This window comes from Micromonospora zamorensis (assembly GCF_900090275.1).
In the GTDB taxonomy this organism is placed as follows: domain Bacteria; phylum Actinomycetota; class Actinomycetes; order Mycobacteriales; family Micromonosporaceae; genus Micromonospora; species Micromonospora zamorensis.
Genome location: NZ_LT607755.1, coordinates 3,024,709 through 3,081,798, shown reverse-complemented (window position 1 = coordinate 3,081,798; position 57,090 = coordinate 3,024,709). Strand labels below are relative to the sequence as shown.

Sequence of the window (57,090 nt, the reverse complement as noted above, 5' to 3'; positions counted from 1 at the left end):
ACGATCTCGGCGGGCGACAGGGCCGCCATTCCTCCGCAGCGATGAGGCCCTGAGCCGTTCCCTGCGGGTTGTGCGAGCGCGCCGCCCCGGACGCACCCTGTTCGATATCGTGGCGCCACATCAAGATCCTTGAGCGGGGTGTGGCGATGACGACGACGGCGTTCGACGATCATGAGCGGTCGCGCTGGGCGGGGCGCGCGGCGGCGTACGACCGCAGCCTCGCCGCGCTCTGTGCCCATCCCGCCCCGTCGCTGTTGGACGCCGCGAACGTCGGCGCGGGCACCCGCGTGCTGGACGCCGGCACCGGCTCCGGGACGGTGGCCAGGTTGGCGAGCGCTCGCGGTGCCAGGGTCGTGGCCGTCGACGCCGAGCCCAGCATGGTGGAGTTGGCACGCAGCCGCGTCCCGTCCGCCGAGGAGGTCTGCCTCGCCGCGCTGCCCTGCCTGCCGTTCTCCTCCGGGTCCTTCGACGCGGCCGTGGCGAACTTCGTGATCAATCACGTGGGTGACCCGCTGGCCGCGATCGGTGAGCTCCGACGGGTCGGCCGGCCGGCCGGTCGGATCGCGGTGACGATCTGGCCCGCCCCGCCGCCCGAGGCGCAGAGCCTCTGGGGCGAGGTTTTCAACGCCGCCGGGGTCGACCGTCCGACGTCGGTGCCGAGGGTGGACGCCGAGAGGGACTTTCCCCGTACCCCCGAGGGGTTCGCCGGGTTGCTCGACGCCGCCGGCCTCGTCGACGTGCGCTGCGACACGATCACCTGGGCGCATCGCACCGACCCCGAGGCGTGGTGGAGCGGCCCCGCCAACGGCATAAGCAGGCCGGGCCTGCTGATGGAGACCCAACCGGCGGCCATGATCGTGCGGATCCGTGCCGCGTACGACGAGCTGACCGCCCCCTACCGCGACCCGGACGGCCTGCTCGCGCTCCCCACCGCGGCGCTGCTGGCCTCGGCGTCCGTGCCGTAGGACGACTCGCCTGCGCCCGGCCGGCAGTGGATCGGGCACGGCGTCGACAATGTGCGGCATGGAGTTCCTGTGCTACCACCGCGACCGGCCCGACTCGGCCGCGTTGCGCGACGAGTTGCTGGCCGAGCACTGGACCTACATGGACCGGTACGCGGCGGAGATGGTCGCCCGCGGCCCGACACTGTCCGGCGACACGGCCACCGGCAGCGTGCACATCGTCGACGTGCCCGATCCGGCCGCGGCGCGGGCGTTCGCCTTCGACGAGCCGAACTACCAGGCCGGCGTGTACCGGGATGTGCTGCTGCGCCGATGGCGCAACACGCTGGGCCGCACGATGTGGGACTTCCCCGGTGGTCGGACGGGCGGTGACCGGTACCTGGTGCTCGGCCTCGGCGCGGGGCCGGCCGTCGACCTGGCCGTGCCGCCCGACCCGGACGAGCTGATCGCGTACGGCCCGCTGCTGTCCGACGACGGCGAGACCTGGCTCGGCACCGCCGCGCTTCTCCGCGCACCCACCCCGGACGCGGCGCGCGCCATCCTGACCGTGGACCGGTACGCCGACGTCGAGGTGCACCGCTGGCAGTTCGGCGGGCGTCCGTCCTGACTCGCTCCCGAGACCTGCTCGGGACGGTCGTGCCGATCAGTGGCAGCTCAGCAGACGGGTGCTCGGCGTGTCGAGTTGCTCAGCTGCCAACGTCAACGACGCCGGTCCCTCAGGCGGAGGCGGCGAGGCCGGTCGGCCAGCGGATCAACGGCGGGCGCGGTCCGGTGCGCACCACGTCCGGCGGAGCCCCGGCACCGGCAGCCGCCGTGCGTCCGGCCGGCCCGGGCACGGCAGGCACCGCGCGGATCGTTGCCGGGGACCGGTCGGGGGCCGCAGGCCAGTGACCGCCCGCGTTGTTCGGTGTCGCGGACGCTCGGGTCGGAGGCACGTCGCCAGCCGACGCAACGGCGCGGAGCCGGCGGAAGCCCAACGATCGGTTGGCTCCGCCCGTCGGCGCGGTCGGTGAGGTGGCCATTGTCGAGCTGGGGAGGCCTCGGCGCAGCGGGTCGGTGACGCCGGAGGGCGGCACCGCGAGGACGACGTCGAGGCGGCCGTCCCGGGCCCGAACGATGTCGAGGGGCACGACCTCGGCGCGCCGCACGCCCGAGCCGCTGACGGCAGCCCGATCGGACCCAGCCCGATCGGACCCAGCGCGGTCGGACCCAGCCCGCTCGGCCGCAGCACGGCCGGACCCAGCACGGTCGGCCGCGGCGTGGTCACGGGGAAGGGCGGCGTCTGGGCGGACGGTGTCGAGGGGCGGCGCTTCGGCGGCCCGTCGGCCGAAGACGGCCCGCAACGCGCGGGGCAAGCGTTCGGCGGCGACCTGGCGCAGCGCGGGCGCGACGAACGCGTACCCGTCGGCACGCCGGGGGAGCAGCAGCCCGGCCGCGACCAACCCTCGTAGGGCCGGCGCGGACCGGCCGGACGCCCAACCGAGGGCCCGGTCGACGGCACCGCCGGAGATCACACCGCCGATGGTGGCAGCGGCCATCAGCACCGCCCGCCGTTCACCGTCGAGGTGGTCCAGCTCCGCGCAGACGGCCCGGCGGACCGCCTCGGGCAGCGGGAGTGTCATCCGGTCGGCACCGTCCATGATCGACCGCACGTACGCCGCCGCGTGCCCGGGTCGGCCCCCCACCAGGTGCAGCAGCCGGTCGGCGAGGGTCACCGGTTGCCCGGCGCGAGTGAGCAGGTGGCGCAGCAGCCGCCCGGACTGCACCGTGGCCAGCGGCCCGATCGTCACCCGTCGGGCCGGGCTGGGCCGGGTGTCGGCCCACTGCGGCTGGTGCAGGGTGATCAGGGCCAGTGGCAACCCGCGCGCCGTCGCCGTGCTGAACAGCGCGTGCAGGAAACGGCTCATCGCCGGCGCCGCCCGGTCCACGTCGTCCACGGCGACGATCAGCGGCTGGTGCGCGGCCAGACGCAGCAGGACGTCCCGGCAGATCGCTGCCCCCGCCAGCGCCGCCGAGGAGCCGTCCGGGGTGGTCAGGAACCGCTGCAGGGTCGGGATCGCCGCCGCGACGCGCTCCGGCGGAAACAGCGACGCCAGGGCAGCCACCAACCGGTCGTGGACCACCGCCGGGCCGTCGCCGTGCCGCACCCCGGCGAGGCCGCGGAGCAGTTCGGCGGCCGGCGCCATGACCTGATCGGGGTACGGCTGGCAGGTCGCCACACACCAGCGCACCGGCATCCCGTCCACCGTGGTCAGCCCACGGGTCAACTCGTGCAGCAGCCGGCTTCGCCCACTGCCGGTGGGGCCGACCAGGGAGATCCAGCGCGGGTCCTGCTCGCGGATGGCCCGGCTCAACTGGTCGCGGATCGTGGCCAGCTCGCGGCGGCGACCGATCAGTGGGCCGTCGTGCCGGTCGGTGCCCGGACGGACCGGACCGACGGCGTGCCAGACCGGCATCGGCGGCACCCGGCCGGCGACCGACACCGGTGTCAGCTGACGCTGGGTGATCAGGCCGGCGGTGGCCCGGGCGGTGGCCGCGCAGAGCGCGACGGCGCCGGGTGGCGCGTACTCCTGCAGGCGGGCTGCGGTGGTGATCACCGCGCCGCTGGCCACGCCGTGCCCACCACTGACGGCACTGCCCAGGTCGACCACGACCTCGCCGGTGGCGACACCGACGCGGACCCGCAGTCTGCTGTCGCCGACCATCGGGCGGCGGTCCAGCGCGGCCTGGATCTCAAGCCCGGCTCGCACCGCCCGGTACGCGTCGAAGCCGTCCGAGTGCCGGGCGCCGAAGAGCGCCATCACCGCGTCGCCGACGTACTTCTCCACCACCCCCTGCCAGCGGTGCAGCACACCGGCCACGGTGTCGAAGTAGGCCCGTTGCAGCGCGCGGACGTCCTCCGGGTCGAGTCGGTCCACCAACGCGGTGGAGCCGACGATGTCCGCGAAGAGCACAGTGACTGTGCGTCTCTCCTGGGGCACCGGCCAGTGCGGGGTCGAGGTCCGCTGCGCGTCGACGATGATGGTGGTCATGGGTATCGCACCGGCCCTTCTCCCCGCTCATGCCTGATGGCCCCCGGAGATTGGCACTCCTGGGCTCACGGGGGATCTGCCGAACGACGTATGTCGGCCACCCGCAACCTTTAGTCGCAAAGTCGACGCGAGGAGTACCACAAGCGACGTGTGGCCGTAGAACGGTGAGGGGCCCTGTGATTAGGCTGCGTGCCATGGCCAGCGATGTGGACACCGCACCGCTCGTGGGTCGGGCCGAGCTGGTGCAGACGGTTCGGTCCGCGTTGCTCGGTGACGGCGCGCACGGGCAGACCGCCGCCGTCTTCCTGACCGGCGAGAGCGGTGTGGGCAAGACCCGGCTGCTGGGCGAGATCGGCGACCGGCTGCGTGAGCAGGGCGCCGTGGTGCTCACCGGCAGTTGTCTGGACATCGGCGACGCGTCGCCTCTGCACCCGCTGTTGCAGGCGCTGCGGCGCTTCGACGCCGACCTGTCCACGCGTGCCCGCACCTCCTCGGCGGTGCGGGGGCTGTTGCAGATGTTCGCCGACGAGACCGCCGGCCCGGATGGCGCGGGAGCGCTGCTGGAGCGGGTCTCGCGCGGGCTGCACCTGATCGCCGAGGGCCGACCGCTGGTGCTGATCCTCGACGACCTGCAGTGGGTCGACCGCAGCACCCGGCAGCTGCTGCTCTATCTGTTGGCCGGGCTCGGTGACCTCCAGCTCTCGGTGCTGGCGGCGGTGCGCGCCGAGTCGTTGCAGGGCGCGCACCCGCTGCGCCGGGTGCTGACCGAGCTGCGCCGGCTGCGCACGGTGCGGGTGCTCGACCTGGCGCCGCTGGGCCGGGCCGACACCGAGGAGCTCGCCGCCGCCGTGGTCGGCCGGACGCTGTCCGCCGAGGCGGCCGAGCAGGTGTGGCAGCGCAGCGGCGGCAACCCGTTCGTCATCGAGGAGCTGGCCCGCGACCTGCGCGACGGCCGCGACGGTCTGTCCGAGACGCTGCGGGAGATCTTCCTCGACCGGGTCGACGCGCTGCCCCAGCACGCGCACGCGGTGGTGCACGCGGTGGCCGCCGGTGTCGAGCCGGTGCAGCACTGGCTGCTGGCCCAGGTGCTGCGCCTGCCGGAGGACGAGCTGATCGACGCGGCCCGCGCCGCTGTGGCACACCGGCTGCTGGTCGGCGCCGACGACGGCTACCGCCTGCGGCACCGCCTCGTCGCCGAGGTGCTGGCGCACGAGTTGCTGCCGGCCGAGCGTTCCGGGTTGCACCGCCGCTACGCCGAGGCGCTGACCGCCGCGCCAGGTGAGCTGCACCAGGCGCGACTGGCACACCACTGGCGGCTGGCCGGTGAGCCGGCGCGCGCGTTGCCGGCGGCGGTGGCCGCCGCACAGGAGGCCGAGCGGCTGCACGGTTACGCCGAGGCGCACCGGCACTGGTCGGCGGCGCTGCAACTGGCCGCCGACCCGGGCCCGCGGACGGTGGACCGCGTCGAGCTGCTGGAGAACGCCGCCGAGGCCGCCCACCACTGCGGGGAGCACGCCCGCGCGTTGGCCCTGCTGGAGGAGTTGGCCGCGTTGCGGGGCGGCGAGCCGAGCTGCGCGCTGCACATCCGTCGGGCCCGTTACCTGGCCGCCGCCGGCCGCTCGGCGCTGGCCGAGGAGGAATACCAGCGGGCGCTGAAGGCGGCGGACTGTTCGCCGCGCGACCGCGCCGCCGCGGCCGCGCGCCTGGCCGAGCTGCTGCTGCACCTGGGCCGCTACGCCGACGCCGGCGAGCGGGCACGCGAGGCGCTGGCGCTGGCCGAGAACGTGGAGGGCTCCGCCACCGAGGTCGTGCTGGCCAGCTCGGCGCTGGGCTTCAGCGACGCCTGTCTCGAAGACCCCGACGCAGGCCTGGCGGTCATGCGCGACGCCCTCGACACCGCCGAGCGCGCCGGCCAACCCGAGGACGTGGCCTGCGCCTACCTGCACCTGGCGGAGCTGCTGACCGGCCCGCTGAACATCCTCGAAGAGGGCGTGGTGGTGGCGCGGCGCGGCGCCGAGCGGGTGGCCGAGCTGGGGCTGGGCCGCACCTGGGGCACCCGGCTGCTGGCCATCGCCATCAACGGGCTGTTCCGGGTGGGCCAGTGGGCCGAGGCGGAGAAGGTGGTCGCCGCGGCCCTGCGGCACCGACCCTCCGGCGCGGACGCCGTCGAGTTGCTGCTCGCCCGGTGCCGGCTCTCGGTGGGCTACGGGGACATCGAGGCCGCCGGTCGGGACCTCGACGCGGTGGCGACCCTGCTCGCCGGCGGTGGGGCGCGCCACGTCATCCCGCTGCTCACCCTGCGGTCCGGGCTGGCCATGTGGGAGGGCCGGCACGACGTGGCGCGGCTGGCGGTCCAGCGCGGCCTCACCGAGAGTCGCTCCGACGACGTGATGATCCTGTCCGCCCTGGTCTGGCACGGGCTGCGCGCCGAGGCGGAGGCGCACGCCAGCCGCACCGTGGACGTGGACCCGACCGCCGTACGCCGGTTGCGGGACGTCGCCGACCGGGTGGCCCGCAAGAGCGCCGGCGCGGCCCGACCGGTGCGCTCGGTGGTGGAGGGCTTCCTGGCGCTCTGCGCTGCCGAGGTGAGCCGCCTCGACGGCAGCGACCCGGAGCTGTGGGCCGTGTCGGCCGCCGAGTGGGACCGACGTAATCACCCCTATCCGGCGGCGTACTCCCGGCTGCGGCAGGCCGAGGCGCTGCTGGCTCGTCGCAGCCGGGTGGCCACCGCCGGCAAGCTGTTGCGTGAGGCGTACCACGTGGCGCAGGGGCTGGGCGCGGTGCCGTTGACCTCGGAGATCCGCGAGCTGGCCGGGCGGGCCCGGGTGTCGCTGGAGCAGCGGGAGCCCAACGGCGCCACCCGCGGGGCGCCCACCGAGGAGTCCGACGACGAGTTGGCCGCGCTCACCGCACGGGAGCGGGAAGTGCTCGCGCTGGTCGCCGAGGGGCTGACCAACAAGGAGATCGGTCAGCGGCTGTTCATCAGCGAGCGGACCATCGGGGTGCACGTGTCGCACATCTTCGACAAGCTCCAGGTCCGCACCCGGGTCCAGGCCAGCGCGATCCAGCTGCGCAACCACCGGGGCTGATCGCCCCCGGCCGTACGTAGGCCGGTGCGCGCGCCGGGATACGTCGTTCTACTGATCCGGCGCACGGGTGTCGGCTGAGAGGCTGGGCCGCGTCGACGACGGCACGGGGGATGCCGCCGACCACGATGGAGGAGAGATGACCGAACCGGTCTGGGGGCCCGTGCACCGGGACATCGTCGACCTGCTGGCCGACCATCCCGCGGACGTGCCGGCCGTGGTCGATCACCTCACCAAGCTTCAGGACCTGCTGGTGCGGCTGCCTCCGTTGGAGGCCAGCTGCCCACTGGCCGACTTCAACAGGCTCTACCTGACCATCACCAGCAGTGTGCTGGACGGGCTGTACGACGACCGCTTCGTCGACCCGGCGTTCCTCTCCCGGCTCGACGTCGAGTTCGCGGCGCGGTATTTCGACGCGATGCGGCTCTGGACCGACTCCAGCCCGGGCACGCCGAAGGCGTGGTCGTGTCTCTTCGAGCGGATGCGTGGGCCGGACGCCCGCCCGTTGCCCTCGGCGGCGGCCGGGGTGAACGCGCACATCAACTTCGACCTGCCGTTCGCCCTGGTGACCACGTTCGACCACCTGGAGTCGGAGCCGGTCGATGGCAGCGACCAGCACCACGACTACCTGGAGATCAACAAGATCTTCGCGGACAAGATCCCCGGCCTGCGCCGCGGCTATCTGGAGCGGTGGCAGCTGCTCATCGACATGCTCAACGGCGACATCGACGACTGGTACCAGGGGGAACTGGTCGAGTACACCCGCGATGTCGCCTGGCGTAACGCGCAGAAGATCTGGCGGTGCCGGCACGACCCGGACGCCCGCGAGTGTGAGCGCATGCGGTTGGACGACAACGCCGCGGCGCTCGGCCGGCTGCTGCTCTCGCCCCTCGGGGCGTTCCTGCAGTAGTCGGGACGGGGGGCCCCCGCGCTCCGCCCCGTGGGGGGCGGCGGAGCGCGGGGGTGCGTCCCACCAGCTCCACCCACCCCGCGTGGTCGCCCGACGTTCGGTCGGCCCTCGGGGAGAACAGCCGGCCGGCCCGGGGGGTGTCGACCGTCTGCCACCGTCGGCCGGCCCGGGGGGTGCCGGCCGGCGGTGGGGGAGGGCGGCGACGGTGCGAGATTAGGTGGTGTCGGCGGGCGCGCAACGGGTACGCCCGCGCCATGACCGTCCTGGCCCGGCACCGTCCCGCCGCCCGACCCCGGCCGGCGCGGCCCGGGCCCCTGCGGCCGGGTGGCCCGGTGTCGCGGCCCACCGCCCGGCCCGGTGCGCGATGACCGAGGCCGCGACGCGGTTTCCGTTCCGCTTCGATCCGGCGTTCCGCCCGGTGCTGGCGCTGCTGGGGGTCCGCCCGGCGACCGCCTGGGTGGCCGTGACCGACCGGGATCTGACGATCCGGTACGGGCCGTGGCGGCTACGGACCCGCCGGGACAACGTGACCGCAGTCGAGTTGAGCGGCCCGTACCGCTGGTGGCGGGTGATCGGGCCGCACCTGTCGTTGGCCGACGGGGGCGCGAGCTTCGGCACCAGCACGGCCGGCGGGATCTGTCTGCGCTTCGGTGAACCGGTGCCGGCCCTGGTACCCGGCGGTCGCCCACGGCACCCGGCGGCCACGATGACCGTCACCGACCCGCCGGCGCTGGCCCGGCTGCTCGCCGTCCCGGATCTGTCCTGAGCAGGCTGGCCACGTCCCCGTTTCCGCAGGCCGGGCCCCCGGCCACCGCCTACCGTCGGATCAGGACCTGTGAGGGTGGGACGGACGATGGGTGACGAGCACCGGGCGAAGCCACGACGCTGGAGCGGACGCCGGCACACGCCGAACGGGCCGGACCCGGCGCTGCGGGCGGCCCGCGACCCGGCCCGCCCGCACCGGAGCGGTCGGCACGGCGTCGTGGTGCCCGAACGCGTGCCCACGCCGGTCCGTTCGGGGCCGCCGGCGAGCCGACTGCGCCGGTGGCTCTTCCAGCATCAGGTGCAGCCACCCGGCCCGGAGGCGACCGAGGGGCAGGAGCGCAGGCACGCCTGGTGGCAGGTGATGTGCCTGACCGGCGTGGACTACTTCTCCACCCTGTCGTACCTGCCGGGCATCGCGGCGGTGGCGGCCGGCGCGCTCTCCCCGCTGGCGACCCTCCTGATCGTCGCGCTCACCCTGTTCGGCATGCTGCCGATGTACCGGCGGGTGGCCCACGAGAGCCCGCACGGCCAGGGGTCGGTGGCGATGCTGGAACGGCTGCTGCCGTTCTGGCGGGGCAAGATCTTCGTCCTGGTGCTGCTGGGCTTCGTGGCCACCTCCTGGATCATCACGATCACCCTTTCCTCGGCCGACGCCACAGTGCACCTGCTGGAGAACCCGTACCTGCCCGACGCCCTGCACGGCCCTCTGGTGCCGGTCGTCGTGACCGTCGCGTTGCTGCTCATCCTCGGCGGGGTGTTCCTGCTCGGGTTCCGCGAGGCGGTGGTTGTCGCCATCCCGCTGGTCGCGGTCTTCCTGGTGCTCAACGCGGTGATCGTCGTGGTCGCGGTGGTCCGGATCGTCGGCGACCCGAACATCGTGTCGGACTGGACCGCCGCGTTGACCGAGACCGGTGGCGGGCCCGGCGGTGTGCTGCTCACCGCCGTGCTGGCGTTCCCGCTGCTGGTGCTGGGGCTGTCCGGTTTCGAGACCGGGGTCAGCATGATGCCCCTGATCTCGGCCGACGGTCCGGACAAGCAGGCCCGACTCGCCGCCCGGATCCGCAACACCCGTCGGCTGCTCACCACCGCCGCCCTGATCATGTCGGTGTACCTGATCTCGACGACCTTCGTGACCACGGCGCTCATCCCGGAGGAGGAGTTCCGCCCCGGTGGCGCCGCGAACGGGCGGGCGCTGGCGTTCCTGGCCCACACCTACCTGGGGGAGGTGTTCGGCACCGTCTACGACGTGAGCAGCGTGCTCATCCTCTGGTTCGCCGGCGCCTCGGCGATGGCCGGGCTGATCAACATCGTGCCGCGCTACCTGCCCTCGTACGGCATGGCGCCGGAATGGGCGCGGGCGGTGCGCCCGGTGGTGATCGTCTACACGGTGGTCAGCGTGGCCATCACCATCGCCTTCCGGGCCGACGTCAACGCCCAGGCCGGGGCGTACGCCACCGGCATCCTGGCGATGATGGTCTCCGGCGCGGTGGCGGTGACGATCTCGGCGGCCCGACGGCACCAGCGCGCTGCCGCGATCGGCTTCACGGTGCTGACCCTGGTGCTGCTGTACGCGCTGCTGGAGAACGTCGTCGAGCAGCCGGACGGGATCACCATCTCCGCGCTGTTCATCCTCGGCATCATCGTGGTCTCGCTGGTCTCCCGGGTCACCCGGACCACCGAGTTGCGTGCCGAGCGGATCGAGTTCGACGAGCCGGCCCGTCGGTTCATCACCGAGTCGCTTGCCCACGACGGGCAGCTGCACCTGATCGCGAACAAGCGGCAGCAGGGCTCGGTGAAGGAGTACACGGTCAAGGAACGGGCGCAGCGGGGGATGAACCCGGTGCCCGGGGCGGCGGACGTGCTGTTCCTGGAGATCGACGTGGTCGACCCGTCGGGGTTCAGCCAGGTGCTGCAGGTGCACGGGATCGAGGTGGGGGGCTTTCGTGTGCTGCGTGCCAGCAGCCCGGCCGCGCCCAACGCGATCGCCGCGATCCTGCTGGCTCTGCGCGACGCCACCGGGGTACGTCCGCACGCGCACTTCGAGTGGTCGGAGGGGAGCCCGATCGCGCACCTGGCGCGCTATCTCATCCTCGGCCGTGGAGACACCCCGCCGGTGGTACGGGAGATCATCCGTCGGACCGAGCGGGACCCGCTGCGTCGGCCGGGCATCCACGTCGGCGGGTGACCGGCTGCCCTTTTGGTGGGTTCCAAAGATGAATAAGGGCACTATTCACGTTCACACCTTCTTGTCCGTATTGCGGACTTATCGTGACGTCTGGTGGTCGACGGTACGTCGAGCGCCCCGCGCCCGGATCGGCGCGCGGTCACGGTAGGCAGGCAGGAAGGTAGGCATTCTTGATGTCCACGTACCCAGGAGGAGACCGCGCGACCCGACCCAGACGGCGGTCCCGATGGTTCCTCGCCAGCGGCTTCCTGGCGGGGAGCCTGGTCGTGGGAGCGGCCGGCGTTGCCGGCGTGGCCGCCGCCGCGGACCGCGCCCTCTCCCTCCCCGGTCTGGGCCGACTGAGCGCGACGGCCGGAAGCGACGACGACCGCCGGGCCGACGACCAGCGTGGGGAGGGGCGCGACAAGGACGGTGCCGAGCGGGGCCGTCCGGCCACCCCGGGCACCGGCAAGCGCGGTGTGGTGTCGGTGCCCTGCGACGCCGCGAAGCTGGTGGCGGCGCTGGTGACGGCCAACGCCGAGGGCGGCGCGGAACTCCGGCTCGCGCCCAAGTGCCGCTACACCCTCACCGAGGCGTTCCACGAGACCGACCAGTACGACGGTGGAATCCGCGACGCACGGGAAGCGGCCGACGCCGCGGAGACCCCCGGTGACGCCGAGGCGCCGCCGCACAACCCGGCCGACGACACCGCCGGCCTGCCGGTGATCTACCAGCCCATCACGATCGACGGCGCCGGAGCCACCATCGCCCGGGACGCCCAGGCCGCCGCGTTCCGGTTCTTCACCGTCCGCGACGGCGGCGAGCTGACCCTGCGCGACGTGGAACTGCACAACGGCCGCTCGGCCATCGAGGGAGGCAGCGTGCACGTGGTGCACGGTGCGACAGCGGTGGTGGAGCGGGTCACCGTCACCCAGAGCACCTCGCTGTCTCCCGAGGGCGGCGGCGGAGGCATCTTCAACGACGGCAACATGGTGGTCACCGACTCCACCTTCATCGGCAACAGCGCATCCGGCGCCGCGGGCAAGGGCGGGGGCCTGCTCAACGGTGGCGTGCTGACGCTGAAGCGATCCGAGTTCCACCGCAACAGCGCCAACGGGTACGGCGGCGGGCTCGGCAACTACCGTGGCGCGGCCGACGTGGAGAGCGTCTCGTTCACCCAGAACAGCGCCAGCCAGGGCGGTGGGCTGGCCAGCTTCTCGGCCCGGACCAAGGTCTCCGACACCGAACTGCTGAACAACACCGCGCAGGTCGGCGGCGGTGCCGCGAACTCCGACGCGGTGCTGGTGATGCGCACGATGACCATCCGCGGCAACACGTCCACCGTCAACGGTGGCGGCATCTCGACCGTGAAGGGCCTGACGCCACTCGACGACAGCGTGGTCGAGGGCAACACCACCCACGGCCTCGGCGCCGGCATCTACGCCGAGAAGGCGAACCTGCTGGTACGCGGCAGCGACGTGACCCGCAACGAGGCCGTCGGCGCCGCCTCCAAGGGGGGCGGCATCTACGCGACGGCGGGTTCGGTGGCCATCTACACCAGCAAGGTCACCCACAACGCGTCGACGGTGAAGCCCGGTGGCATCTTCGCCTCGCACGCCCAGGTCAAGATCGACGATGAGAGCGTGGTCGTCGAGAACGAGCCGACCAACTGCGAGGGCAGCCAGGCGCCGATCGCACACTGCTTCCGCTGAGCGGATCAGCACCGAGCGGACCTGCGCACGACCCGCGCTGAGCGGACCTGCGCACGACCCGCGCTGAGCGGACCTGCGCACGACCCGCGCTGAGCGGACCCGCGCAACCGGCCGCCCCGACGATCAGTCGGGGCGGCTCGGTGCGTCCCGCTCGGGCCGTGCGGCGCTCGGAGCGGCCGTGGTGTCAGGTGCGGCGGCCGTCAGCTCATCGCCCGGAGACGGCCGGCGAGGTCGCCGGCGAAGAAGTCGAGGAAGCCGTCCGGGTCGGGGCCGGCGTTCTGCAGCACGATGTGGTCGAAGCCGGCTTCGACGTACGACCGGACCTTGGCGACGTGCGGCTCCGGGTCGGGGCCGATGGCGAAGAGTTGGCGGATGTGCTTCTCCTCGACGTACGCGCTGGCCGCGTCGAAGTTGACCGGGTTCGGCAGTTCGCTCATCACCTTCCAGCCGGTGACCATCCACCGGCTGGTCTGCAACACCGCCTGCACCGCCTGCTGCTCGTCGGTGGCCCAGGCCAGCGGAACCTCGGCGTAGCGTGGGCCCGACCCGTTCGCGCGTCGGTAGTGCTCGACGATGGACGCCTCCGGCTCGGTGGCGAACAACCCGTCGCCGAGTTCGGCGGCCAGCCGGGCCGACGCCTCGCCGCTGGCCGCGACCGCGATCACCGGTGGGGTGTCCGGCAGATCGAAGATCCGGGCGTCCTCCAGTTGCAGGTGCCGGCCCTCGTACGACTGGTATCCGCCCTGCCAGAGCAGCCGGATGATTTCCAGTGCCTCGCGTAGCCGTTCGTGTCGGCCCCGCACGCTGGGGAAGCCCTGGCCGACGACGTGCTCGTTGAGTCGCTCGCCGGCGCCCACCCCGAGGGTGAACCGCCCGTCGGAGACCAGTGCCATGGTCGCCGCGGCCTGCGCGATGATCGCCGGGTGGTAGCGCACGGTCGGGCAGGTGACGCCGGTGGCCAGCCGTAGCGTGCTGGTCCTGGCCGCGATGGCGCCGAGCACGCTCCAGGTGAACGACGAGTGGCCCTGCGTGTCGAGCCAGGGGTGGAAGTGGTCGCTCATCTCGACGAAGTCGAAACCGGCCTGCTCGGCCATGACAGCCTGCCGGATGATCTCCTGGGGGCCGTAGCCCTCCGAGGCCAGCTTGTAGCCGATCTGCATGGCACGCTCCGAATTCCGTCCGCCGGTCGACGCCGGGTCGGCTTCCCGCCCTCGACGTCGACAAACGCCGCCCAGGCCTGCAAACCAGCCTCCTAGGACGGCTTGCGGGGTGTGGTGACCATTCCTAGCCGAAGGCCGCCACCGGCGCGGGCCACTTCTCCAGGTGGCGAGGGACCGGTCAGCGCACCAGTAGGTCGATCACGCCAGTCAGGTTCTCCTCGCCACCGCCCTCGGCCAGGCGCCGGCGCATCAGGTCGAGGTAGGGGCTGAGCAACTCGGTGCTGACACCCTGTCCCTCGGCGGTGCTCAGGAGGGTCGGGGTGCCGGCCACCTGCATGGCGAGAGTGGAGACGACATCCCTGGTGTAGTCACCGCTGCGCAGCTGGTCGGCGGTCTGGTGCACCGCCGGGACCATCGCGACGAGCCAGTCGGCGAGCAACGGGGCGAGCGCTGCGGGGTCGATGTCCTCCCTGCGGACCAGAGCGAAGGCGTGCGCGACTCCGGCGAACATCCCGTACATGGCGCTGAGCAGAGCCACGTCGTGCAGTGCCGCGAAGCCCGCATCCTCGCCGACGTAGGTCGTGCCGGCTGGTACACCCAGGGTGTCCTGGTGCCGCTCGAACACCGTCCGCGAGCCGCTGTAGAAGACGTAGCCGCCAGCCTCCGGGGTGCCGATCATCGGAGGGACGGCCATGATCCCGCCGTCGAGGTAGCGGGCACCACGCTCCCGGGCCCACTCGGCGCGGGCGCGGGCCTGGTCGGGGGTGCTGGTGGTGAGGTTGACCAGGTCCTTGTCGGCCAGGTCTGCGCCGGCCACCACCTTGCCGACCGAGGTGTCGTCCAACAGGCAGACGACGACCAGGGTGTTCGCCGCGACCGCCTCGGCGGCGCTGTCCGCGACCCTCGCACCCTCGGCGGCGAGAGCGGCGGCGCGGGCCGGGGTGCGGTTCCAGACGGTGAGCGGATGGCCGGCGGCGAGCCAGGTACGCGCCAGCGCGGCGCCCATCGCGCCGAGTCCCAGCATTGTGACGGAGGTCTTCTCGAGAGTGTTCTGTGCCATGCCGATTAGGCTGGCCACAGTTCCGCAAGTGATCAAGTACGCACTTGGGAGTGGGTGGTTACCCCGGGGTGAGGAAGCACGTCAGGAGGGGTGGGGCATGGCGACGCTGAACCGGCCGGGCGCACCGGACGGACACATCTGCGGGATCGACACGGCGATGGAGGTGATCGGTGGCAAGTGGAAGGTGCTGATCCTCTGGGCGCTCCACGAGCACCCCCACCGCCGCTTCGGCGAGCTGCGTCGACTGCTTCCGGGGATCACCGAGAAGGTGCTGACCTCCCACCTTCGGGAAATGGAAGCGGACGGCGTTGTGCGCCGCGTCTCCTACGACGAGGTGCCGCCGCACGTCGAGTATTCGCTGACCGAGGACGGCACACGCCTCAACGAGGCACTCGAGCCGCTGGCAGCCTGGGGCCGCCAACGGCCGAAACCCGGCGGCGCAGCGGGCGCGAACGAGCCCGGCGTCCCACCGCGCGATGACAGCGATGGCCTCGAACATCTCCGAACGGATTCGTAAGCAGGTCGAACATCCGATCGCCTGTTCGGAACAGGCACCACCCCTTCCGACGGTCACCGTCGGGCCACAGACTTTTTCTCGTCCGGCAGGGCCGCGCGACGGAGGGCCGACAGGGTCTGACGTCGCCCACGAACATGACCCGGCCGCCAGACAAGGTTAGGCGTGATCAACGTCGGCGGCCGTCCTGGTCGCGGCAGAGCCAACAGGGGAGTGCAGGATGACCAACAGACTGTTCCGTCGTGCCGCCGCCGTGCTCGCGGCGGCCACCCTCGGGGGCGGCGCAGCCCTCGCCGCCGCATCACCAGCCCAGGCGGCAACCACCTGCAAGCGCGGCGAAGCCACCGTCACCAGCCCGACCGGGGGTCCGGGAGCCACTGCGGCGGCGGCCATCTGTATCGACGGCACCGGCCACGCCTGGCTCGACTGGTACGACTACAGCTACGTCCGGGACCGGAAGGCCGACGGGTACGCCGCCCGCGCGTACGTCTACTGGTCGACGCAGTACACCGGTGCGATCGGCGTCGACGACACTGCCACCTCCGCGGCCACCACCCTGAAGTGGGAGTCCAACGGCGGCACCCAATACCGCTGGACGGAGGTCTGGGTGTGCCTGGGCTTCGCCCACCCCGATGACGGCAACGGCCGATGCGCCCTGGTCGTCTACCACGCCTGAGTGCTCCTCGGCGACATGCGCCGGCCCGTGCCCCCGGTCAGGGGGCACGGGCCGGAGTGCGTTCGACCTACTTCGAGGGTTCGGGCAGCTTGCAGTCGACCTTGGGGTTGGCGCCGATGTAGTTCAAGGGCCCGGCCACGATGGTGACCAGGATGGTGCCGGCCTCGGCGCAGTTAGTGTCGTCGCCGCTGTAATAGCCTCGCTGGCCACCGGCGATTGCGCCGATCACCAACCAGATCACGACGATGACTCCGAGTATCGAGGTGCCGCGCATCGCTGCCTCCTGGGGGAATGTGGTGGATCTGAGGTGCAGGCGTTGTACCCAATCGGGTCACGCGGCTAACGGTTGCCCGCCACGACCCCCGGGGGATCGGCCGTCCGGCCGATGCCGTCCGCCGTTGAGTACCGCCCGCGCATCAGCCGCCCGCACCGGGTCACGCGAATCGGCTATCGGATCGCCGACCGACCTCGCCGTCGTACGGGGCGGTGGACGTAGAACTGCCTCAGCGCCCCGCCGAGGAGGACTCATGGACGCCCCGTCACCGCCCCTGTACATCGACCGCCCCGAGGACGTCGCGGTCGCGGCCCGCGCGCTGGCTGGCGGCGCGGTCGTCGCGGCGGCGTTCGCCAACTTCTACGTCATCGTCACGCGTCCCGACGCGGACACCGTCGGCCGGGTCAACCTCGCCAAGGGGCGTCCGGTCCACCAGGTCGGCAGCATCACCACCGCGATCGGACGGATCCCGGGAATGTTCGACTGGACCCGGATCTCGCCCCGGTTGCCGGTCGGTCGGGTGCGGGCGTTGATGGACGCCCTCTACGGCGCCGGGCCGTTCGGCTTCCGGGGCCCGGCGGCGGAACGGCTCCCCGAGCACCTCGTCCAGGTCGACCAGGGAGTACGAACCACCCAGGTGATCGCCCCGGGCCTGACCTGCCCGTCCAACGCCTTCTTCGAGCGGGCGCTCGCCGAGACCGGGTCGGACCACCTCTACATCACCTCGGCGAACCGGTCCCGCCATCTCACCGGCACGGCCGAGGAACCGGCGCACTGGAAGGCCGGGGGCCTCGCCGCCGACTTCGCCCACCTCGACGACCTGGTGGTGCTCCTGCACCGGGACGAGGCGGCGGCCCGCGCGGCGTACCCGGGCTACCTCACCACCTCGGTCACCCTGCTCTCCTTCCACGCGCCGGAGGGTGAGCTGGAGGAGCCGCCCGTGCTCACCGTGGACCGGCACGGGTCGCTGCACCTCGACGACGTCCGCCGCGCGGCCGCGCCGCTCGGCCTGCAGGTGCGCCTCGGCGGCACCGCCCGGCAGCGGTTGCAGGTCCGGGGGTACGCCGGGGCGCTGGTGTGAGCGAATACCGGGTCGGCCTGGTGGTGCCCAGTTCGAACACCACCATGGAGACCGAGATCCCGGCGATGCTGCGCCGACGCGAGATTGTCGACCCGACGGTCCGCTTCACCACGCACTCCAGCCGCGTACGGCTGCGCCAGGTGACCCTCGACGAACTGGCCCGGATGAACCGCTCCGCCGTCCGGTGCGCCGCCGAGCTGGCCGACGCCCGCTGCGACGTCCTCGCGTACGCCTGCCTGGTGGCGGTGATGTGCGAGGGCGCCGGGGCGCACGAGCGGGCCGAGCGGCGGTTGGGCCGCGCGGCCGGTCGTGCCGGGCACGACATGCCGGTGGTGACCAGCGCGGGCGCGTTGGTCACCGGGCTGCGGGCGTTGGGTGCCCGCCGGGTGGCCCTGATCGCGCCGTACCTGCCGCCGTTGACCGCGACCGTCGCCGCCTACCTTGCCGCGCACGGCGTGCAGGTGACCGACGCGTTGAGCCTGAGCGAGCCGGACAACGTGGCGGTGGGACGCATCCCCACGTCCCGCCTGGTCGAACTGGCCGACCGGCTGGACGTGACCGACGTGGACGCGGTGGTTCTCTCCGCCTGCGTGCAGCTGCCGTCGTTGGCGGCGGTGCCGCAGGTGGAGGCCCGCCTCGGCCGCCCGGTGCTCACCGCGGCCACCGCCACGGTGCACCAACTGCTGACCGGTCTGGGCGTCGAGCCGTACGTGCCGGACGCCGGCCTCCTGCTGGCCGGGACGGCCCGCTGACCCGCCGACGCCGCGGTGGGCCGGTTCAGTGCGGTGGGCTGCTTCAGTGTGGTGGGCTGGGAGCCTCCGGCGGCTTGCCGTAACTGCGTCGGAAGTCCGCGTACGCCACGCCGGCCAGCACCAGGAGGGCGCCGAGGGAGGCGAACACCGGTGGCAGGTACAGCACGGCGGGCGCGATGGTGAGCAGCGCCAGCACCCCGCCGGGGCGGGACCACGACACCCGGCTGAACACCTCGTACTCGAAGGAGGCCCGTCCGGTCAGGAAGAGTGCCGGACCGCCGAGGATCACCGCCGCCCAGGCCGGTGGCGTCCGGCCGCTCGGTTCGAGCAGCACGAGGTGGAACCCGGAGGCCGTGGTCACCACCCCGGCGACCATCAACAGATGGGTGTACGGCGCGGTGAACAGGAACTTGCTCGGCGACGCCGATCCCTTGATGGCCATCGGTAGGAGCTGACCGGACTTGTGCACGTAGATTCGCCAGAGCAGCAGGGTGGTCAGGAACGCCACGGCGAACGCGCCGATGTTCTCCGTCTCGCTGTGCTGCGCGCTGAACATGGTGCCGATAATCAGGATCGCGTCGCCGAGGGCGATGATGAAGAACTGCTGGTAGCGCTCGGAGAGGTGCTCCGCCGTCACGTTGCGCTGGGGTTCCGGCACCATCCCGAGCCCGGGCACCGGGTACGCGAGGCGGAAACCGATGTAGTCGATGGCGAGCGCGATAGCCCAGCACACCAGCCGGGCGTCGTCGCTGACGAACCCGCCGATGATCCACGGGATCGCGGACACCGCGAACCAGATGAAGATGCGTACCGCCCGACGCTGGGTCTGCGGTTCTCGGCGTACCGCCGGCATCAGGAACAGCCCGCGCCCCAGGTGGATCGCCACGTAGGTGCCGGCGAAGACGAGCCCGCGGTCCTTGAACGCCTCCGGGATCGCCGTGGTCATCAGCAGCGCGCCGAACATCACGGCGCTGATCAGCAGCTTGATCTCGGTGCGTTCCGGGTTGTACAGGTCGGTGACCAGGGTGGTGATCACCCAGGTCCACCAGACGGCGGCCAGCATGATCAGTGCCTGACCTGCCCGGTGCCAGTCGAGCTGGTCGACCAGTCCGCGGGAGATGAGGGCCAACGCGACCACGTACACAAGGTCGAAGAAGAGTTCGAGAAGTGTCACCCGGCGCGGGGCCGCCGGATCACGCACCGGAGGGCGGCGGGGCCCAGGTGACCCGGGCTCCGGCGCGGCGAGGTTCACGGGATTCTCCTGCGGAACCGGTCGACTCGACGGACCCGTCCGGTCCACCTCCCCGGACGGTAACGATCGGTCGACGGCACGGCCCCGAATTCGCCGGCCCTTCCCCCAACCGGGGCTGATCGACTCGGGTTCCTGTAAGTCGGGGTGTCCGGGTCGGTCGGATGGCGCGGTTTCCTGCAAGGCGAGTCGCTCACCGTGCGCCTTGTCCGTCGGTTCGGCGTGCGGCCCTGCGGTGTTCCGACCCGCACGGACGAGCCCCCGGCCTACCGTCGCGTTGGACGGTGGGCCGAGGGCTCGGTCTCGGGCGTCAGGCCTGGTTGCTGCCCGGCAGCACCGCGGCCATCTCCTCACCAGCTCCGGCGAGCACACGGGCCTGCTGCGGCCAGCTGGCCAGCCCGGGCGCGGCGCGCAGACCGGCGGCACGGATGAGATCGCGCAGTGCCGGCTCGTCCAAATCGCCGAGCTGGCCGTACGTGCGCACGCCGGCGTCCTGCAACGCCGCCGCCATCTTCGGGCCGATCCCCTGGATGCGGCGGAAGTCGTCGGCCGGGCCCGTCGGGTCGCCCTCGTAGGTGCTGATCGCGGTGTCGGCGGTCGAACGGACCGGAGGGGTCGCGCTCACGGCCGGCCGGACCGGAGGCGTGGCCACCGGCGCCCGTACCGACTCAGCGTCAGCGTCAGCGTCGGTGCTCACGGCGTTGGTGTGCACGGCGTTGGTGTGCACGGCGTTGGTGTGCACCGCGTCCGCGTCGGCCGGCTCCGCGTCCACCCGGTGAGCGTCCACCGGGTCCACGTCCACCGCGTCGGTGGTCACCGGTGCCTCCGCCGGATCGGCCACCGTGGCCCGGGTCTCGGCATCGTCGGCCGGGGTGGTCGCGACCGCATCGTCGGCCGGGGTGGTCGTGACCGCATCGTCGGCCGGGGTGGTCGCGACCGCATCGTCGGCCGGGGTGACCGGGAGCGGCTCGTCGGCCGGGGTGCTGTCGAGCGGCGTGCTGTCAACGGACGGGAGGTCGTCCGCGGGCCGACGAGGGGCGATCACGCCCGCCGGGGCGGGCTGCTCATCGACCTCGACCGGTTCGGGGGTCGACTCCACAACGGGCTCCGACCGCAGCTCGGCCGGGTCGGGCTGCTCGGCGGCCGGTACGGGCGGCGGGGGCTCGGTCAGCGCCATATCGGCCGGGTCGATAGTGCTCGGGGCTTCCGTCGGGACGGGAACCGGGGTGGGACCGTCCGCAGCGGTCACCGCGGCTGGCGCGCTGACCGTGTCCACCGGCACCGGCTCGTCCGCGACGGCGGTCGGGGCCGGGTCGACGGCGGCCGCGGGCTGGACCTCGTCGGTGGTGGCCGCCGGCGTCGGCGTGGAGATCACGGCCAGGCCGGCGACGGGGTCACCTTCCACAATCGAGTTGCCTTGCACGCCCCGCCGGCCGCGCAGCAACCATCCGGCGGCCAGTCCCAGCAACAGTGCCAGTACCACTATCAGCGAGTGTCCGATAGACCACGCCACGGCGAACCTCCCTCTCAGCTCGTTGGATAAGTCACGAGAAAAACTCGCCGCAGCTTCGCACACGCGTATTGCGGGCGAGAGACAGGATCGGCCAGGGGCGTTGTGCATCGGGCGGCCACATCAGCCGGTGCCCGCCGAGTGACACAGCGTCGCCTCAAGCAGCACAAAAGCCAGGCTCGACGAGAGCCAGCGACTCGACGAGATCAGCACGGACACGACGAGACCCGGGCCCGGCGCGGAACGCCGAACCCGGGTCGACGGGCTGTTGCCCGGGTCAGTCCTGATCGCCCTCGTAGGTGTGGAAGTCGTCGACGAACCGGCGGCGCAGTCGCGGCACCCGGCTGGTCACTCCGAAGTAGCCGCGTGCCCCGAGCAGCGCGAGCCGGCCCACCACCGGCCGGTACATCCGGTCGTCGCCGCTGGTGCCGCTGCGGTTCAACGATTCGGCGACCCGCGCGAAGCCGTACGGCGCCATGGCGGCCTCGTAGTCCGCCACCGCCTGGAGCAGCGTCTTGTCTCCGGTGGTGGCCCGGGTGAGCTGCTCGCAGAGCAGGCGGGCGTCGCGCAGGGCGGTGTTCGCGCCGACACCGCGACCGGGGGTCATGGTGTGGATGGCGTCCCCGAGCATGGTGACGGTGCTGCTCTTCCAGGGAGGCACCGGTTCGGACGTCGACACGTTGATCGGGAGGACGCTGGCCGGGTCCGCGCGGGTGAGCAGCTCCCGCAGGTTCGGGTGCCAGTTGGTGGTGAGTTCCAGGGCGACCCGTACGAGGTCCTCGCCTCGTCGTTCCATCACGTCGGCGGGGAACCGGCGGGCGGCACTCCAGATGATGAGGTTGATGTTGTCGGTGGTGGTGTCGTCGGACAGGCCGGGCCACTGCCGCAGCAGGGCGGCGTCCGCGTCGCTGACGCCGGGCTTGATCGCCCGTTCGGCGTCCCACTTGAAGTCCATGACGTGCAGCACGCCCATTATCCCGCCGATGCCGAAGATCAGTGAGATGCCCTGGCGGACGCGTTCCGGGACGAGGTCGCGGGTGTGTGCGGTCAGTGGGATGCGGGTGGCGATGTTGATGGTGCCGGCGTCGCGGGTGACGGCGTGCGGCAGGTACTGCCGGCGTACCGCCGAGTGTGTGCCGTCCGCCCCGACCAGCAGGTCGCCGGTGGCGCTGGTGCCGTCGGCGAAGTACGCGGTGACCGTGCCGTCGTCGCGCTGCTCGTACCGGGTGAAGGTCTTGTCGAAGTGCACCACGTCGTCCAGGCCGGTCAGCAGCACGTGGCGCAGCACCATCCGGGCCACCGAGTGTTCGGTGTGCACCGGGTCGGCGCTGGGCCGTAGCGCGAACGACGCGGTCTGGCGCAGCCCCTGGGTGACCACGTTGAAGTAGTGCGGTGGCCGCGCGCAGGTGGCCAGGAAGGTGGCGAACAGTTCCGGCGGCAGGCACTCGCGCAGTGCCCGGCTACCGGTCGGGCCGATGCCGACGCGGTAACCGAGCAGCCCGTCGGTGCGGTCGCGGTGCCGTTCGTAGACGGCGACGGTGATCCCGGCCCGGCGCAGGCCGTGCGCCAGGCAGAGTCCGCCGGTGCCGGCGCCGATGATCAGTACGTGTGGTGGGGCGGCGGACATCTCAGCCAGCCGGGTGCGCGGCAGGTGTGTCGGTGCTGGCCGGGCGCGCTGCGGGAGCGCCGGCGCTGGCTGGGCGCGCTGCGGGCGCGTCGGTGCTGGCTGGGCGCGCTGCGGGCGCGTCGGTGCTGGCTGGGCGTGCTGCGGGCGCGTCTGCGCTGGTCGGGCGCGCGGCGGGCGCGTCGGTGGCGTCCCACCGGTAGAAGCAGCTGGCGATGGCGTCGCGGGGGGAGCGCCAGGTTGGCAGGTACGGCGAGGTGTGCGCGGAGAGCCGCTCGTTGACCTGCTGGAAGAGCGGGTGGTTGCGGGCCGCCGCGAGGGCGTCCGGGTCGACGTCCGAGGTCTCCAGCAGGTGTACGCACAGGTCGTGCAGGCAGTACAGGGATCGGTGCGTGACGCCGGTCAGACCGGGCAGTTCGGTGGCGTCGGATTCGGCGAAGATCTGGGCGACCCGCCCCTCCGCGCCCGGGATGATCCGGCTGACGATCAGTAGACGACTCATGGGACCCCTTCCGCCGGTGGCTTCCCGACCCTCGGACCGGCGCCACGTGCTCTGTGCGCCCACCGTGCCGCAGCGCCTGTCACGTCACCGTCACGTACGTCGGCCGGCCGGTGACGGGCGATCGGTGACGGCGTCCCGGCTGGCCTGGCGGATCGGGGCGAGCGTGTCGTCGAGCAGGGCGCACATCGCCGGGCTCGGCTCCAGGCGCAACTCCCTGCGCAGCAGGTCCCGGTAGACGTAGAAGGCGTGGACGGCTTCGAAGGCGTTGCCCTCGGCGAGGTGGATGCGGACGACCAGCCGGTGCGGTGTCTCGCGTAACGGTTCGGCGGCCATCGCCTCCAGCGCGGCTTCGAGGGCCTCGCCGTGTCGCCCTGCGGTCAGGTGGTGCCCGGCGACCTGTTCCAGCATGTGCAGGCGCAGTTGGCGCAGTCTCTCCCGGTCCAGCAACACCCAGTCGTCGTACCATCCGGGGAGCAGGTCGTGTCGTCCGGCGGCGAGCGCCCCGGCGGCGGTGCGGGGGTCGTCGCCGTCGCGGACCCGGGCCGCGGTGCCGACCAGGTCGTCCACGTCGAGCCGGACCGCCGTGCCGAGTCGTACGGTGTCGCTGGCCATGGTCATCGGGCAGCACGGGTCCTGACGGAGTCGCCACAGCGCCGTGCGCAGGGAGGACAGCGCGCGTTCCTCGGAGGCGTCGGGCCAGAGCAGCCCCGCGAGCTGGCTGCGGGTGGCGCCGGGGCGCAGCCCGATCAGCGCGATCACCCGTTGCAGCCCGCGCGGCACCACGACCGGTACGGCGTCGCGCAGCAGGCGGAAGCCGCCGAGCAGGTGGAGTGAGACGCCCTCCTCGGGCGGTTCTCCGGCGGTCGGCACGGACGGATCAGCGGCCACGGCGGCACCCCCTGCGGGACGCATGTCCCGACTGTCTGCTGTGTCCCGGATCGGTTGCCCGTGACGCCACTGTCGACCTCACCGCTGACGGCGGGGCCGGGCGCGGCCCCGCCCGCTGAGGCCGCCGGGCTGACCACCGTGAAGATTATCAATAGCGGTCACGGTGAGTCAACGCCGGCGTGGGCCTTCTATTCGCGACAGTCAACCTGAGATCGGTTCTGAACTGGGCAAACATCTGATCGATCCGTCGTCCCGGGCGCGCTCGACGCATAGCTGATACACAGGTTGCGTCAACGCAGCGTCACCGTCATGCGTAGCTGATCATCCCTTCACGGTGACGCCGCCGTGACGAGGATTGCCGCATCGTGTGGGCAGTCGTCCAGCGCGTCCGGGGGCGACCCGTCGCCGGCCGGACGCCGTGGGGGGAGGCCCAGTATGGACCGATCGCTGATCGTCGCGAAGGTGGATCCGACCGCCGAGGAGCGGGTCGCCGAGATCTTCGCCGAGTCGGACGCTACGGAGCTGCCGCGCCTGGTCGGCGTCCGGCACCGTTCGCTGTACCGCCTGCACGACCTCTACGTGCACCTGCTCGAAACCGAGCAGCCGGCGGAGGGCGCGGTGGAGTCCGCCCGTGGCCACCCCGAGTTCATCCGGGTCAGCGACCGCCTGCGCCCGTACGTCTCGCCGTACCTGCCGACCTGGCGTTCGCCGCGCGACGCCATGGCGCAGTGCTTCTACCGCTTCGACGCCCCGGACCCCGGACGGCGGTCGTGACGGCCATCGCGCGCCGCGAGGAACAGCTCTGGTCCCGCTGCGCCGGCTGCGCGAGCCTGCTCTACCGCAAACGGTTGCGCCGCAACCTGGACGTCTGCCCGGAGTGCGGGGAGCACGCCCGACTCGGCGCACCGGAACGGCTGCGCCAACTCGTCGACCCGGGATCGTTGCGCCCCCTGTCCGACCTGCTGCCGGAGGCGGACCCGATCGACTTCGTCGACGTGCTGCCGTACCCGCACCGGCTCACCGCCGCGCGGGCCAGCACCGGCCTGGCCGAGGCGGTCGTCTGTGCCACGGCCACCATCGGCGGGCACCCGGTCGCCCTGGCCGTGATGGACTTCCGTTTCCTCGGTGGCAGCCTGGGCTGCGCGGTGGGTGAGCTGATCACCCGGACCGCCGAGCGGGCGCTGGACGACCGCATCCCGCTCGTCCTGGTCACCGCCTCGGGCGGGGCGCGGATGCAGGAGGGCGCGCTGTCGTTGATGCAGATGGCCACCGTCAGCCAGGCCATCGCCGCGCTGCGGGAAGCGGGTCTGCTCACCGTGAGCGTCCTCACCGATCCGACCTACGGTGGGGTGGCCGCGTCGTTCGCCACCAACACCGACCTGGTGCTCGCCGAGAGCGGCGCGCGGATGGGCTTCGCCGGCCCCCGGGTGATCCGTCAGGTCACCGGTCGGGCGCTGCCGGAGGGTTTCCAGACCGCCGACTTCCTGCTCCGGCACGGACAGGTCGACATGGTGGTGCAGCGTCGGTCGCTGCGCGGGCGGCTGGTGGCGCTGCTGGCCGCGACCCGCGCCGGCCGTGCGGCCCGCGCCGGCCACCCGCCCGTACCCCGGCAGGAGCCGGCGTCGCGCCGCGAGCGCCTCGCCGACGACGATGCGGCCCTGGCGCGGCCAGCGGGCCCGGCGGCGGCCGTGGCGCCGTCACCCACTCCGGGGGCGGGCCAGACGCCGGCGGTACGCGACGCCTGGGACACCGTCCGGATGGCGCGTCACCCCGCTCGACCGACCACACTGGACTACCTCGACTCGGTCTTCGACGGGTTCGTGGAACTGCACGGTGACCGCCTCGGCGGGGACTGCCCGGCCATCGTGGGCGGTGTGGCCCGGCTGGCCGGCCGGCACGTCATGGTCATCGGCCACCAGAAGGGGCACACCACCGCCGAACTGGTCGCCCGCAACTTCGGCATGGCCAGCCCGGCCGGGCACCGCAAGGCGTTGCGGCTGATGCGCCTGGCCGCCCGGCTCGGCCTGCCCGTGGTGACCCTCGTGGACACCCCCGGTGCCGACCCCGGCGTGAGCGCCGAGGAGCAGGGCCAGGCAGCGGCCATCGCGGAGAACATCCTGACCCTCACCATGCTGCCCACCCCCGTGCTGGCGGTCATCACGGGAGAGGGCGGCAGTGGTGGCGCCCTGGCGTTGGCGGTCGCCGACCGGGTGCTGATGCTGGAGAACGCCGTCTACTCGGTGATCAGCCCTGAGGGCTGCGCGGCCATCCTCTGGCCGGACCGGTCCGCGGCGCCGCAGGCCGCTCGCGCGCTGCGACTGACCGCGCCCGACCTGTGCCGGCTCGGCGTGGTCGACGAGGTCGTGCCGGAGCCGTCGGGCGCCGCGCACGACGACCCGGCGGAGACCGCCCACCGGTTGCGGGCCGCCCTGCTGGCCAACCTGCTGCCGCTGCTGGACGTGCCGCCCGCCATGCTGGTCCGCCTCCGTCGGCAGCGCTTCCGACGGTTCGGGACGACCCGTGGCGTCAACCGGGCAGGTGTCCGGTGACCGCCGGCGACGGGGCGGTGTCGACCGTCGAGGCGCCCGACGACACCGAGGTGGGCGGCGAGGAGGCACTGGCCGGGCTGCGCCGGCAGGCACAGCACCTGATCGCCGAGCTGGCCGGCCCGGTGCGCCGGGTCCGGCTGCGCAGCGGGCCGGCGGTGCTCGAAATCGAGTGGCACCCCGAAGAGGCGACCCGACCGGACGTACTCCCTGCTCCGGTTCAGGCGGCGGCGCTGCCGGTCGCGCCGGCACCCGGCCCACCGGCGGCCCTGATCCGGCCGTCGGTGCCCGGGCGCGCCGTGGTGCGGGCGCCGATCGTCGGCACCTTCTACCGCTCGCCGGAGCCCGGCGCGAGGCCGTTCGTCGCGGTGGGTGACCTGGTCCGCCCGGGCCAGCCGGTCGCCATCGTCGAGGCGATGAAGCTGATGAACGAGGTGACCGCCGACCGTGCCGGCCGGGTGGTCGCGGTCCTCGTCGAGGACGGCCAGCCGGTGGAGTACGACCAGCCGCTGGTCGAACTGGACCCGGCATGACGGCGCGGGGTGGTTGACCATGTTCGAGACCGTCCTGATCGCCAACCGGGGCGAGATCGCGCTGCGGGTGCTGCGCGCCTGCAAGGAGCTGGGCGTACGGACGGCGGTGGTCTACTCCGCCGCAGACGCCGATTCGGCGGCGGTCCGACTCGCCGACCAGGCCATCCGGATCGGGCCGGCGTCGAGCCGACGCAGCTACCTCAACGCCGCGGCGATAGTGGAGGCGGCCCGGCAGGTGGGCGCGCAGGCCGTGCACCCGGGCTACGGGTTCCTGTCCGAGGACGCCGACTTTGCCGAGATCTGCGCGGACAACGGGCTGATCTTCATCGGCCCGCCGCCGGCGGTGATGGCCGCGTTGGCCGACAAGTCGTCGGCGCGGGCACTGATGAGCCGCGCCGGTCTGCCCCTGTCGCCGGGCAGCATCGCGCCGGTGCCGAACGCCGCAGCCGCGGCCGAGGTGGCCGAGGCGGTCGGTTACCCGGTGATCGTGAAGGCCGCCGCCGGGGGTGGTGGCCGGGGGATGACGGTGGTGCACACCCCGGGCGAGCTGCGTCGGGCCTACGCCCGCACCCGGGCCGCCGCCCAGGCCGCCTTCGGCGACGACCGGGTGTACGTCGAGCGGTACCTCACCGAGGCGCGGCACGTGGAGGTGCAGGTGCTCTGCGACTCCCACGGCAACGGCGTGCACCTGGGCACCCGGGACTGCTCGGTGCAACGTCGGCACCAGAAGCTGGTGGAGGAGGCGCCCGCCCCGGCACTGCCCGCCGCCGTTCTCGACACCATCGCCGAGACGGCGCTGCGGGGTGCCCTCGAGGTCGGCTTCGTCGGCGCCGGCACGTTGGAGTTCCTGGTCGACGCCGAGGAACGGTTCCACTTCCTGGAGATCAACTGCCGGATCCAGGTGGAGCATCCGGTCACCGAGATGGTCACCGGGATCGACCTGGTGCACGAGCAGCTGCACATCGCCGCCGGGGTGCCGCTGCGCTGGCGGCAGGAGGAGATCCGCCTGCACGGTGTCGCTGTGGAGTGCCGGGTCAACACCGAGGACCCCGAGCGCGGTTTCGCTCCCGCTCCCGGCCGCTTGGAGCGTTTCACCCCACCCGGTGGACCGTTCACCCGGGTGGACACCCACGCCAGCGCCGGCTACCTGGTCGGCCCCTGGTACGACTCGCTGCTGGCGAAGGTGATCGTCTGGGCGCCCGACCGGGAGCTGGCCCTCAACCGGCTGGAGCGCGCCCTCGACGAGTTCGACATCGCGGGGCCGGGCGTGCACACCACCATCCCGTTCGTCCGGCGGGTGCTCGACGACGCCGCATTCCGCAAGGGCCGCTACACCACGGGCCTGGTCGATCGTCTGCTCGGCGTGCCCGGTGCTGCGCCCGCGCAACGGCCGACGGCCACCCCCGCCCCGCGCCCCGCGCCCGCCGCAAAGCCCGACGCAACCCACAGGAGGACCCGATGACCGTCACCCATGGTCGCCCGATGACCGCCGAGATCACCGACATCCTGGTGGCGCACTGCGGGCTGGACGCCGACGCCGCGGCCCGGGCGCCCGCCGCGTCGCTGGAGGAGCTGGGCATGGACTCCCTCGCCCTGCTGGAGCTCTCCGCAGTCGTCGCCGACCGGTGGCAGGTGACCATTCCCGAGCAGGCCGGGCAGCTCAGCATTCCGGCGGTGGCCGACCTGGTCACCCGCCGCGCCGACCCACCCGGGCACACCGAGAACAGCGTGGTCCTCGACGCGCCACTCGCGCTGGTCTGGGAGGTCACCAACGACGTGGCGAACTGGACGGAGCTGTTCACCGAGTACGCAGTGGTGGAGATCCTGCACCGCGACGGGCACACGGTGCGGTTCCGGCTCACCATGTACCCCGACGAGAACGGGGTGTCGTGGAGCTGGGTCAGTGAGCGCACCGCCGACCCGGTGAGCCGCCAGGTGCGGGCACACCGGGTGGAAACCGGGCCGTTCGAGTACATGCGCATCCACTGGCGCTACACCGAGGAGGCCGGCGGCACCCGGATGACCTGGACGCAGGACTTCGCGATGAAGCCGACCGCACCTGTCGACAACGCCGGGATGACCGAGCGGATCAACACCAACAGCGTCATCCAACTCGCAGTGATCAAGGACCGGGTGGAGCGGATCGCCCGGCAGCGCGCCGACCAGGGTCGCCCGGCGGCCACCGACGAGACGACGGAGGCCGACGATGAGTGACCTGAGCACCCGGCCGATCGCCGCCCGGGACGTACCCGCCGACCGGCGTCGCGGCGGTGAGCTGCGGGTGCTGCTCGGCCCCCGCACCGTCGGCAGCACCTCGGGCTTCCTCGGGGTGGCCGCGCTCGCGCCGGGGGAGCGGATCGCCGAGCACTACCACCCGTACAGCGAGGAGTTCCTGTACGTGGTGCGTGGCGCGATCACCGTCGACCTGGACGACCAGCCGACGCTCCTGGCCGCCGGGGAGGGATTGTTCGTCCCGGTGAACGTGCGGCACCGACTGCGCAACACCGGCGTCGAACCGGCCGAGGTGGTCTTCCACCTGGGCCCGCTCGCCCCCCGACCCGAGTTGGGGCACGTCGACACCGAGTTGGTCGAGCAGCGGGGCGGGTCATGACCGGTCGTCGCACTGTGGTGACCGGCGTCGGGGTGGTCGCTCCGGGCGGCGCGAGCCGGGACCGCTTCTGGAAGACCATCACCGAGGGGCGGACCGCCACCCGGCGGATCAGCTTCTTCGACCCGTCGCCGTTCCGGTCCCAGATCGCGGCGGAGTGCGACTTCGACCCGGTCGCGGCGGGGCTCACCGAGGCGGAGCGACGCCGGGCCGACCGGTACGTGCAGTTCGCGCTGGCCTGCGCCGCGGAGGCGGTCGCCGACGCCCAACTGGTGCTGACCGACGCCGAGCGGAACCGGGCGGGGGTGGTGCTGGGCACCGCCGTGGGCGGGACGATGGCGCTGGAACAGGAGTACGTCACGGTCAGCGAGCACGGCAGCCGCTGGTTGGTCGACGCGGCGCGCGGCGGCCCGTACCTCTATCAGGCGTTGGTGCCCAGCAGCCTCGCCGCCGACGTGGCCTGCCGGTACGGGCTGCACGGCCCGGCGCAGGTCGTGTCGACAGGGTGTACCTCCGGCATCGACGCGATCGGCTACGCCCACCAGATGATCGTGGACGGTGAGGCGGACGTGATGCTGGCCGGGGCTGCCGACTCGCCGATCTCGCCGGTCACCGTTGCCTCGTTCGACGCGATCAAGGCGACCAGCCCGGACAACGACGACCCGGCGCACGCCTCCCGCCCGTTCGACGCCGACCGGCACGGGTTCGTGCTGGCCGAGGGTGGGGCGGTGCTGGTGCTGGAGGAGGCCGGGCACGCGCTGCGGCGGGGGGCGCACATCTACTGCGAGGTGTCCGGCTATTCCAGCCGCAGCAACGGCTTCCACATGACCGGGCTACGCCCCGACGGGCTGGAGATGGGCCTGGCCGTCACCGACGCGCTCAAGCAGGGCAGGATCCTGCCCGAGCAGGTCTCCTACATCAGCGCGCACGGCTCAGGCACGCGGCAGAACGACAGGCACGAGACGGCCGCGTTCAAGCGGGCGCTGGGCCAGGCCGCGTACCGGGTGCCGATCAGCTCGATCAAGTCGATGGTCGGGCACTCGCTCGGCGCGATCGGGTCGATCGAGATGGCCGCGTGCGCGTTGGCCATCGAGTTCGGCGTGGTGCCCCCGACGGCGAACTGGAGCACCAGGGACCCGGAGTGCGACCTGGACTACGTGCCGAACGAGGCGCGGGAGGTCCCGGTGGACGTGGCCCTCTCGGTGGGCAGCGGGTTCGGCGGCTTCCAGTCGGCGATGGTGTTCCGCCGCCTGCCCGGAACGGTGGCGGCGTGAGCACCGCGCAGCACCGGGGCGTCCTACACACCGACGGCGTGAGCACCGCCCGCGCGGTGGTGACCGGCATCGGTGTGGTGGCGCCCAGCGGCATCGGCGCGGACGCCCACTGGCGTACGGTGCTGGCCGGCACCCGCCGGACCGGGCCGATCACGCTGTTCGACCCGTCCGGCTACCCGACCCGATTCGGCGGGGAGGTGCCCGGCTTCACCGCCGACTCCTACGCGGACAGCCGACAGCTGGTGCAGACCGACCGGTGGACGCACCTCGGCTTCGCCGCCACCCGGCTGGCGTTGGCCGACGCCGGGCTGCCCGAGCGGGCCCCCGACCCGTACGGCTACGCGGTGACCCTGGCCAGTTCGTCGGGGGGCAACCTGTTCGGCCAGCGGGAGCTGCAACGGCTGTGGGGCGGGTCGTCGCGGACGGTCGGGGCGTACCAGTCGATCGCCTGGTTCTACGCGGCGAGCGTCGGGCAGCTCTCCATCCACCACCAGTTCAAGGGCCCGAGCGGGGTGCTGGTCGCGGAGGCGGCCGGCGGGCTGGACAGCCTCGCGCACGCGGCCCGCGCGGTGCGCCGGGGCACTCCGGTCGTGATAGCCGGGGCCACCGAGTGCCCGCTGAGCCCGTACGCGCTGGCCTGCCAGTTGCGCTCCGGGCTGCTCAGCGACGTCGCCGACCCGGAGCGGGCGTACCGGCCGTTCGACGCCACGGCCAGCGGCTACCTGCCGGCGGAGGGGGGAGCGGTGTTCGTGGTGGAGGAGCTGGGGCACGCGCTGGCCCGGGGAGCCCGGGTCTACGGCGAGGTGAGCGGTTGGGGCTCCACCCACGACGCCGCGCACACCACGGCGGACAGTGCCGGCGATCCGGCGCAGTACGCGCGTGCGATGCGGCTGGCACTGGACCGGGCGGGCGTCGCGGCGGCCGGGGTGGACGTGGTGCTGCCCGACGCGCTCGGTGTGCCCCGCTACGACCGCAGCGAGGCCGAGGCGCTGCGGGCGGTGTTCGCCGACCGGCCGCCTCCGGTGACCACCCAGAAGTCGCTGACCGGGCGGGCGTACCAGGGAGGCTCGGCGTTGGACGTGGCGACCGCGCTGCTCGCCTTCGCGCACGACACGCTGCCGGCGTCGGCGGGCCCGGACGAGGTGGCCGACGGGTGCGAGCTGGACTTCCTGCGGGAGCACCGCCGGCCGCGCAGCAGGCTCGCGCTGGTGTGCGCGCGGGGCTTCGACGGGTTCAACAGCGCGCTGGTCCTGCGGGGGGCCGCACCGATGAGGGGAGAGGCGTCATGAGTGAGCAGCGGGCCCGGGTGGTCTTTCTGGTGCGGGTGCCGGTGCCGCGCACCGAGCAGTTCCTCGCCGCGTACGAGCAGGTGCGGCATCTGGTGGCCGGCGGCGTGCCCGGGCACCTGGTCGACCAGGTGTGCCGCTCGTCGACCGACCCGGAGCAGTGGTTGATCACCAGCGAGTGGGCGAGTCTGGCCGACTTCGAGAGCTGGGAACGCAGCCCGGAACACCGGGACCTGGTGCGCCCGATGCGGGAGTGCTTCACCGACGCCCGCTCCCTGCGGTTCCACATCCACGCGCAGACGCCGGCGCTCGCCTGACGGCCCTCGGGCCGCCGAGATGGTCGCGCTCACCTGTGCCAGCCGGCGTATCTGGACGGTTCGATGAGCGGAGGCGTTGGTGCGTCCGATGATCTGACTGTGCCGACGACGTCGGTAGCGGCGTGACGGAGAGCTGGCAGGGTAGATCTTGGACAGTTTCCGTTACGGGGTAACGGAAACTGTCCAGGATTGTCAGCTGTCGCGGGTGAGGCGGCGTGTGCGGCGGTAGTCGCCGGCAAGAGCGGCAGGCTGGTGTCACGTCCCCGCCCACCGTGAGGGCTCGTGGCCGGGCGAACGGGCACCGACGACCCGCACCGCACCGCGTTCGGTCCTGCCGCCGACCACTCGCCGAGCATCGCGCCGCCCACCTCATCGACGCCGCCCGCGCCTGCCCCGGCGTCGGCGATCTCGCCGCCCCCCGGGCGCGCCCTGGCCCACGCCGACGCCGTCGCGCCTCCCGCGATCCGCTACCGGCCTGCCGGCCCGTACCCTCATCGCCGAGATCGCCCACAGCGGCCGCGCAGCCACCAGCGTGGCGCGACTCGCAACCCTCGTCGGGCTCACCCGGTGGCACCATCGGCCGTCCGGATGGGGCCGCACGACGGTTGTACGAGGGGTCATCCCACGGTGACGATCTGCCGAGGCACGCGCCTGATCCTGCCCGTCGAACGGGCTGTCGGCAATCCGGCTGGCCGCTTCTTTTGATCCAGCCATTTGCATCTAGCAATGGCCGCGCGGGGCGTCGTATGGTTCCCCGCAGCACCCCGACAAGCGTACGTCATGGGCATATTTGCCCTATTTCATGCTGGGCGGTGAACGGCAGTGACGACAGAAGATCCTACGGCGACCGACCCAGGATGGGTGGACGAAGTCCTGTTCGCCGGCCGCCCGACCGACATTTGTCTCCGTTTGCCCGAGCCGATCGACCGCGCCACCCTGCACCGGCTGGTCACCGCCGCGCAGGACCGCCTCGTCGCGGCCGGACTGCGCCCCGGTGGCGCTGCCGCGCTGCGGTTGCCGCCGTCACTGGCGTACGTGGTGAACCTCCTGGCGACCTGGCGCGCCGGGGCGCAGGCGATCCTGCTCGACCACCGACTGACCGACCACGAGGTGGACCGCGCGCTGACCCGGCTCACCCCACAGGTGGTCGTCGCGCCGGTCCGCAGCGGCGGCGGAGCGTTGCGGATCTTCGTCGACGTCACCGAGGGCGTCTCCCGGTACGCCGACGGCCCGGCGGTCAGTGGCCACGCCGTGATCCAGCTCAGCTCCGGCTCCACCGGACCGTCCAAGGTGATCGGCCGCACTGCCGCCGACCTGGTTGCCGAGGTGCACCGCTACACCCGGATCGACGGGGTGGCACTGCCCGGCGAACGGATCATCCTGCTGCCCTCGATGGTGCACGTGCTCGGCCTGGTCGGCGGCCTGCTCTACGGCCTGCACGCCGGGGTCGAGCTGGTGCCGCCGGAGCGGCTCAGCGGCGACGCCGTGCTGGCCGCGATCAGCGCCGGCGCGACGCCCGCCACCGTGCTGGGCGTCCCGTTCCACATCGGACTGCTCGCCTCCACCCGACCCACCGGTCCGCTGCCGCAGCTCAAGCGGATGACCACCGGCGGCGAGCTGGTGCCGGCCGCGGTCGCCCAGGCGTTCACCGACCGGTACGGCGTGCCGCTGGGCAACATGTACGGGATGACCGAGGTCGGTGTGATCGGCACCGACCTGCACGGATCGCACCGACCGTCGATCGTCCCGGCGCCCGGCATCGAAGTCCGCGAGACCGACGGCGAGCTGTGGGTGTCCTGCCCGGCGTCGCCGTACGTGGGGCTGAGCGACCCGACCCGCTGGGCCGACGGCTGGCTGCACACCCGCGACGCCGGCACCGTCGACCCCGCCACCGGCCTGGTCACCGTGCGCGGCCGGCTCGACTCGCAGGTCTCCGTGGGTGGGATGAAGGTCGACCTGACCGAGGTGGAGGCGACAGTCGCCGAGCTGCCCGGGGTCACCGCGGCGGTGGTCGTGTGGGACGACGGCATCACCGCGTACGTCCAACCCGACGGCCCGCTGTCGGAGGAGACGCTGGACAAGCTCCTCACCGAGCGGTTGGCCGGCTACAAGCGGCCCCGGGTGCTGCACCTGCTCGACCAGTTGCCCCGTACCACCACCGGCAAGCTGGTCCGCTCGACCGACGCGCTGCGCACGGCGGCCACCCCGTGACCGGGCCGCTGCACCACCTCGACGGCACCGTGACCGGTCCGCTGCACCACCTCGACGGCACCCTGACCGGTCCGCTGCACCACCTCGACGTCGACCTGCCCGGTGGCGTGCACCGCGACCGCCAGGACGAGGTCACCGCCCAACTCCGGGTGGCCGACCCACAGGGCCTCGGCACCGGGCACCGGTCGCCACGGCAGCCCCGGGGGCGGCATCTCCCGGCGCAGTCCGCCGCCGCGCAGGCCCTGCCCGAGCGCCTTGCCGACCGCCTCCTTCGCAGTCCACAGCCGCAGGAAGTCCACCGCCCGGCCAGCCTCGGGCCGATCGGCCAACCAGGTCAGCTCGGCGGGCGGGAACCAGCGGCGGGCCAGCGCGAGCGCGGGCAGCGGGCGCACCCGCTCCACGTCCACGCCGATTGCGCCGGCACGGCGGGCGGCGACCACCACCAGCCCGGCGGTGCGGCTGACGCTGACCGGCAACCCGACCGACCCGGCCGGGTCATCGCTGGCCCGGACGAGCGGCCGCCCACCCGGGCCGTGCGTCAGCACCAGCTCGGCCATCGGGCGGTCGAGCAGCAGGCGTCCCGCCTGGCACAGCAGCTCAGCGGCCGGATCCGGCTGACCGCCGGTATCCCGACCGACCCACACGTAGGCGGTGTCCCGACCGGACGCCGTCAGCTGACCCACGCAGAGAGGGTATCCATGAGAGCCGAGGTCCGCGCCTTCGTCGTCGAGCAGCTCGCCGACATGAACTACGACGTCGAGGGGCTCGACGACGACACCACGCTCGGCCCCGCCGGCGTCGACCTGGAGTCGCTCGCCCTGGCCGACCTGTCCGTCCGGGTCGAGGACCGGTACGGCGTGACGTTCGCCGACGACGAGTCGGAGCAGTTGGCCCTGATGACGGTCGGCGAGTTCACCACCATGGTCGCCAACCGGGTCACCGAGGCGACGAGCGACAAAGCCTGATGGACGGTCAGCCCGACCTGGGGCGAGCTGACCTGCTGACGATGCTCGCCGAACTCACCACGAAACCGGCCGCCGAGGTGCCCGACCGGATCGGCTCGATGGAGCTGGCCTGGCTGGTGCACCTCGTCGAGCAACGCTTCGACCGCCAGCTCGACCTCACCGACGACGAGCTGGCCGGCATCCGCACCGTCGACGACGCCTTGGCGGTGTTCCGGGCGTCGCTGACCACCCCCGCAGATGGCTGAGCCGCGCGTCACCCAGCTCACCGGCGTACACGCGGTCAGTGCCCTTGGTCGGGGCGCCGAGGCGCAGCTCGCCGGCGTGCTGGCCGGTGTGCCGGCGTTCGGCGCGGTACGCCGCTTCGACACCGCCGCCCGCAGGGTCACCGTGGCGGCAACCCTGCCCGAGGTCGGTTCGCTCGGCGACGAGTTGGCCGCCGCGATCGAGGCGGCGTGCCGCGCGGCCGGCCTGGCCGGTGCGCAGCGCGAGCAGTGCGCTCTGCTGCTCGCCGTGCACGGCGGACCGGCACCGGGAGGGGGCCCCACCCCGGGTGCGCTCGCCGACCAGCTCGCCGCGGCGTGTGGGCTCTCGGGGCACACCCGGGTCTACACCAGCGCCTGCGTGTCGGCGAGCACAGCGGTGGCCGACGCGGCGACCCTGATCGCCCGGGGTGACGTCGACCGGGTGGTGGTCGCCGCCGGTTACCTGGTGGAGCCGGACCAGTTCGCGTTGTTCGACGCCGGCCGGGCCCTCGCGGTGGACGGGGCGGTCCGCCCGTTCAGCGCCCACCGACGCGGGCTGCTGCTCGGCGACGGCGTGGCCGCGGTGGTGCTGGAATCCAGCGTCGGGCGGCGGCGGGGCGTCGAGCCACTGGCCACCGTGGTGGGCTGGGGGCGGGCCGGGGACGCGTTCCATCCGTGCCAGCCGGACCCGACCGGTGCCGGCCTGGCCCGTGCGGTCGACGCCGCGCTGCGCCGGGCCGGGCTGCCGCCGCAGGCCGTCGGTTACGTCAACGCCAACGCCACCGGCACCCCACAGAGCGACGCCGCCGAGGCGGCAGCCCTGCGCCGGGTTCTCGGCGCGCACGCCGCGCAGGTCCCGGTCAGCTCCACGAAGTCGGTGCACGGGCACGCCCTGGAGGCGTCCGGGTTGCTCGAACTGGTGGTCACCGCGCTCGCGCTGCGGCAGGGCGAACTGCCGGTCAACGCCGGCTGGTTGGCCCCGGACGAGGCGTGCCCCCTGGACGTCATCACGGACCACTCCCGCCGGACGACCACGACGCACGCGCTGACCCTCAACGCGGCGTTCGGCGGCGCGAACACCGCCCTCCTGGTCGGCGCGCCATGACCGGGCGGTCGTCCACCGTCCGCCCCGATGAACCCGAGACGGCACCCGTCGGTGCGGGGTCGGCGGAGCGGGGGACGAGGGTGTTGGCGCAGGCGCGGTGGCCCGAGGCGGGCGACGACGGGCCGGCGCCGGGCGTCCCCGGGTTCGTGTCCTCGCAGTTCGCACCGGTGGTGGTGGCGGTGGCGGAGCGGTGTCTGGGGCGCGGGTACGGGGTTGCCGGCGTGCCCCCGTGGAAGCGGACCGCGATCGTGCTGGTCAGCGCCAGTGGTGATCGCACCAGCGCGGAGCACGTACGGGCGGCTGTGGAGGCCGGCGGGCGGATCGGCCCACTGTTCTTCTTCCAGTCGGTGCCCAACAGCGTCGCCGGGCACCTCGCGGCCCGCTGGGGCCTGCGCGGCCCGGTGGTCTGCCTGAGCCCGACCGGTGACCCGTACGCCGACGGCACCGCCGAGGCGGACCTGCTGCGGTACGACGGCGACGCCGACGAGGCGTTGCTGATCCTGATCGAACAGGCGCCCGACGCGTCGACCGAGGCGGTCGCGGTGCTGCTGGGGGGAGAAGGACGACCATGAGGACACGAGGACTGCGGGGCGCGTTGGCCGCCGACACCGAGGTGGGGGCGGGCAACGTCCTGGCCCGGGTGCTGGCACACGGCGCCGACCCGGACGGCCCCGGGTTGACCTTCGACACGGCCGTCGACGGGCACCCGGCCGAGGAGCCGCTCACGTTGGGTCGGCTCGACGAGCGCGTCGCCGCTCGTGCGGCCTGGCTGCACGAGCGCGGGGTACGTCCCCGCGACCCGGTCGCCGTCTGGGCCACCGCCGCCGCCGACATGGTGCTCAGTTTCCTGGCGCTGGCCCGCCTCGGGGCGATTCCGGCGCTGATGAACGGCAAGCTCCGTCCGGAGATCGCCGCCGAGTACATCCGTCGGCTGCGGGGCGTCGGTGTGCTCGCCGACGACGCGCACACCGCGCAGCTGGCCGGGCACGACCTGGGCGTACCCCTGCTCGGCACCCCCGCGCAGGCCGGTACGGGTGACCCGTCCGCCGCCCCGGCGCACTACCGGCACCACCCAGACGACCCGATCGTGATCACCCACACCTCCGGCACGACCGGGGTGCCCAAGGCGGTGCTGCACTCGCACGCCAGCCTCTTCGCCGCCACCCGGCACCTGCTCACCATGCCCCAGGCGCAGGGCACCACCCGGATCCTCAACGCGCTGCCCGCCCCGCACACCGCCACCGTGCTGATGGTCAACCAGGCGCTGGGCAACTCCGCGCAGATGCTGCTGCTGTCCGAACAGGACGGTGAGCGGGTGCTCGACGCGATCCAACGTTGGCACCCCGATGGCGTGTTCGGGTTCTCGGTCACCTGGGCCGAGCTGGCCCGCTTCGACCTGTCCGGGTACGACCTGGACTCGGTGCGGCTGTGGTTCAACACCGGCGACTGCTCGCACGAGCCGCACATCCGGCGGCTGGTCGCGGTCGGCTCCCGGGACACGGTCACCCGCGAGGGCGTGGTGCGGGTGCCCGGCTCGGTCTTCATCGACGGGCTGGGCTCCAGCGAGATGGGGCACTCGATGTTCCACATCACCCACCGCGCCGACACCGACCGGTACGGCCGCTGCATCGGCCGCCCGTACCAGTTCACCAGGGTCGCGGTGCTCGACGCCGACGGCGAACCGGTCCCGACCGGCGAGGTGGGTTTCCTGGGCGTCGACTCGCCGTCGCTGTTCCGTGGCTACTGGAACGACTCGGTCACCACGTACCGGTTCCGTCAGCGCGGCTGGTACCTCACCGGCGACCTGGTCCGCACCGACGCCGAGGGGCGCTACTACCACCTGGACCGGGCGGTGGACTCGGTCGACGCCGGTGACGGCCGACGCCTGTTCACCGCGTTGTCCGAGGAGCGCATCCTGGCCGCCTGCCCGGACGTCACCGACTGCACTGTGGTGATCGTCGCCGAGGCCGACGGTGTGGTCACCGACGTGCTGCTGGAGTTGGCCGCCGGCGCCGACGAGGCCGAGGACCGCACCGAACGGGTCCGCGCCGCACTGGGCGCGGACGTCGGCGACACGCTGCGCCGGGTCGTGCCGGTGCGCTCCGCGGACATCCCGGTCACGGTGACCGGCAAGGTCCGCAAGGTGGTCCTGCGCGAGCGCTACCTCACCGAGGCGGCGTCATGAGCGAGCGAATCAGGCAGCTCAGCAGCGTGGAGCCTCGCACCGGCGCGGAGCGAAGCGGAGTGGCGGCGTGACCGCCCTGATCACGGGGATGGGTCTGTTCACCCCGGTCGGGCGGGGCGTCGAGGAGACCTTCGAGGCGGTGACCACCGGCCGTTCCGGGCTGACCCGCCCGCCCGAGGGGCACCCGGTCAGGGAGTCGTTGGACGTCGCCGGCCTGCTGCCCGACATCGACCCGCGCACCGTCGCGTCCGGGCCGGAGACCCGGGTGCTGGACCGGATCGTGGTGCTCGCACTCCTCGCCGCCGCCGACGCGCTCGCCGACGCCGGCATCGAGGTCGGCCGCGACGTCGACCCCGACCGGATCGGAGTGATCGTCGGCGGTGTCGGTGGCATGGCGACCCTGGAGTCGCAGGTGCTGGCCCGGGCGGCCCGGGGTCGGGCGGCGGTCAGCCCGTACCTGCTCACCGGGATCCTGCCGAACATGCCGGCGGCGCGGATCGCCATCGCGCACGGCATCCGCGGCTACAGCTCGTCGGTCGGCACCGCCTGCGCCTCCGGCGCGCAGGCGGTCGCCGACGGGGTTCGGCTCATCGCCACCGGAGAGGTCGACGTGGTGCTCTGCGGGGCCAGCGAGGCACCGCTGTTCCCGACCTTCGCCGACACCTTCGGCAACGCGCGCGCCCTGGCCCGAGCCGGCGACGACCCGGCCCGGGCGAGTCGGCCGTTCGACACCTCCCGCAGCGGGTTCGTGCTGGCCGAGGGCGCCGCGCTGCTGGTGCTGGAACGTGCCGAGCACGCAGCGGCGCGCGGAGTCACCGCGTACGCCGAAGTGGCCGGCCACGGCGCGACCACTGACGCGTACCACCCGACCGCACCCCGCCCGGACGGTGCCGGCGCGGCCGCGTGCATCCGGCGCGCGCTGCGCAGCTCCGGTGTGCCCGCGGCGGCGGTCGGCTACGTCAACGCGCACGGCACCGCGACGAAGCTCGGTGACATCGCGGAGACCACCGCCCTCGCCGACGTGTTCGGCGTCGGCGGTGTGCCGGTCAGCTCCACCAAGGCGCTCACCGGGCACCTGCTCGGCGCCTCCGGGGTCCTGGAGGCGGCGGTCACCGCGCTGGCGCTCGGTCGGGGGCTGCTGCCGCCGACGTACCACCTCGACGACCCGGACCCGGCCTGCCCGGCGGACCACATCCGTGGCGCGCCCCGCAAGGCCGACCCGGAGTACGCGGTCACCAACTCGTTCGGGTTCGGCGGTCAGAACGTGAGCCTGCTGCTCGCGCGCGTCGCCGAGCCGAGGAGGTGATCGACGCGGCATCCCGGGCGGGCGCGCCCGGACGGCAACACGGGGGAAATGTGTGGGAGGGGTTTCAGGGGACATGGACATCCGTGGTATCGACCACATCGAACTCTACGTGGGGGACGCCCGACAGGCGGCCTTCTACTTCAGCACCGCCGTCGGCTTCGAGATCTGTGGCCAGGGTGGCCCGGAGACCGGGCTGGAAGGGCAGCGCTCGCTGCTGCTCTGCCACGGCGACATCCGACTGCTGCTCACCTCGGGGCTCAGCGCCGAGCATCCGGCGGCCAGATACGTCCAGCGCCACGGTGACGGCATCGCCGTCGTCGGGGTCGAGGTCGACGACGTCGCGTCCGCGTACGCCGAGCTGGTGGGCCGCGGCGCGACCGGGGTGACGCCACCGACCACCGTCACCGGTGCGGACGCCGAGGTGGTGACCGCCGAGGTGGACGGCTTCGCCGACGTGCGGCACCGGCTGGTGCAGCGCCGCGGTGACCGGGCCGAGTTCCTGCCCGGCGTCATCACACCGGCACCGTCCGGTGGGGAGGGTCATCCGCCGGTGCTCGCCGAGATCGACCACCTGGCGGTCTGCGTGCCGCCCGGTCAGCTCGACGAGACGGTCCGGCACTTCGAGAAGCTGTTCGACTTCGCGGAGATCTTCGAGGAACACATCGAGGTCGACGGGCAGGGGATGAACTCCAAGGTGGTGCAGAGCCCGTCCGGGCGGGTCACCGTGGTGCTGCTGGAACCGGACCGGGCCCGGCGGCCGGGGCAGATCGACGCGTTCCTCGACCAGCACGCCGGCGGGGGAGTGCAGCACCTGGGGCTGCGCACCGACGACATCCTCACCGCGGTCGAGGCGTTGGGCCGGCGCGGGGTGCGCTTCGCCGGCACACCCGGCAGCTACTACGACTCCCTCGAAGCACGGGTCGGTCGGGTGGACGCCCCACTGGACCGGCTGCGCGAGCTGGGCGTGCTGGTCGACTCCGACCACGACGGCCAGCTGTTGCAGATCTTCGCCGAGTCGATGCACGTACGCCGCACGCTCTTTCTGGAGCTGATCGAGCGGCGCGGCGCGCGGGGCTTCGGCAGCGGCAACATCAAGGCGCTCTACGAGGCCAAGGAACGGGAGTTGGCCGCGGTGGCGGCCACACCACAGGGGGTGGGGGCGTGAGCGTGACCGGCTACGAACCGACGCTGACCGCCGAGGAGCAGGCCCTGCTGCCGTCCGACGACGACGTGCGGCACTACGCCGAGCACGGCTGGTACCTGTCGAAGAAGGTGTTCACCGACGACGAGGTGGACGCCCTCGCCGCCGCCGCGCAGCGCTACTACGACGGTGAGCGGGACCGGCGGTTGCCGGTGCGGCCCCCGAAGCTGGCCTACTGGGAGCCGTCGTCGGGGCCGGTGCAACGGCACAACGACTACGTCCACCACGAGCACGACGGGCTGGGCGCGATCCTGCGTAAGCCGCTGGTCGGGGCGGTGGCGGCCCGGCTCGCCCAGGCCGACGAGATCCGGGTCTTCCAGTCCACGCTGATCTACAAGCCGCCGATCTCCGGCGAGCCGAGCAACATCGTGCCCTGGCACTTCGACAAGCACTACTGGGCGTCCTCGTCGTCGGAGAAGATGCTCACCGCGTTCATCCCGTTCCACGACTGTGGGGAGGAGATGGGCACCATCACCATGGTCGACGGCTCGCACCGGTGGAAGGAAATCGGCGCCGACGACACAGTGGTGCGGCACTTCGCCGACCGGGACCGCAGCCAGCTGGAGGAGATGCTGGCCGAGAACGCCGCGTACAACGGCGCGGAGATCCGCAAGATCCCCATGGTGATCCCCAAGGGACACGTGAGCTTCCACCACTGCCGCACCTATCACGGCAGCGGCCCCAACGTCAGCGGTCGCCCCCGACAGGCGATCTCGCTGCACCTGCAGGACGGCGACAACGCCTGGCGGGAGTATCCGCTCTCCGACGGCACGCTCGCCGCGTACAACCACGACGTGCTGGTCCGCCGCACCCACGAGGGGCGGCCCGACTACGCGGACCCCGACTACTGCCCGGTCATCTGGCGCCACCGCGCCCAACAGGGAGGCTGACATGTCACGCTACGACTGGGGTAGGACCCACCCGGGCATCGAACGGCTGGAAAAGGCGGTGACCGACCGCCGTGACGTGGTGGTCAAGCACCCGCTCTACGCCAACCTGGACACCCATGAGGCGCTGGTCACCTTCATGCAGCACCACGTCTTCGCGGTCTGGGACTTCATGTCCCTGCTGAAGTCGTTGCAACGGCAGCTGACCTGCGTCACCGTGCCGTGGATCCCGACCGGCCCGACCGGCAGCCGCCGCCTCATCAACGACATCGTCATGGTCGAGGAGAGCGACGAGCTGGGCGGCGGCTACATCAGCCACTTCGAGCTGTACGTGCAGGGCATGGTCGAGGCCGGCGCGGACACCACGGCCGTGAACGCCCTCGTCGACCTGCTGCGCGCCGGCCGGCCGGTGACCGACGCGCTCACCGAGGCCGGGGTGCCGGCCGCGTCGGCGAGGTTCGCCGCCACCACCTGGCGGATCATCGAGTCGACACCGGTGCACTGCCAGGCGGCGGCCTTCGCGTTCGGTCGTGAGGACCTCATCCCGGACATGTTCACGCAGGTCGTCTCGGTCAACGAGCGCAGCAACCGGTTGCACACGTTCGTCGACTACCTGGAGCGGCACATCGAGGTCGACGGCGAACAGCACACCCCGATGGCCATGCAGATGCTCGCCGACCTGTGCGGCGACGACGACACCAAGTGGCAGGAGTGCGCCGACACGGTCAACACCGCCCTCACCGCCCGGGCCCGACTCTGGGACGACATCCTCGCCGCCATCAAGGGACCGGCGTGACCGACGCCGACCCGGTCCGGCTCTACCGCACGGTCCGGCTGATCCGCCGGTTCGAGGAACGGGCGGTGGAGCTGGTCCACGGCGGGCAGATCGTCGGCGGCATCCACCCGTACCTCGGTCAGGAGGGGATCGCCGCCGGCGTCTGCGCCGCCCTGGGTGCCGACGACGTGATCGCCGGCACCCATCGCGGACACGGGCACGTCCTGGCCCGGGGCGCGGACCCGACCCGGATGCTCGCCGAGCTGTGCGGTCGGGTCACCGGCCTCAACGCCGGGCGGGGCGGTTCGATGCACGCCGCCGACTTCAGCCTCGGCGTGCTCGGCGCCAACGCGATCGTGGGGGCCTCCGGGGCGATCATCACGGGTGCGGTCTGGGCCCACCGCCATCGGGGGCGCGACACCGTCGGGGTGAGCTTCTTCGGCGACGGCGCGGTCAACGAGGGGATGCTGCTGGAGGCGTTCAACCTGGCCGCGCTCTGGCGGGTGCCGGTGCTGTTCGTCTGCGAGAACAACGGCTACGCCACCACCATGCCGGTCGCCGGCGCGGTGGCCGGCAGCATCACCGGCCGGGCCGCCGCGTTCGGCGTCCCGGCCGTCCAGGTCGACGGCCAGGACCCCGAGACGGTACGCGTCGCCGCGGCCGCCGCCGTCGACCGGATGCGCGCCGGCGGCGGTCCCGAGCTGATCGAGGCCCGTACCTACCGCTTCGACGTCCACCACACCTTCGAGCACGCGGTACGCCTCGACTACCGCCCGCCCGACGAGGTGACCCGGGGTCGGGCCCGCGACCCGGTGCGTATCCAGGGTGAGCGCCTCTCCGACGTCGACCGTGCCGCAGTGGACGCCGAGGTCGAGGAAACCCTCGACGCGGCCGTGCGTTTCGCCCTGGCCAGCCCGCAACCCGACCCGGCCGACGCCCTGGCCTACCTGTACGCCAGCGGCATGACCGCCCGCACCGGAGGTGGCTGAATGACCGCATGCACCGGAGGTGGCTGAATGACCGCCCGCACCGGAGGTGGCTGAGGTGCCCCGACTGTCGTACCGCCGGGCGCTGACCCGGGCACTCGCCGACGAGCTGACCCGGGACGAGGCGGTGTTTCTGCTCGGCGAGGACGTCCAGGTCGGGGCGTCGATGGTGACCACCGGCCTGGCCAAGCGCTTCGGGACCGAGCGGGTACGCGACACCCCGCTGTCCGAGCAGGCGTTCACCAGCTTCGCCACCGGCGCGGCGCTGGCCGGGTTGCGGCCGGTGATCGAGTTCCAGATCCCGTCGCTGCTGTTCCTGGTCTTCGAGCAGATCGTCAACCACGCCCACAAGTTCCCGCTGATGACCGGTGGGCAGTGCGCCGTCCCGGTCACCTACCTGGTCCCCGGCTCCGGCTCGCGCACGGGCTGGGCCGGGCAGCACTCCGACCACCCGTACAGTCTCTTCGCGCACGTCGGCGTGGTCACCGTCGTGCCGGCCACCCCGGCCGACGCGTACGGGCTGCTGGTCACCGCGATCCGCCACGACGACCCGGTGGTGGTGTTCGCCCCGGCCGGCGCGATGGACCTGCGGGAGGACGTCGAGGACCTGACCCCGGTGCCGCTGGGCCGGGGCCGGATCCACCGCTTCGGCGACGACGTCACAGTGGTCGCGGTCGGGCACCTGGTGCACGACGCGCTCGCGGTGGCCGAGGAGCTGGCCGACCAGGTCTCGGTGGAGGTGTTCGACCCGCGCACGCTGTACCCGTTCGACATCGACGGCCTCACCGAGTCGGTGGCGCGCACCGGGCGGCTCGTGGTGGTCGACGACGCCAACCGCTCCTGCGGCATGGCCGCCGAGATCATCGCCTCGGTGGTGGAGCGCGTCCGACTGCTCGCCCCTCCCCGCCGGGTCACCCGCCCGGACGGGGCGGTGCTGCCGTTCGCGCCGGCGTTGGACCGGGCCGTGCAACCGTCCCGGGACCAGCTCGCCACCGCCATCCACCTGACCATGAAGGACGGATCATGATCGACCCCAACTACGCGTGGCCGGCGGCCGACCGTGCCTGGACCGACCTGCCGGAGCCGGCCCGACGAGCCATGGTGACCAGTGGGGCGGCGGCCTGGGAGCAGGTCTTCCACGGCCGGGCCACCTACAACAAGCAGTGGCGGCTGGCCCGCCCCCCGGTCCTGACCGCCGACGCCTGGCGGGAGCTGAACGAGGTCTGCGACCGGCTCGCCCAACTGATCCTCGACGCCTGCCGTCGTCGGGCGGGCACCGCCGGTGAGCTGCGCCGGCTGCTCGACGTACCGGCGGGGGAGACCCGCCTGCTGGACGAGTCGGAGCCGCTGAGCGAGGCGCTGCTGGCCGCGTACCGGCCGGACGTGATCTTCTCGGCGGGGGTGCCGAAGTTCGTCGAGTACAACATCGACAGCAGCCTCGGTGGCGGCTTCGACGCCGACACCGTGATCCAGCGGTTCGCGCGGCTCTACCAGGAGCAGGGCATCCTGGACGACCTGCCGGCGCGGGCCGCACCGTCACTGCTCGACCAACGGTTCGTGGCGATCCGCGAGGAGCTGCGGTTGCCCGAAGGCGCCCGGGTGGCGCTGCTGATGGACTTCGACGCCGACTACCCCGGTCTGGACGACCCGCAGACGTTCATCCGGATCCTCGACCCACTGGCCGTACGGGCCCGGGACTTCGGCATCGACCTGGTCATCGCCCCGGTCTCCACCGCCACCCTGGACGCCGACAGTCGCCTGGTGGTCGACGGCGCGCCGGTCGACGCGCTGTTCCGGCTGTTCGTGCCCAACCGGGTCACCCCGACCGCCGGTTTGGACGCGGTGGCCGGTGCCCTCGCGGCGGGCACGCTGCCGATGTTCGTCTCGGCGGCGGCCTGGCTGCTCGGCAACAAGACCACCTTCGCGTGGCTGTGGGAGGACGTGGACGGGCTACCCGCCGACGACCAGACGCTGATCCGTCGGCACGTGCCGTACACGGTGCCGCTGACCGCCGCGGTGCTCGACCGGGCGATCGCCGACCAGGCGAAGCTGGTGGCCAAACCGGCCGATGGTTCCGCCGGGCACGGCGTGCTGCTCGGCCCGGAGTTGAGCCCGACGGACTGGGCCGACGGGTTGCGGGCCGCCGTCGACCAGGGCGGTGCGATCCTTCAGGAGTACCTGCCGACCGACCGGGTGTCGATGGACTTCGTGCAGATCGAGACGGGCGAGACGGTGACGGCGGAGGTGCCGTACTCCCTCGCTCCGTACCTGTTCGGCCGGCACGCCTCCGGCGGGCTGGCGAGGGTCGGCTACCCCGGCTGCGACGGAGTCCTCAACCTGGCCCACGGCGTCCTGATGACCGGTGTGCTGTTGCACGACTGACCGCTTGCCGAGCCTGTCAGCCCGACCAACGGGTGTGGCTGCGGAGGCATCTCCGCAGCCACACCCCACGCCAGCCGGTCAGGCGGCGGGTAGCCGCCAGATCACGCCATCGGTGCAGGCGACCATCGACGGCACCCAGGCGCCGCCCTCAAGGGAGTCGTAGCGGTAGCCGAGGCAGTTGCGGGTGCTTGGGTTCTTGATCGTGCCATCGGGCATGAGCATCCAGTCCTGTTCCTTGGCGCCGTTGCACGCCTCAAGTTTCATCGCGGTGCCGCGAGGGAAAGGGGTCGTGGCTCCCTTTGTCGTGAGGCAGCCGCCGTCCGCTTGGAGCGTGAGACCGCTCTGCGTCCACGGTTGAGGGCTGGTGCAACCGGCCAGTATCAGGCCCACGCGATAGCCGGCACCGGTGATGTTTTTCAGGCAGAGCCCGTTCGCCTCCGCCTTGAGCGCGCCGTAGGCGCCGCCGCCGTTGCCCCTCTGCACCCAGTGGTGGTCGTCCCACGCGCCGCAGGTGTCCATCCGGATGTCGTTCGGGGTGGTGGCGGGGGAGGCGATGCAGAGCCCTGAGCCCAGGTTCTTCAACTGGCTGCGGACCGAGTCGGTGGTGATCCGCCACTGCTGGGTGATCCCGCTGTCACAGTTGTAGATCTTCACATCGCCGAGAACCGGTGCCTCGCCGTACGCGCACTTGCCGTTGCCGACATTCTTCAGATGAAAGGTGCCCGACCCGTTCGGCACCAACGTCCACTGCTGCGCGGGCGCGGTCGCCGAGCAGGCCGCGGTGCCGACCGGCGTGCGGTCCGTGTTGCCGGTCGTCACCAGGCAGTCCCCGCTACGCCCGTTCGTGATCGGCAGCGCCTGACCCGCGAGCCAGTCCGGCGCGGCGTCGATGCTGGTTGCGACCCAGCCGGCCTGGCTGTCCAGACGAGTGTCGACGGCGGTGCGCCGGGTCTCGGTCTCGCCGATGCAGCCGCCCTGGAAGGAACGGTCGTGCACGGCGACCACCTCCACCGCGCTGCCGTTGCGCCGAACGGACGGGCCGCCGGCGTCGCCACGACACAGGGTGGCGCCGGTACCGGTGCCGTCGAGGCCGACGGTGCCGCTGGTCACCGAGGTGACGCTGAACGTGCCACTGTGCAGCCGGTTCTGGACCCACTCGGTGGCGGTGCGGCCGTAGCCGAGTGCCTGAAGCTGCTCGTCAACGGCGGGGGCAGCGCCGATCTGGGCCGGGGCGCTGGTGGTGACCGGCTGATTGAGTCGGATCAGCGCCAGGTTCTCGGTGGGGTGCGGCACCACCGAGACGGCGGTACGCACCTGCCCGCCCGTGCTGGCCAGGTCGACCCGGCCGACGGTGACCGTGGTGGCCTGGGTCGGCGCGCCGGCCACCGGCGGCTGCCCGGTCTCACTCACGCAGCTCGCTGCGGTGACGACCCAGTGCGGGTCGAGGAGCGTGCCCGTGCAGGAGCGCACTGCGGCTCCGAAGTCCACCTTGGCGATGAAGGGGTAGCTGTTGTCGGTGACCGCCTGGCCACCGCTGACCGCCTGTGCTGGTACGGATCCGGCGACCGCCAGCGCAAATGCGCCGATCACCATTGTCAACGTGCGGGCACGCCGCATGTAGATCTCCGATCTGCCGTCGCCCGCCGCAGAAACGGCCGCGATCGGCTCCCCCGTGGACGACGGACCGCCCGGTCTGCCGCATTCTCCTGATACGTGTCGACCACCGGCGTCGCCGCGGGTGATCTCGACGGACGTCACTATAGGAGAACCGTGGCCGCGGCGGTGCCCCGTGTGATTCCCGTCGACCGACCCCGGCGCGGAGGCGGTTCGGCGGGCGGCTCGTGATGCCCGGTTCGGCGCGTCAGCTTGCGGAGCCAGCCAGGTGGCTGTGCAGGCGACGGAGGGTTTCAGCTGTCGCGATGGCGTCGCTGCGGCCGCTACCATGCCGGCCGTCGGTGCTGTACAGGGTCGGGTCGGCGGTCAGCGGGTGATCGGTCAGGTGCACGTGGACGGTGCCCAGGCGCTCGGCGAGCTTCGCGGTGCGCGCGGACAGGAGGCGCATCCGCTCCCGCAGGCCGGGGCGCAGGGCCTCCGGGACCGCCGGGCTGTACGAGACGTCGAACATGCCCACCGTGATCACATCTGCGTCGGCCTGCTGGAGGGCGACGATCATCGCGGTCAGCTCCGCGTCGACGTTGTCCGCGTCGTAGCGGGACCGGAAGGCGTCGTTGCCGCCGCACACCACAAGCGCCAGGTCCGGGCCGAACGCCAGAGCCGGGGCCAGTTGGGTGGCGCGCACCTCGTGCGCGCGCAGCCCACTGCGACCGAGATTGAGGTACGCCAGACCCGGGCGGGCGGCGTCCAGTTCGGTGGCGATCCGGTCGGCCCACTGCTGGTCGGAGTAGCCCGGCGTGGGTTCGCAACTCCCCTCGGCCACGCTGTCGCCGAGCACGACGAACCGCTGCCACCCGTGCCCGCGTAGGAGGGCGGCGCTCTCGCCCTCCCGCAGGCAGTACGGATCCGTTGCTTCGGTCGACGTCGATGCCATGCCCCGCAGGCTAATCGAGTGGTCCGGTGCTGGACAGAGCTCCGCGGCTCCTACCCGCCCAGGGTAGGAGCCGCGGAGCGTCGGTCAGTTGGCGCTGCCAGCCGGCTTGTTGAACCAGCCGTGCAGGGTCACCACCACGTGGACGGTGCCGCTGCTGACGTTCAGGATTCTGATCACGCCGGGCTTGCCGTCACCGATTTGGCCGGTGTCCCGACCGACCTTGGTGACCACCATCGTCGTACGGGCCAGGTGACCTGCGGTGAAATTCGACACCGACGGGTTCTTCACCACCGGCCCGCCTGGGTTGGTGTACGCGAAGATCCCGTCCGGTTCGACAGTCAGATACCCGTTCGTGGTGGGGCTGATCGTCGTCACCGAGATGAGCGCGCCGTCCATCGCGTTCAGCGGAATGCCGTTGGCGCCGGTGAGGTTGAGGAACAGCTCACCCTTCGTCTTGAGGGGTGCCCCGCCGTTGGCGCGGGTGTCCACGACCTGGATGGCCTGAGTGAGGCGCAGATCCGCACCCTCGGCCGGGGAGGCCGCGATGTAACCCTCCAGGCTGATCACCAGGTGCACGGCCGGACCCCGGTTCACGAAGGTGACCTGGCCCGCCGAGGAGAGCTTGACCGAGAGCCCCTGCGAGGTGACCCCACCGGCGTAGTCCATCACGCTGGTCGGGTCGGCCGCGCCACCCGTGGCGTACGCGTTGAGGTAGCCGCCGCTGACGGCGTCGACCACGGCCACGTCGAGCAGCGCGTTACTCGCTCCGGCCGGAATGACGCCGCCGGTCAGCGTGAACGTGCGGCTGCCGTTGGTGGGAATCGTGCCGGTGGTGGTGCCGGTGCCGTTCCGCGTGTCCACGACGCGGGTGTGTGGCACCGCGACGAGGCCACCGCCCCCGCTGTTGGTGAAGTAGCCGCGCACGTCGACGAGGACGTTCGTGCTGCCGCCCTGGTGGTAGACGGAGAGTCTGCCGTCCGGCCCGACCTTGACCACCTGGGTGGTGGAGATCGTCTCGCCGGGGGAGGCGTTGAGTGAGGAGGTGGCCGGCCGTGGCGACCCCTGCGGGAACACCGTCAGGTAGGCGGCGGTGGTGGGTCTGATCGCCGTGACGTCCACCAGGACGGCGGTGACGCCGGTGGCCGGGACTCCCGCGACCCCGAGCGCCTGGAAGTCGGTGGTGACCGCACCGGTACGCGGGCCCGCGGTGGCGCCGACGCCGCTGCGAGTGTCCAGTAGGGCCCCGGCGGGCGAGAGCGCCACGTAGCTGTTGCGGGTGTTCTGGGAGATCCAGGACCCGAGGTCGTCGACCCGGACCTCGGTGGCGGTGCGACGGGTCTCGGTCTCGGAGAGACAGCCGCCCTGCCAGGAGCGGTCGTGCAGGGCGACCAGTTGGGGCGCGCCCGAGCTGACCCGCACCAGAGGGCCGCCGGCATCGCCCTTGCACAGGCTGGTGGCGGTGTCGCTGCCGTCGATGGTGACGGTCGTGTTGGCGATGCCTGTAACGGCGAAGGCGCCCGCGTGCAGCTTGTCGGGCACCCACTCGGTGGCCGTACGGCCGAAGCCGGCGGCCATGAGCTGCTCTCCCGCTGTCGCTGCCGCACCGAGGGAGATCGGCGTGACGCCTGTCGCCGGTCGTTCGAGCTGGGCGAGCACCACGTTGCGGGAGGGGTGCGGCACCAGAGCGGTGACGGCCATCACGTGCCCCCCGGTGGCGGTCAGGTCCGTCCGTCCAACCGTGACGGTCGTCGGGCGCGTCGGCGGCCCCACGACGACGGGTTGGCCACCGCTGGTGAGGCAGTCGGTGGTGGTGACCACCCAGGTGGGGTCGACCAGGGCGGCGGAACAGGCCCCGAGGTCGTTCTGAATCTTGGCGGTGAACAGGTAGGTGCCCGAGGGCACCGGACTGACACCGCTCACCGCCTGCGCGGTGGAACTGATGGTCGTGCCCGCGACGACGGCGGTGGCGAGTAACGCCGCCCCCTTCGCCAGGCGACTGCGCGTGAGACGCATGCTCCTCTTCCCTGACTTGGTCGGCCGGTTTGGCCGTGCGGCACCAGGACCCCGTGACGCCGAGCAATCGCCCGTTGTCAGGACGATAGCGAGCGGGCCGGTGCGGTGCAGTCCCGTGAATCAGGCCAATGAGGACCGACTGCTCAATCCGTCAACCGCACTTCCGCCAGGTGGACGGAGGTCCGCTCCTCGGTTCCGGCCCCGACGCCAGCCCGGTGAACGTTCCCGGTCACGGCACTAGCCGTCGGTCGGCCCGTGATCGGCGCGGTGGGCGGCGGCGAGGCGTTTCGGGGCGCGGGCATACCACGCCTCGGTGACCACCTCGGTCAACTCGGACAGGTTGATCCGGTCGAGCCGGACCAGCACCGCCGGGTACCCGTCGAAGTGCGGGGTGGTGAGGTAGACCGCCGGGTCGTCGGCGAGCAGGGCTTCCTTGACGCCGAGGTCGACCACTCGTACGCCGAGCAGCGGGCCGTCGGGCGCGGCGTCACCGAGGGCGTCGAGGTCCGCGCGGCGCAGCGGTCGCTCCCACACGAACGGCTTGTCCCGGACCCGCCAGGCCGGCAACCCGTCGTACGACGGACGCTCGGTGGTCTCCGGCAGAGCGAGCGCGATCCGGCGGACGTCCTCCCAGCTCGGCATGCCCACACGGTACGCGCTCAGCAAGCCGCAGTGTGCTCGTGCGAGCCCAACTCTCAGGGCGCGACGGCAGGGGTGGGCCGCGTCGGTGTCCTCGGCTCGGACGGCCGGGTCAGCAGCGGGTACGCGCTGACCAGCAGGCACGCCACCGCCATGGTCAGCAGCGCCGGGGTGAGACCCAGCGCGTCCACCGACCAGCCGCCGAGCAGCGCACCGACCGGCAGACCGACGAAGGCCAACGACCCGGCGATGCCGATCACCCGGGTCTGCAACTCGGCAGGCACCCGTTCGTAGAGCGCCACCCCGAGCAACGGGTTGACCGCCGCAATGCCGATGCCGGACAGGAAGGTCACCACGAGCACCACCGGCAGCTCGTCACTGATCGCCAGTGCGACCAGCCGGGGTGTGCCGGCGATCAGTGCCCCGACCAGGAACGTCAGCCGGCGGGGCAACCTCGGCCCGAGTGCGGTGAAGACCACGTTGCCCAGCAGCGCGCCCGCCGAGAACGCCGCCAGCACCAGACCGAGCCCGCTGGGGCCGTGCAGCTCCCGGGCGACCCAGACCGGGATGTAGACGGCCACGCTGGCGTTGGCCACCATGTTCAGCGCCGAGATGACCAGCAGCATGCTGAGCAGCGGCCGGTCCCGGCCCAGGTAGCCGAACCCTGCACGCAGCGCGCGCAGGTAGCTCTCCGGCTCGGCGGGCTTCGCCGGCGCGGCCGGCGGCCGGACCAGGACACCGATCAGCAGCGCGCAGACACCGAAGCTGGCCGCGTCGATGAGGATCGCCTCGGTCACCCCGAACGCGGCGATCAGCACGCCGCCCACGGCGGCGCCGAAGAGGGTCACCACCCGGCTCAGCCCGTCGTACGCCGAGGTCAGCCGGATCAGCGGCACCCCGGCGGCCTCGGCGACCGGCCGGAACATCACGTGCTTCACCCGGTCCCCGATGCCGCGCAGCGCGCCGGCCAGCGCCACCAGCGCCACCAGCGAACCGAAACCCAACCACGGGGTCAGCGCGACGACCACCATGGCCACCGCGCTGCCGGCGTCACAGAGGATGGACGTGCGGCGCAGGCCGATCCGGTCCGCCCAGGGTGTGCCCAGCGCGCTGGACAGCAGGTACGGCAGGGTCTCGGCGAACGCGACCAGGCCCATCTTGGTCGGGCTGCCGGTGGTGACAAGCACCAGCCACGGGATGGTCACCACCGAGATGCGGGTGCCCAGGTTGGAGATCAGGTCCGCGCCGACCAGGACGACCAGTTGCCGGCGGGGGGTCACGCCCCGACCGCCGCCGCCCGACGCGCCGCATACCGCTCGCGCAGCGCCCGTTTGTCCACCTTGACCGACCGGTTCACCGGCAACCGGTCGACGAACTCCACACCGGCCGGCGCCCACATCTCATTGAGCTCCGCGGTCACCAGGTCGATCAGCTCCGCGCCGGTGACCGTGGCGTCCGGGGCGACCACGACGTACGCGTACGGGACCTCGCCGACGGTGTCGTCCGGTACGCCGATCACGGCGGCGGCCCGCACCTGGGGGTGCCCTGCCAGCACGTCCTCGATGGGGCGGCAGAAGATCGCCCAGTTCCGCCGGTGCGTGACGATCATGTCGTGCGCGCGGTCGACCAGGTAGAGGTAACCGTCGTCGTCGAGGTGCCCGATGTCGCGGGTACGCACCCAACCGTCGACCAGCGTCTGCGCGGTCAGCTCGGGTTGGCCGTGGTAGCCGGCGAAGCTCAGTCGGGTCTGCACCCACACCTCGCCGTCACGCCCTGGCGGCAGCACCGTGCCGTTTTCGTCGCGGATCTCGATCCGCACGTCGCCGTAGGGTCGACCGCAGGACCGCAGCCGCTCCGGGTGCTCCGGGTCATCGGTCAACCCGGGCAGCGCGGTGATCACCACGGCTTCGCTGAGGCCGTACACGATGCGCAGCACCGGGCCGAACCGCGCGATGGCCTGGCGCAGCCGGGCGGGCGCGGCGGGCCCCGCTCCCACGTTGAACATGAACATGGCGCTGAAGTCCGCGCCGACCAGCGCCGGGTGGTCCAGCACCTCGTAGAGCATCGGCGGGGTGACGAAGGTGGAGTTGATCCGCTCCCGCTGCACGGTGTCCACGAACGCCACCGGGTCCCAGTCGTCGCGCAGGAACAGCACCCCGCCGGTGAACAGGTTGAACAGGGTGGTGATCTGCCCGCTGGCCAACCACATCGGCGAGTGCGACAGGTGCCGCAGCAGCGGGAACCCGGCGGCGCGGAAGTCGGCGGCCAGGGTGAGGATCTGCGCGTAGAAGTTCTCCCGGTGGTGCACCAGCTTGGGGCTGCCGGTGGTGCCGCTGGTCTGCAGGAACGACTCCGGTGCCGGCACGGATGCCGGCAGTTCCGCCGCGTCGGCGTCGGCGGTGAGGTCCGGGCCGGCGCCCCCCGGGCCGAGACAGCACACCGGTGTGCCGGGCAGCGCGGCGGCCAGGTCCGGGCCGAGACTGGCCGGGTCCCGGGCGTCGTAGACGAGGGCGTCCGGGCGGGCCAGGCGGATGAACTCGTCGACCTCCCGGCGCGCGGTCACCGGGGCGACCCACATGGTCCGGCATCCGATGAGATGCAGCGCGAGCTGGAGCAACGGGCCCTCGACCGCGTTCGCCACTGTCACCAGCACCGCCGCACCGGGGCGTACGCCGTGCCGGGTCAGCGTCGCGGCCATCGTCCGCACCAACGCGGCGGCCTCGGTGTAGGTGAGCCGGCGGTCCCCGCCGACCAGCGCCTCCCGGTCACCGAAGCCGGCGAAGAGATCCAACACTCGGTCCACGTAGGTGTGCCCAGGTCCGTCAGTCATCCGACTGCCCCCATCCGAGAAAGCGGCGGTCCCCGGGCAGCGCCCGGTGGCGACGCGACGGTGGCGCGCGCTCCGGTGAGCCCGCCGCCTGCGAGCCTAGGCCGGTAACGGTTGGTCGGAACCGTGCCGACGGGGCGATCCAACAGGCCCGCCGGACATTTGATCGCGTCGATCAGGTTGATTGACGCCCGTCAGCGGCGGCGGCTAGGTTTCTGGACCATCGTCCAGGCGGGCGCCGTCAGCGGACGGCCCTGGGCTGCCACACGATGGAGGTTCAATGTCGACCCCGAAGAGATGGCACGTCATCGCCGCCGCGGCCGCGCTGCTGGTCACAGGCACACCCGCGGTCGTCGCCAGCGCCGGTCCGTCCGGGACCGCCGCCGCCCGACCGGACCGCTCCGAGTGGGCGGGCAGCTGGGCCACCGCGGTCACCCGGGGCAACTCGGTCGGGCTGACCAACACCGGTCTGAACGACCAGAGCGTACGGATGATCGTGCACGTCTCGGTGGGCGGTCCGGCGCTGCGGGTCCGTCTGAGCAACCTCTACGGCGAGCAGGCGGTAGCGGTCGGTCGGGCCACCGTCGCCCGACCCAACACCGCCACCGCCGACGACCTCTCCGACATCGATCCGGCCTCGGTGCGCCCGCTGACCTTCACCGGCAACGCCTCGGCGACCATGAACCGGGGCGCGGAGCTGCTCAGCGACCCGCTGGCGTTCCCGGTCGCGGACGACAGCGACCTGGTGGTCACAGTGCACTTCCCGACGCCGACCGGCCCGACCACCTTCCACGGGCAGTCGCAGCAGGCCAACTTCATCGGCGCCGGCGACCTGACCGGTGCCGCCGAGGGCACCGGGTTCACCACCCGCCCCACCTGCTGCTGGTTCTTCCTCTCCGGGATCGACGTGCAGCGCAGGGCCACCCCGGGCGCGGTGGTGGTGCTCAGTGACTCCATCGGTGACGGCAACGGCAGCACCGTCAACGCCAACCGGCGCTGGCCCGACCTGCTCTCCGACCGGCTGCTCGCCGACCGGCCGGACCCGCGCACCCCGGGCGTGCTCAACCTCAGCCTGGCCGGCAACCGCCTCAACCACGAGGGCACCGAGCCGGGCGACGGCAACTACCCCGGCTACTACCAGCTCGGGCCGAACGCGGCGGCCCGGCTCAACGAGGACGTCTTTCCCCAGACCGGGGTGCGCACTGTCGTCACCCACCTGGGCATCAACGACATCTGGATGTCCAACGACTCACCCGAGGCGATCATCGCCACCCTGCGGCAGATCAACCAGCAACTCCAGCAGCGGGGGCTGACCAGCCTGGTGGCCACGCTGACCCCGTACGAGGGGCACGGGGCGCCCGGCGTGTGGACTCCGCAGAAGGAAGCCACCCGGCAGGCGGTGAACACGTATCTGCGTGGCAGCCGCGAGTTCGACGGGCTGCTCGACTTCGACCGGGTGCTGCGCGATCCGGCGCGACCCAGTCAGCTGCTGCCCGCGTACGACTCGGGTGACCACATCCACCCGAACGACGCCGGCAACCAGGCGCTGGCGAACGCCGTGCCGCTGCGGCTGCTCGGCTTGTGACACCGGCCGGGGCGGCGGGTGATCCTCGCCGCCCCGGCACCGACATCCTGGGGAGGAGCGCGTCGTGACGGCGCAGGAGTTGCTCACCGGCCTGTACAGCGAGCAGGGCCGACAGAACCCGTACCCGTGGTACGCAGGCCTGCACAAGCTCGGGCCGGTCAGCGCGGTCCCGGCCCGGGCCGAGCACCGCACGGTGGCGGCGGTGGCGGTCGGCTACGACCTCGTCGACGGGTTGCTGCGCGATCCGGAGTGGACCAAACAGCCGCCGCCGGGCTGGCAGGAGCAGGAGATCCTGCGCACCTTCCAGACGTCGATGATGTTCGTGAACCCGCCCGACCACACGCGGATGCGGCACGTGTTCTCCCGCACCTTCACCCCACGCCGGTTGGGCGCGCTGGAACCGGTGATCCTGCGGGTGGTCGACGAGCTGCTGGACCGGATGGCCGACGCCGGAAACGCCGTGGTGGACTTCGTGGCGGACTTCGCGTACCCGGTCCCGGCCCTGGTGATGGCCGAGTTCATCGGTATCCCGGCGGGGGAGTTGGCGTGGTACCGCGAGCGGGTGGAATGGATCGACGAGTTCCTGGACGTCGCCGGGAAGACCCCGGAACGTCTGGCCGCCGCCAACACCGCGGCGGAGGAGCTGCGGGTCTTCTACCGGGAGCTGCTGGCGCACCGCCGCAGGGTGCCCGGGGACGACCTGCTGAGTGGGCTGGTGGAGGCCCTCGACTCGGGTGAGGTGGAGCTG

Annotated in this window: 51 protein-coding genes and 1 pseudogene (2 of these 52 cut by a window edge); 36 read left to right on the top strand and 16 right to left on the bottom strand. The window is 72.5% G+C overall.

Going from position 1 to position 57,090, the window contains the following annotated elements:
• From GA0070619_RS13470 to GA0070619_RS13460, 3 genes are all read left to right on the top strand, one after another.
• On the top strand, window positions 1-45 hold the final stretch of the coding sequence (locus GA0070619_RS13470) for a hypothetical protein (RefSeq protein WP_088948375.1). It extends 564 nt beyond the left edge of the window; 45 of the gene's 609 nt are visible here — the last part of the coding sequence; its start codon lies beyond the left edge, outside the window; its stop codon occupies window positions 43-45.
• Window positions 46-146: 101 nt separating this feature from the next.
• Window positions 147-965 carry a class I SAM-dependent methyltransferase gene (locus GA0070619_RS13465; RefSeq protein WP_088951778.1) on the top strand — a complete coding sequence of 273 codons (819 nt, stop codon included), beginning with the start codon at window positions 147-149 and terminating at the stop codon, window positions 963-965.
• 58 nt (window positions 966-1,023) lie between these two features.
• Entirely contained in the window at window positions 1,024-1,569 is a 546-nt protein-coding gene (locus tag GA0070619_RS13460; protein WP_088948374.1) for a YciI family protein, read from the top strand.
• A 109-nt stretch (window positions 1,570-1,678) separates the two neighbouring features.
• Here GA0070619_RS13460 and GA0070619_RS13455 read toward each other — a convergent pair whose 3' ends face one another.
• Entirely contained in the window at window positions 1,679-3,994 is a 2,316-nt protein-coding gene (locus GA0070619_RS13455; protein WP_088948373.1) for an adenylate/guanylate cyclase domain-containing protein, read from the bottom strand.
• Between the two features lie 194 nt (window positions 3,995-4,188).
• On the opposite strand from GA0070619_RS13455, the gene GA0070619_RS13450 reads away from it, so the two are divergent.
• From GA0070619_RS13450 to GA0070619_RS13430, 5 genes are all read left to right on the top strand, one after another.
• Window positions 4,189-7,083, top strand: coding sequence for a helix-turn-helix transcriptional regulator (locus GA0070619_RS13450; protein WP_088948372.1), 2,895 nt, complete (start codon window positions 4,189-4,191; stop codon window positions 7,081-7,083).
• 136 nt (window positions 7,084-7,219) lie between these two features.
• On the top strand, window positions 7,220-7,990 hold the full coding sequence (locus tag GA0070619_RS13445; protein WP_088948371.1) for a DUF5995 family protein: 771 nt from the start codon (window positions 7,220-7,222) through the stop codon (window positions 7,988-7,990).
• 364 nt (window positions 7,991-8,354) lie between these two features.
• Window positions 8,355-8,756, top strand: coding sequence for a hypothetical protein (locus GA0070619_RS13440; protein WP_088948370.1), 402 nt, complete (start codon window positions 8,355-8,357; stop codon window positions 8,754-8,756).
• An 87-nt stretch (window positions 8,757-8,843) separates the two neighbouring features.
• Complete coding sequence (locus GA0070619_RS13435) at window positions 8,844-10,940, top strand: APC family permease (RefSeq protein ID WP_088948369.1); 2,097 nt, start codon at window positions 8,844-8,846, stop codon at window positions 10,938-10,940.
• Between the two features lie 173 nt (window positions 10,941-11,113).
• The gene (locus GA0070619_RS13430) at window positions 11,114-12,631 is read left to right on the top strand and encodes a right-handed parallel beta-helix repeat-containing protein (protein WP_088948368.1); all 1,518 of its coding nucleotides are present in this window, start codon (window positions 11,114-11,116) and stop codon (window positions 12,629-12,631) included.
• A gap of 200 nt (window positions 12,632-12,831) precedes the next feature.
• Here GA0070619_RS13430 and GA0070619_RS13425 read toward each other — a convergent pair whose 3' ends face one another.
• On the bottom strand, window positions 12,832-13,791 hold the full coding sequence (locus GA0070619_RS13425) for a TIGR03557 family F420-dependent LLM class oxidoreductase (protein ID WP_088948367.1): 960 nt from the start codon (window positions 13,789-13,791) through the stop codon (window positions 12,832-12,834).
• A 178-nt stretch (window positions 13,792-13,969) separates the two neighbouring features.
• Window positions 13,970-14,851: an NAD(P)-dependent oxidoreductase gene (locus GA0070619_RS13420; protein ID WP_088948366.1), complete on the bottom strand. Its 882-nt coding sequence runs from the start codon at window positions 14,849-14,851 to the stop codon at window positions 13,970-13,972.
• Window positions 14,852-14,948: 97 nt separating this feature from the next.
• Here GA0070619_RS13420 and GA0070619_RS13415 point away from each other — a divergent pair, with 97 nt between their 5' ends.
• Together GA0070619_RS13415 and GA0070619_RS13410 are read left to right on the top strand one after the other, a co-directional pair.
• Window positions 14,949-15,368 (top strand): winged helix-turn-helix transcriptional regulator, encoded by a 420-nt coding sequence (locus GA0070619_RS13415; RefSeq protein ID WP_231927404.1) that lies wholly within the window; start codon window positions 14,949-14,951, stop codon window positions 15,366-15,368.
• A 217-nt stretch (window positions 15,369-15,585) separates the two neighbouring features.
• On the top strand, window positions 15,586-16,041 hold the full coding sequence (locus GA0070619_RS13410) for a hypothetical protein (RefSeq protein ID WP_088948365.1): 456 nt from the start codon (window positions 15,586-15,588) through the stop codon (window positions 16,039-16,041).
• Window positions 16,042-16,108: 67 nt separating this feature from the next.
• Here GA0070619_RS13410 and GA0070619_RS13405 read toward each other — a convergent pair whose 3' ends face one another.
• The gene (locus GA0070619_RS13405) at window positions 16,109-16,315 is read right to left on the bottom strand and encodes a hypothetical protein (RefSeq protein WP_007460667.1); all 207 of its coding nucleotides are present in this window, start codon (window positions 16,313-16,315) and stop codon (window positions 16,109-16,111) included.
• A 253-nt stretch (window positions 16,316-16,568) separates the two neighbouring features.
• Here GA0070619_RS13405 and GA0070619_RS13400 point away from each other — a divergent pair, with 253 nt between their 5' ends.
• Both GA0070619_RS13400 and GA0070619_RS13395 read left to right on the top strand, forming a co-directional pair.
• Entirely contained in the window at window positions 16,569-17,396 is an 828-nt protein-coding gene (locus tag GA0070619_RS13400; protein WP_088948364.1) for a hypothetical protein, read from the top strand.
• Window positions 17,393-18,148 carry a maleate cis-trans isomerase family protein gene (locus GA0070619_RS13395; RefSeq protein WP_088948363.1) on the top strand — a complete coding sequence of 252 codons (756 nt, stop codon included), beginning with the start codon at window positions 17,393-17,395 and terminating at the stop codon, window positions 18,146-18,148. Before GA0070619_RS13400 ends, GA0070619_RS13395 begins: the two co-directional genes overlap by 4 nt.
• Before the next feature lie 43 nt (window positions 18,149-18,191).
• Here the strand turns inward: GA0070619_RS13395 and GA0070619_RS13390 are convergent, their stop codons facing one another.
• The 5 genes and pseudogenes from GA0070619_RS13390 to GA0070619_RS13370 all read right to left on the bottom strand — a co-directional run bounded on the left by GA0070619_RS13390 (window position 18,192) and on the right by GA0070619_RS13370 (window position 23,921).
• A complete protein-coding gene (locus GA0070619_RS13390) occupies window positions 18,192-19,400 on the bottom strand; it encodes a low temperature requirement protein A (RefSeq protein ID WP_088948362.1) in 1,209 nt (402 codons plus the stop codon).
• A gap of 307 nt (window positions 19,401-19,707) precedes the next feature.
• Complete coding sequence (locus GA0070619_RS32365; RefSeq protein WP_231927403.1) at window positions 19,708-20,880, bottom strand: hypothetical protein; 1,173 nt, start codon at window positions 20,878-20,880, stop codon at window positions 19,708-19,710.
• A 304-nt stretch (window positions 20,881-21,184) separates the two neighbouring features.
• Window positions 21,185-22,534, bottom strand: coding sequence for an FAD-dependent oxidoreductase (locus GA0070619_RS13380; RefSeq protein ID WP_088948361.1), 1,350 nt, complete (start codon window positions 22,532-22,534; stop codon window positions 21,185-21,187).
• A gap of 169 nt (window positions 22,535-22,703) precedes the next feature.
• A pseudogene (locus GA0070619_RS13375) lies at window positions 22,704-23,033 on the bottom strand (TcmI family type II polyketide cyclase); the annotation flags it as partial.
• Window positions 23,034-23,123: 90 nt separating this feature from the next.
• Window positions 23,124-23,921: an AfsR/SARP family transcriptional regulator gene (locus tag GA0070619_RS13370; protein WP_088951777.1), complete on the bottom strand. Its 798-nt coding sequence runs from the start codon at window positions 23,919-23,921 to the stop codon at window positions 23,124-23,126.
• Between the two features lie 435 nt (window positions 23,922-24,356).
• Between GA0070619_RS13370 and GA0070619_RS13365 the strand changes: the two genes are divergently transcribed.
• The 10 genes from GA0070619_RS13365 (at window position 24,357) to GA0070619_RS13320 (ending at window position 34,696) form a co-directional block, all read left to right on the top strand.
• Complete coding sequence (locus tag GA0070619_RS13365) at window positions 24,357-24,695, top strand: TcmI family type II polyketide cyclase (protein ID WP_088948360.1); 339 nt, start codon at window positions 24,357-24,359, stop codon at window positions 24,693-24,695.
• The gene (locus GA0070619_RS13360; protein ID WP_088948359.1) at window positions 24,692-26,470 is read left to right on the top strand and encodes an acetyl-CoA carboxylase carboxyltransferase subunit alpha; all 1,779 of its coding nucleotides are present in this window, start codon (window positions 24,692-24,694) and stop codon (window positions 26,468-26,470) included. The genes GA0070619_RS13365 and GA0070619_RS13360 overlap by 4 nt, the downstream gene beginning before the upstream one ends.
• A complete protein-coding gene (gene accB / locus GA0070619_RS13355; protein WP_088948358.1) occupies window positions 26,467-27,000 on the top strand; it encodes an acetyl-CoA carboxylase biotin carboxyl carrier protein in 534 nt (177 codons plus the stop codon). The genes GA0070619_RS13360 and accB overlap by 4 nt, the downstream gene beginning before the upstream one ends.
• 19 nt (window positions 27,001-27,019) lie before the next feature.
• A complete protein-coding gene (locus tag GA0070619_RS13350) occupies window positions 27,020-28,462 on the top strand; it encodes an acetyl-CoA carboxylase biotin carboxylase subunit (protein WP_088948357.1) in 1,443 nt (480 codons plus the stop codon).
• Window positions 28,459-29,214: an SRPBCC family protein gene (locus tag GA0070619_RS13345; RefSeq protein WP_088948356.1), complete on the top strand. Its 756-nt coding sequence runs from the start codon at window positions 28,459-28,461 to the stop codon at window positions 29,212-29,214. Before GA0070619_RS13350 ends, GA0070619_RS13345 begins: the two co-directional genes overlap by 4 nt.
• Window positions 29,207-29,611: a cupin domain-containing protein gene (locus GA0070619_RS13340; protein ID WP_088948355.1), complete on the top strand. Its 405-nt coding sequence runs from the start codon at window positions 29,207-29,209 to the stop codon at window positions 29,609-29,611. Before GA0070619_RS13345 ends, GA0070619_RS13340 begins: the two co-directional genes overlap by 8 nt.
• Window positions 29,608-30,882 (top strand): beta-ketoacyl-[acyl-carrier-protein] synthase family protein, encoded by a 1,275-nt coding sequence (locus GA0070619_RS13335; protein WP_088948354.1) that lies wholly within the window; start codon window positions 29,608-29,610, stop codon window positions 30,880-30,882. The genes GA0070619_RS13340 and GA0070619_RS13335 overlap by 4 nt, the downstream gene beginning before the upstream one ends.
• A 38-nt stretch (window positions 30,883-30,920) precedes the next feature.
• On the top strand, window positions 30,921-32,171 hold the full coding sequence (locus tag GA0070619_RS13330) for a beta-ketoacyl synthase N-terminal-like domain-containing protein (protein WP_088951776.1): 1,251 nt from the start codon (window positions 30,921-30,923) through the stop codon (window positions 32,169-32,171).
• Window positions 32,168-32,485 carry an antibiotic biosynthesis monooxygenase family protein gene (locus tag GA0070619_RS13325; protein WP_088948353.1) on the top strand — a complete coding sequence of 106 codons (318 nt, stop codon included), beginning with the start codon at window positions 32,168-32,170 and terminating at the stop codon, window positions 32,483-32,485. The genes GA0070619_RS13330 and GA0070619_RS13325 overlap by 4 nt, the downstream gene beginning before the upstream one ends.
• A gap of 861 nt (window positions 32,486-33,346) precedes the next feature.
• Window positions 33,347-34,696: a class I adenylate-forming enzyme family protein gene (locus tag GA0070619_RS13320; RefSeq protein WP_088948352.1), complete on the top strand. Its 1,350-nt coding sequence runs from the start codon at window positions 33,347-33,349 to the stop codon at window positions 34,694-34,696.
• Here GA0070619_RS13320 and GA0070619_RS13315 read toward each other — a convergent pair.
• Complete coding sequence (locus tag GA0070619_RS13315; protein WP_088948351.1) at window positions 34,591-35,379, bottom strand: 4'-phosphopantetheinyl transferase family protein; 789 nt, start codon at window positions 35,377-35,379, stop codon at window positions 34,591-34,593. The two genes, GA0070619_RS13320 and GA0070619_RS13315, sit on opposite strands and share 106 nt — an antisense overlap.
• Before the next feature lie 15 nt (window positions 35,380-35,394).
• Between GA0070619_RS13315 and GA0070619_RS13310 the strand changes: the two genes are divergently transcribed.
• The 12 genes from GA0070619_RS13310 to GA0070619_RS13255 all read left to right on the top strand — a co-directional run bounded on the left by GA0070619_RS13310 (window position 35,395) and on the right by GA0070619_RS13255 (window position 46,730).
• The gene (locus GA0070619_RS13310; protein ID WP_088948350.1) at window positions 35,395-35,661 is read left to right on the top strand and encodes an acyl carrier protein; all 267 of its coding nucleotides are present in this window, start codon (window positions 35,395-35,397) and stop codon (window positions 35,659-35,661) included.
• Window positions 35,661-35,906 carry a hypothetical protein gene (locus GA0070619_RS13305; RefSeq protein ID WP_088948349.1) on the top strand — a complete coding sequence of 82 codons (246 nt, stop codon included), beginning with the start codon at window positions 35,661-35,663 and terminating at the stop codon, window positions 35,904-35,906. The genes GA0070619_RS13310 and GA0070619_RS13305 overlap by 1 nt, the downstream gene beginning before the upstream one ends.
• Window positions 35,899-37,008: a beta-ketoacyl-[acyl-carrier-protein] synthase family protein gene (locus GA0070619_RS13300; protein WP_088948348.1), complete on the top strand. Its 1,110-nt coding sequence runs from the start codon at window positions 35,899-35,901 to the stop codon at window positions 37,006-37,008. The genes GA0070619_RS13305 and GA0070619_RS13300 overlap by 8 nt, the downstream gene beginning before the upstream one ends.
• Window positions 37,009-37,088: 80 nt before the next feature.
• Window positions 37,089-37,580, top strand: a complete 492-nt coding sequence (locus GA0070619_RS13295) for a beta-ketoacyl synthase chain length factor (RefSeq protein WP_088948347.1) — start codon at window positions 37,089-37,091, stop codon at window positions 37,578-37,580.
• Complete coding sequence (locus GA0070619_RS13290) at window positions 37,577-39,193, top strand: class I adenylate-forming enzyme family protein (protein ID WP_088948346.1); 1,617 nt, start codon at window positions 37,577-37,579, stop codon at window positions 39,191-39,193. Before GA0070619_RS13295 ends, GA0070619_RS13290 begins: the two co-directional genes overlap by 4 nt.
• Window positions 39,194-39,260: 67 nt before the next feature.
• A complete protein-coding gene (locus tag GA0070619_RS13285) occupies window positions 39,261-40,499 on the top strand; it encodes a beta-ketoacyl-[acyl-carrier-protein] synthase family protein (protein WP_088948345.1) in 1,239 nt (412 codons plus the stop codon).
• A 73-nt stretch (window positions 40,500-40,572) separates the two neighbouring features.
• Entirely contained in the window at window positions 40,573-41,664 is a 1,092-nt protein-coding gene (hppD, locus tag GA0070619_RS13280; RefSeq protein WP_088948344.1) for a 4-hydroxyphenylpyruvate dioxygenase, read from the top strand.
• Window positions 41,661-42,590, top strand: coding sequence for a phytanoyl-CoA dioxygenase family protein (locus tag GA0070619_RS13275; protein ID WP_088948343.1), 930 nt, complete (start codon window positions 41,661-41,663; stop codon window positions 42,588-42,590). The genes hppD and GA0070619_RS13275 overlap by 4 nt, the downstream gene beginning before the upstream one ends.
• A gap of 1 nt (window position 42,591) precedes the next feature.
• Window positions 42,592-43,383, top strand: coding sequence for a DUF3050 domain-containing protein (locus GA0070619_RS13270; RefSeq protein ID WP_088948342.1), 792 nt, complete (start codon window positions 42,592-42,594; stop codon window positions 43,381-43,383).
• Complete coding sequence (locus GA0070619_RS13265) at window positions 43,380-44,351, top strand: thiamine pyrophosphate-dependent dehydrogenase E1 component subunit alpha (RefSeq protein WP_088948341.1); 972 nt, start codon at window positions 43,380-43,382, stop codon at window positions 44,349-44,351. The genes GA0070619_RS13270 and GA0070619_RS13265 overlap by 4 nt, the downstream gene beginning before the upstream one ends.
• A 55-nt stretch (window positions 44,352-44,406) precedes the next feature.
• Window positions 44,407-45,375: an alpha-ketoacid dehydrogenase subunit beta gene (locus GA0070619_RS13260; protein WP_088951774.1), complete on the top strand. Its 969-nt coding sequence runs from the start codon at window positions 44,407-44,409 to the stop codon at window positions 45,373-45,375.
• Entirely contained in the window at window positions 45,372-46,730 is a 1,359-nt protein-coding gene (locus tag GA0070619_RS13255) for an ATP-grasp domain-containing protein (protein ID WP_172862045.1), read from the top strand. The genes GA0070619_RS13260 and GA0070619_RS13255 overlap by 4 nt, the downstream gene beginning before the upstream one ends.
• Before the next feature lie 78 nt (window positions 46,731-46,808).
• Here GA0070619_RS13255 and GA0070619_RS13250 read toward each other — a convergent pair whose 3' ends face one another.
• From GA0070619_RS13250 to GA0070619_RS13225, 6 genes are all read right to left on the bottom strand, one after another.
• The gene (locus tag GA0070619_RS13250; protein ID WP_172862044.1) at window positions 46,809-48,347 is read right to left on the bottom strand and encodes a ricin-type beta-trefoil lectin domain protein; all 1,539 of its coding nucleotides are present in this window, start codon (window positions 48,345-48,347) and stop codon (window positions 46,809-46,811) included.
• A gap of 244 nt (window positions 48,348-48,591) precedes the next feature.
• Window positions 48,592-49,278 (bottom strand): SGNH/GDSL hydrolase family protein, encoded by a 687-nt coding sequence (locus GA0070619_RS13245; protein WP_088951773.1) that lies wholly within the window; start codon window positions 49,276-49,278, stop codon window positions 48,592-48,594.
• 84 nt (window positions 49,279-49,362) lie between these two features.
• Window positions 49,363-51,291, bottom strand: a complete 1,929-nt coding sequence (locus GA0070619_RS13240; protein ID WP_088948339.1) for a S1 family peptidase — start codon at window positions 51,289-51,291, stop codon at window positions 49,363-49,365.
• Window positions 51,292-51,528: 237 nt separating this feature from the next.
• Window positions 51,529-51,933, bottom strand: coding sequence for an MmcQ/YjbR family DNA-binding protein (locus GA0070619_RS13235; protein WP_088951772.1), 405 nt, complete (start codon window positions 51,931-51,933; stop codon window positions 51,529-51,531).
• A 53-nt stretch (window positions 51,934-51,986) separates the two neighbouring features.
• Window positions 51,987-53,210: an MFS transporter gene (locus GA0070619_RS13230; protein ID WP_088948338.1), complete on the bottom strand. Its 1,224-nt coding sequence runs from the start codon at window positions 53,208-53,210 to the stop codon at window positions 51,987-51,989.
• Window positions 53,207-54,760 carry an AMP-binding protein gene (locus GA0070619_RS13225; protein WP_088948337.1) on the bottom strand — a complete coding sequence of 518 codons (1,554 nt, stop codon included), beginning with the start codon at window positions 54,758-54,760 and terminating at the stop codon, window positions 53,207-53,209. Before GA0070619_RS13225 ends, GA0070619_RS13230 begins: the two co-directional genes overlap by 4 nt.
• Window positions 54,761-55,064: 304 nt before the next feature.
• Between GA0070619_RS13225 and GA0070619_RS13220 the strand changes: the two genes are divergently transcribed.
• Window positions 55,065-56,342: an SGNH/GDSL hydrolase family protein gene (locus tag GA0070619_RS13220; protein ID WP_172862201.1), complete on the top strand. Its 1,278-nt coding sequence runs from the start codon at window positions 55,065-55,067 to the stop codon at window positions 56,340-56,342.
• Window positions 56,343-56,406: 64 nt separating this feature from the next.
• Window positions 56,407-57,090, top strand: the 5' portion of a protein-coding gene (locus GA0070619_RS13215) for a cytochrome P450 (RefSeq protein WP_088948335.1). It continues 528 nt past the right edge of the window; 684 of the gene's 1,212 nt are visible here — the first part of the coding sequence; its start codon is at window positions 56,407-56,409; the stop codon falls past the right edge of the window.

Bases quoted from the DNA above. Each gene is read 5' to 3' on its own strand.
- GA0070619_RS13345 (WP_088948356.1), top strand. From the start codon at position 28,459: ATGACCGTCACCCATGGTCGCCCGATGACCGCCGAGATCACCGACATC.
- GA0070619_RS13335 (WP_088948354.1), top strand. From the start codon at position 29,608: ATGACCGGTCGTCGCACTGTGGTGACCGGCGTCGGGGTGGTCGCTCCG.
- GA0070619_RS13420 (WP_088948366.1), bottom strand. From the start codon at position 14,851: ATGGCACAGAACACTCTCGAGAAGACCTCCGTCACAATGCTGGGACTC.
- GA0070619_RS13305 (WP_088948349.1), top strand. From the start codon at position 35,661: ATGGACGGTCAGCCCGACCTGGGGCGAGCTGACCTGCTGACGATGCTC.
- GA0070619_RS13310 (WP_088948350.1), top strand. From the start codon at position 35,395: ATGAGAGCCGAGGTCCGCGCCTTCGTCGTCGAGCAGCTCGCCGACATG.
- GA0070619_RS13400 (WP_088948364.1), top strand. From the start codon at position 16,569: ATGGACGCCCCGTCACCGCCCCTGTACATCGACCGCCCCGAGGACGTC.
- GA0070619_RS13290 (WP_088948346.1), top strand. From the start codon at position 37,577: ATGAGGACACGAGGACTGCGGGGCGCGTTGGCCGCCGACACCGAGGTG.
- GA0070619_RS13240 (WP_088948339.1), bottom strand. From the start codon at position 51,291: ATGCGTCTCACGCGCAGTCGCCTGGCGAAGGGGGCGGCGTTACTCGCC.
- GA0070619_RS13340 (WP_088948355.1), top strand. From the start codon at position 29,207: ATGAGTGACCTGAGCACCCGGCCGATCGCCGCCCGGGACGTACCCGCC.
- GA0070619_RS13430 (WP_088948368.1), top strand. From the start codon at position 11,114: ATGTCCACGTACCCAGGAGGAGACCGCGCGACCCGACCCAGACGGCGG.
- GA0070619_RS13425 (WP_088948367.1), bottom strand. From the start codon at position 13,791: ATGCAGATCGGCTACAAGCTGGCCTCGGAGGGCTACGGCCCCCAGGAG.
- GA0070619_RS13465 (WP_088951778.1), top strand. From the start codon at position 147: ATGACGACGACGGCGTTCGACGATCATGAGCGGTCGCGCTGGGCGGGG.
- GA0070619_RS13365 (WP_088948360.1), top strand. From the start codon at position 24,357: ATGGACCGATCGCTGATCGTCGCGAAGGTGGATCCGACCGCCGAGGAG.
- GA0070619_RS13450 (WP_088948372.1), top strand. From the start codon at position 4,189: ATGGCCAGCGATGTGGACACCGCACCGCTCGTGGGTCGGGCCGAGCTG.
- GA0070619_RS13245 (WP_088951773.1), bottom strand. From the start codon at position 49,278: ATGGCATCGACGTCGACCGAAGCAACGGATCCGTACTGCCTGCGGGAG.
- GA0070619_RS13225 (WP_088948337.1), bottom strand. From the start codon at position 54,760: ATGACTGACGGACCTGGGCACACCTACGTGGACCGAGTGTTGGATCTC.
- GA0070619_RS13350 (WP_088948357.1), top strand. From the start codon at position 27,020: ATGTTCGAGACCGTCCTGATCGCCAACCGGGGCGAGATCGCGCTGCGG.
- GA0070619_RS13255 (WP_172862045.1), top strand. From the start codon at position 45,372: ATGATCGACCCCAACTACGCGTGGCCGGCGGCCGACCGTGCCTGGACC.
- GA0070619_RS13435 (WP_088948369.1), top strand. From the start codon at position 8,844: ATGGGTGACGAGCACCGGGCGAAGCCACGACGCTGGAGCGGACGCCGG.
- GA0070619_RS13250 (WP_172862044.1), bottom strand. From the start codon at position 48,347: ATGCGGCGTGCCCGCACGTTGACAATGGTGATCGGCGCATTTGCGCTG.
- GA0070619_RS13270 (WP_088948342.1), top strand. From the start codon at position 42,592: ATGTCACGCTACGACTGGGGTAGGACCCACCCGGGCATCGAACGGCTG.
- GA0070619_RS13455 (WP_088948373.1), bottom strand. From the start codon at position 3,994: ATGACCACCATCATCGTCGACGCGCAGCGGACCTCGACCCCGCACTGG.
- GA0070619_RS13380 (WP_088948361.1), bottom strand. From the start codon at position 22,534: ATGTCCGCCGCCCCACCACACGTACTGATCATCGGCGCCGGCACCGGC.
- GA0070619_RS13440 (WP_088948370.1), top strand. From the start codon at position 8,355: ATGACCGAGGCCGCGACGCGGTTTCCGTTCCGCTTCGATCCGGCGTTC.
- GA0070619_RS13235 (WP_088951772.1), bottom strand. From the start codon at position 51,933: ATGCCGAGCTGGGAGGACGTCCGCCGGATCGCGCTCGCTCTGCCGGAG.
- hppD (WP_088948344.1), top strand. From the start codon at position 40,573: ATGGACATCCGTGGTATCGACCACATCGAACTCTACGTGGGGGACGCC.
- GA0070619_RS13415 (WP_231927404.1), top strand. From the start codon at position 14,949: ATGGCGACGCTGAACCGGCCGGGCGCACCGGACGGACACATCTGCGGG.
- GA0070619_RS13410 (WP_088948365.1), top strand. From the start codon at position 15,586: ATGACCAACAGACTGTTCCGTCGTGCCGCCGCCGTGCTCGCGGCGGCC.
- GA0070619_RS13325 (WP_088948353.1), top strand. From the start codon at position 32,168: ATGAGTGAGCAGCGGGCCCGGGTGGTCTTTCTGGTGCGGGTGCCGGTG.
- GA0070619_RS13445 (WP_088948371.1), top strand. From the start codon at position 7,220: ATGACCGAACCGGTCTGGGGGCCCGTGCACCGGGACATCGTCGACCTG.
- GA0070619_RS13405 (WP_007460667.1), bottom strand. From the start codon at position 16,315: ATGCGCGGCACCTCGATACTCGGAGTCATCGTCGTGATCTGGTTGGTG.
- GA0070619_RS13460 (WP_088948374.1), top strand. From the start codon at position 1,024: ATGGAGTTCCTGTGCTACCACCGCGACCGGCCCGACTCGGCCGCGTTG.
- GA0070619_RS13300 (WP_088948348.1), top strand. From the start codon at position 35,899: ATGGCTGAGCCGCGCGTCACCCAGCTCACCGGCGTACACGCGGTCAGT.